Source organism: Micromonospora sp. RP3T, assembly GCF_003027925.1.
Classification (GTDB): Bacteria; Actinomycetota; Actinomycetes; order Mycobacteriales; family Micromonosporaceae; genus Micromonospora.
In genome coordinates, this window is the sequence record NZ_PYPS01000027.1 from 1 (window position 1) to 54,289 (window position 54,289).

Consider the following 54,289-nt stretch of genomic DNA (forward strand, 5'->3'; position numbering starts at 1 on the left):
AGCGGGCCAGGGCCAGGGTGACAAGGTGGAGCGCCCTACCGGACGTACGACCTTGTCACCCTGGCCCTGGTCTGCTCGGCTTGCCTGGGTCGGTGGCTGGCGGGATGGCATCCCACCTCAACCACCCACGACCGGAACCGTTCGGCAACTCCATCCTGGAGTCGTCTGGCCCCCGCCGGAGGCACAGCTCTAAGCCCGCCCCTCCCTCACCCACCACCGCCACACCCACCTCCACCCCTTCCCCACCCTGGGCCTGAGCGATCGTGCGGAACCGTTCGGCAACTTCGCCTCGCCGCGGTTGACCTGCCGGACCTCGTGCTGCTTCGGGATCGTCGCATCGAGTGGAAGCGTGTGCGCCTGGCCCTGGTCGTCCTTCGGGATTCGTCACCGGGTCACTTCACTGACCCAGGTGTGACGCGCGGGGCGGGGCGTGGGGTTCGGGCCGGTTGATTTTCCGCCCCGGCGCCGTAGGCGGCCGGGGCGGCGGCTCCGCAGGAGCCGTTTGCCGCGCCCCGGCCCGCGCCGCGCGGAGCGCGCTTGATCTAGTACAGGCCAATTCGGCAACAGATCACGGACAGCGCGCCGAGTCGACCTCAGCACGGCACGATAGCAACGCCACCCGGCAGCCGTAATCCTGTGCGGCCTCGTGAAACGTGGGGCTCATCCTCGCGTGACGCTAGCTGCCTCTACCCGCTCCGCTCGTGGTCGTCTTCCGTCCTCCTCCTCATCGGCTCCACGGTTCCCCTCTCGGCCCCTGCCTAGGATGCCTCCTGACCCCTTCACCCACGCCAACTCCCACGTCATGGAAGATGGCCAACATGCTTCGGTCGCCGGGTGCGCTCCTACTGGACTTCGGTGGTGTCCTGGTTGATGCCCCGTCCGCACACCTGGCGCCGCTGGACTTGGTCGACCGGCTCTCCTACCTTGTCGCGGGTACGGTGCCCGGCCAGCAGATCGCCACTGATCTCCGTGAAGGCGCTCGGGCGTATGCGCGGTGGCGTGATGACATCGGCAGAGCTGGCCATCCGGTCGAGCTGCCGCACTCTCGGGTGTGGGCCGACTTTGTCACCCGCACCTGGCCTCAGTCGGCCCGTGACGCCGTCGAGCGGGAAGCTACCTCTCTGGCGTACGCGTGGACCTGGCGCGCCGAATGGGAGGTGAGACCCGGAATTCGGGAAGCGCTACGGGCATCCTCCGACGCTGGCCTACCTCTCGCCGTCGTCAGCAACACTCTCTGCGGTGCGGCACACCGTGACTTCCTCGCCAGCGTCGGATTGTCGGCTCTCTTCGCCGCCGAGTTCTACAGCGATGAAGCCGGCCCCCGTAAGCCGAACCCGCAACTCGCGCTCCTCGCGGCCGACGCCATCGGCGTACCGATCGGCGCCTGTTGGTTCATCGGTGACACTCTCGGTCGCGACGTTGCCTGCGCTCGGCGTGCCGGCGCCCAGGCGGCGATCCTTATGCGCTCATCCCGCACGGACCGGGAGCCACCGCACGATGACCTGAGACCGGACGCCCGGGTTGAGGACGGCTACGAGTTGCTTGCACTGCTACGCCGGTCCTGGGGAGCTTCCGCAGCATCATCGGCCAGGACGTGACGGTGTATCCGCTCGGCGGCCTCGCGGGGAGACAACTCGGCCGTATTCAGATTCAGGTCGGCCTCGGGTAGCGGCTCGGTCGCATCCCACGCCCGCAGGCGCGCCTCGGTGTCTCCGGTCCGACGGGCAATGATCCGCTGCTCCGCTACCTCTCGTGGGCACCAGAGGTAGACCAGGCACCATCGAGCACCGGCGACAGCCGCGGTGACAGAGTCAACGGCCCGTCGCTGACCCAGATGCACGACGGGTATACCCGCCGACAGACTCGTCAACAACGACGGGCGGTCAACTACGTACCGGGCGCCGTACCGCTGGTTTTCCCACACCACATCGCCACTGCGGCGCAGCCCTTCAAGGGTCGACTCGTCGGACATCCGGTAGCCGCTCGTCCGTCCCGGTCCGACCTTCAACCGCGAGTAGAGCTGGTACCGCTCGTCGAGGTCGCGCAGAGCGGCAGTGATCGTGTCTTTGCCCGCCGCTGGCGGACCGTAGAGAATCATGCCCCGCATCACTGGTCCTCGTCCGCGACGATTCCTTTCACCAGTTCCTTGGCCTGCTCCTGCAATGGCGAACTCGACGCGCAGTTGTCGACTACGAGATGTGCGTCCACTGGACGGAAGTCGAGGTTGATGGCACCGAGATAGCCGTCCCAGTCAGCGAGCTTGTACGCATCCCGCGCAGCACCTCGTCGACGTACGTAGGTCAACATCGTGGCGGCGTCGCAGTAGACCCAGACCACGGTCACCACCGCCCTCGCCGCCTCGTAGAACGCCCGGGTTCGGGCCAGCCAAGCTGGGTCGCTGAACTCCCGGATGAAAGGGGCAGTGACGATCACGCTGTTACCGCACTGAACGTTCTCGCTGGCTGCATCCTGAAGCGCCTCGTACTCGCGCGGACGGACTTTACTCAGGTAGGCCTGCGACTCGCGATCGTGCGGCGACAGGCCCAGCGTCTCCAACGCAGCCTCGACTACCGGACGGGTAAGCGTGTCCTTGTCGAGCATCGGCCACCCGGTCTCGCGCGCAAGGATGCGACCCAACTCGGTCTTGCCGCTGCCTGGGTACCCACCCACCAGGATCACCCGGGGCCGCTGAGGACGGACCTCGCTCCGTCGCAGGTGTTCAGGGGCGTTCACGACTCGCTTGGAACGGGATTCGTTGATCACCAAGCCTTCCTCAGCCAGCACCTTCATTGCCTCGGTGATGGTGAAGACGCTGACGCCCCACTCCTCCGCCAGCTTCCTCGTGGAAGACAACGGAGTGCCATGCGCCAGGCGACCTGCCTCAATGTCGTTGCGGATGTTGCGCGCCACCTGCTGATGCCGGGCCTCCGGCCGCTCGGTACGGCCCTGGGGAGAGGTCATGTTGCTCCCTGCTGGTTGGGCTTGCGCTACTCCGGCTGTCCTAGCGGTTAGGACTGGTCGAAGGTTACCAGGGCCTAACAGATGAAAGGTGTTCTGCCTGCTCAGTGACTCAGTGCGAGAACTTCGTTCCTAACAGTTGACTGGAGTCCATATCAGTTGTTAGGTTACTTGCATCACAGAGACCGGGTCGCCGGTCAACTCGCAGCAGCGAAGGAGCAGGTCATGGCCCTCAGAGGTGGTACGCGGTTCTCGGTTCCGTTCGAGGCGGTCTTTCCGCATGGCGCGGTGTTCGTGCCGGACTCGATCGCGGAGGCGCAGGACTTCAACGAGGTGACTCGTCAGCGGACGCCGGCGAAGGACAAGGTGACCGGGCAACGGGTCTGGCAGTGCCGGGTGATGGACATGGACCCGGAGTTGGGGTCGCGGTCGCGTGAGGTGGCGATCAAGATCCTGGCCGATCACCAGCCGGTGCCGCCGGTGGGTCCGTTCGAGCGGGTGGAGTTCGAGGGCCTGAACGTGACGCCTTACGTCGGTTCGAATGGCCGGCTGGCGTTCTCCTACCGGGCCACCGCGCTGGTGGCGCCGAAGACCCTGGCTGAGACGCGCGGGAAGGCCGCCTGATGGCCGCCGGGAACTCTGGCCCGGTGCGGCGGGAGCAGGTGGCGAAGCTGATCCGTCTGGCCCGTGCGGAAGACCGGGCCGCCGACCGCGACATCTTGAGCGCGGAGTTCGAGCAGGCACGCGCCGCAACGTATGCGGCGTTGCGGGAGTCGTCGCCGGAGGAGAAGTACCAGGCTCGGCGGGCTCGCAGGTCCGCCAACAACTGACTGAACGTGGCGCGGGGCGGCCCATGCCCTAGGAAAGCCGGCCGCCCCGCTGCCCTCCACAACCCATCTCGGCCTGGAAGGGCAGGTTCATCAGGCCTGTTGTCCTGGACTGGACGCGTACTGCGGGTGCCGGCGAGCCGGCCCCGTGTGTCATCTGCGCTAAGCCCGCCATCTGTCGCAGCCCGGCGGGCAAGCCGGTGCACAAGGTCTGCGCAGAGGCGTGGATCGAGCAGCGCAACACCAACGGTCGCCGGACGGTGGCGTGATGGTGCGGGCGCCGCTGGTCAACTTCCGCCGGTTCCAGATCAGCGCTCCGTGGCCCCTGGTCTGGACCGTCACCGCTCTGTTCCTGCTGTTCCGGCTCACTGCCGCCGTGGTGCGACTCGGTGTGTTCGTAGTGCGTCACTGGCGGGCCTGGCCGCTCGTCGCCCTGGTCCTCGTCGCGGTTGACACCTACCGCGCTCACGGGTGGTGGCCTCACGCCCTGGTCGCCGTCGTCCTCGCCGCTGCCGCCGGCTGCTGGTGGTGGCGTGGCCGGGACTCGTTCCATCGCCACGTCGTCCTGCGGGCCGTCTCGGTGTGGCGGCGGCTGTGGGTGTATCGGCGGCAGTGGCACGAGGTGATGTCGCTGTGTGGGCTGGTGAAGAAGTACGACGGCGGTGAGGTGCTGCCGCGGCTGTTGTCGGTGCGCTGCTCCTACGCCACGGACGAGTTGGTCCTGCGGATGCCGAAGGGCCAGAACCCGGAGGTGTACCACAAGGCCGCCCGCGACCTGGCGTACTCGTTCGGCACCCGCCACTGCCGGGTCTTCTCCACCCGCCGCCACCCGACCCCGCACCGCACCGGCCGTCTCGCCGTCGTGCTGCGGCTGATCGACCGGGTGCGCCTGCGGGACCGGCCCCGGCAGGTGTGGCTGGTGTTCATCCGCCGCGACCCGCTCACCCGCATCGTCGCTCCACTGCCGGTGCCGGCCCGCCCGGACTTCACCGCACTGCCGCTCGGTCTGCGGGAGGACCTCGCCGCGTACTGCTTCCGGCTCCTCGCCACTCACGTGCTCATCGGCGGCGCTACCCGGATGGGCAAGGGCTCCGTCATCTGGTCCCTACTCCGGGCACTCGCCGCCGGCATCCGGTCAGGGCTGGTGCGGGTGTGGGCGATCGACCCGAAGGGCGGCATGGAACTGGCGATCGGCCGGCCGCTGTTCTCCCGCTACGTCGACGACGACTGGCACCGCATGGCGGACCTGCTCGAAGACGCCGTGGCCCGGATGCGCGCCCGTCAGCAGATCCTGCGCGGCAAAGCCCGCGTCCACACCCCGACCGTTGACGAGCCGCTGATCGTCGTCGTCATCGACGAAATCGCCGCGCTCCTGGCGTACCTGCCTGACTCCGACATCCGTACCCGCATCGCTCAGGCGCTCGGGTTGCTGCTATCGCAGGGTGCCGGCCTCGGCGTCCTCGTCGTCGCCGCCACCCAGGACCCGCGCAAGGAAGTCGTCTCGGTGCGCGACCTGTTCCCCACCCGCATCGCCCTCGGCCTCACCGAACGCGGCCACGTCGACCTGCTCCTCGGAGACGGCGCCCGCGACCGTGGAGCACTCGCGGATCAGATCCCGCTGTCCGGCAAGGGCGTCGCGTACGTCCTGCTCGACGGCCAGCCCGAACCCGCCCGCGTCCGGTTCTCCTACATCTCCGACGACGTGATCCGCGACATGACCGCCACCTTCCCCGCTCCGCCGGAGATCCAGCCGGAACCCGTCGTCCAGCCCGCGCCCAAACCGCGCACCAGCAACGGCAACGGCCGGCACACCTACCGGCCGACCCCGCCGAAGCAGGCCGCGCCGCTGCTGCCGCCGTCGCTGCTCAACGCCCTGGACCTCAACGCCACGAACGGGAGTGACCCCCGATGACCCACGACATGACCGAGGGCACTGCGGTGCGGATGCCCTACGCCGACGAACCCGACCAGCAGACCGCGGAGCCGCGCCGCTTCTACCGGCTGCGCGCCCCGCACATCGACAAAGCATCCGTGCCGGTGACGGTCCGGGTCACCCCGGACGCCGACCTCTACATCGCCGTGGGTGCCGGCCGGCGCCGCATGTACCTGACCTCGTCGGAGGCGTGGGCGCTGTGGCGCTGCCTGTCCGAAGCCGTCGCGTCGACCGGTGAGCCGCCGGAGTGGATTCGCGTGCACGTCAACCCCACCACCCGCTGACCCGCCTGCCTGCTTGGAGATCCTGATGGCTACCCGTCGTCTCGCACGCCGACCGATCCGCCGGACCTGCCTCGACCTGCTCCACGTCGACCCCGACCAGTCCTGCCCCTACTGCGCCCCCGACCCCGACGCCACCGACGTGATCGCCGCCGCGCTGCGCCAGCACGCCGAGATTGCCGCCGAAGACGCCGAAGCGTGGGGGTGGGCGGCATGAACCCGCAGATCTGGTCCTGGCTGCTCATGACCGTCGGTGTCACCGGCCTGTGGCTGGCTGGCAAGCGCTCCTGGACCGGCTGGGCCGTCGGCCTCGCTGGCCAAGGACTGTGGCTGGCCTACGCCATCGCGACCCGCCAGTGGGGATTCCTGGCCTCCTGCTTCGTCTACGGCGCGGTCTACCTGCGCAACCTGCACGCCTGGCTCCGCCCCACCCCGCAGATGCCGGCTGTCCCACCGGCCCCGGCTCACGTGGAGCACAATCTCCCGGCTGCGGCGCCGAGACCCCGCCGCCAGCACACCGGCCCGGCCCGCTGCCTCACCCCGTACTGCCTGCTGCGTGCCACGCACTGGCACGACGGTGCACCTCGCTGCCTGCCCTGCGCCAACGCCTGCATCCGGGAAGAAGGGCTCACCGGGGTCGAGCCGGTTCCCGGTAGTGATGCCGACTTCGCCGCCTACTACCTGCACCGCGACCTGAACCCGGCCCTGCGCACGGACGGTGCCCGCTGATGCGCCGCTACCTCACCACCGACGGCCTCGAAGCCGTCGCCCTGGTCCTCATCCTCCTCGTCGTCGCCGGCACCGCCGGGTGGGCGTCGTTCTCCCACGTCCACGACTGGACCATGCGCCACGTCCCCGACGGCACCCCCGACGCCTTCGGCTGGGCCAACGCCGTCCTGTCCGACCTCGTACCGGTCGCCTGCCTGCTCGACATCCGCCGCCGTCGACGCCGCCGGGACCCGATCGGCTACCCGGTGTTCCTCATGCTGGCCTTCGCCGCGTTCTCCCTCGCCGCCCAGCTCGCTGTCGCCGATGCCAGCCCGTCCGGGTGGCTGCTGTCCGCGCTGCCGGCGCTGGCGTTCATGGCCCTCACGAAGCTCGTCTTCACCGGCACCCCCACCCCGGCACCCACCCGACCGGCCCCGACCCCCGCCCCTCGTCCGGCTCCGGTGCGGGAGCCCGTCGACGCCGACCCCGTCAACGTCCCCACCACCCCGGCACCCACCTTCACCGCACCGCCCCCGTCGTCCGCGGCTGTCGGCCCGGTCCGGTCGGCGCTCGTGTCCTCGGTCGTCCAGACCCCGCGTAACGGCCACATCGTCTCGGAGGTGACCCGATGACCCGCTCTCTCACCCACCGCACCCCCACCCCGCCGCGCACCCTGACCCGCCGCGTCGTCGGCACCCCCGCCGAAGTCGCCGCTGCCCTCGCCGTCCTGCGCGAGTCGGGCCGGCTGATGTTCGCCGACCGCCCCCGACACCACCCCGACGGCCGGGTCACCGTCACCGTGCGGTTCCTCGACACCGCTCGCACCGCCCCGCCGTCTGTGGTGCGTCGGCTGCGCCGCGGCCGGGTCATCGCCGCCACCGCCATCACCGCCGCGGCTGTCGGTGCTCTGGCCGGAATCGGCTACCTCGCCGTCCGGGTCGCCCACACCGTCCAGCAGACGGCACCCGCCGCCGTCGGCGTGGTCCTGGTCCTCATCGTCCTCGCCGTATTGCTGCTGCGCCGTAAGGCCACCTGCGGCGGGCTGCACTGCTCGGGATGCCGGCACTGACCGCCATGCGTCGGCCCACCTACTGCGCGCGCTGCCGTAGGTGGGCCACCGCCCTCATCGAAGCCGGCCACCCCGGCACCGGCCACTACCGCGCCGAAACCGCCTGCCCCCGCCACGAACCCGCCGCCCGCCGCTGGGCCAGCCACGCCGGTTCACCCCGCACCACCCCGATCGGCGCTACGCCCGCTGTCTTATTCGAGCTTCCGGAGGTGACCCGATGACCGCCCCGACCCTGCCCGGCCTCGCCCCCGACCCGGTGCCGCCCGCCGACCCGGTGACCATCCCGGCCGACGTCGCACCGGCGCCCGGTACTCGTGCCGCTCGCCTCGCCCTGCCGATGTCGCGCAAGGTGCTCACGGAGATGGCCGCCGAGTACGGCGTCTGCCTCCACCCCGTCACCCTGCGCCGCACCGACCTACACAGCGGCCTGACCGAAGTCGTCGACCTGCCCTGCGGGTCCACCCGCGAAGACAAGTGCGAGCCCTGCGCCAAACGCGCCCGCCGGCTGCGCCAGACGCAGATCCGGGAGGGCTGGCACCGTGCCGACGAACCCGCCCCCGGCCCGCAGGCGGCCACCGACGCGCAACGCGAGTTGATCCTGCTGCGCGCGCATCTGGAATTCGCCCGCGACGAAGCCCAACGCGCCGCCCAGTTCGACCAGCTCCCCGACATCGACGATGCCATCGGCGAAGTAGAGGAAGCCATCGCCGCCGAAGGACTCCGCGGCGCCGTGGCCCCCTCCCACGACCAGGACGACGACGACAGCCACGGCCGGCGCAAGCGCTCCACCCGCCGCCGCCAAGACGCACCCGACCTACCCCGCAAGAAGGTCGAGCCGCGCACCGTCGGGAAGGTCTACACCGCCCCGGACGGCACCGAACACCGGCCGTCCATGTGGCTGTCCCTGACCCTCGACACCTACGGGCGGGTCCTGCCCGACGGCACCCCCGTCAACCCGAGCACGTACGACTACCGCCGGGCCGCGTGGGATGCGGTGCACTTCGCCCGGCTGTTGGACCGGTTCTGGCAGAACCTGCGCCGCTGCGCCGGCTGGAACGTCCAATACGCAGGCTGCGTCGAGCCCCAACGACGCCTCGCCCCCCACGCCCACTTCGCTATCCGAGGCACGATCCCGCGTGCGGTGCTGCGCCAGGTCGCCGCCGCCACCTACCACCAAGTGTGGTGGCCACCCGCCGACGAACCCGCCTACACCCTCGACCGGCCCCCGGTCTGGGACACCGACCGCGCGCAGTGGATCGACCCGGACAGCAGGGAACCGCTGCGCTCATGGGCTGACGCCCTGGACCTCATCGACACCAACCCCGACGCGCAACCCGCCCACGTCGTCCGCTTCGGCCCACAGGTCCACGCCGAAGGTGTCACCCCCGGCACCGTGCACGCGAACCGCACGATCGGCTACATCACGAAGTACATCACCAAGTCCGCGGCTGACTGCCACAAGCCCGAGACTGACCGGCAGCGGGACCACCTCGACCGGCTCTGGCATCAACTCCGGGTCACGCCCTGCAATGAGCGGTGCGCGAACTGGCTGCTCTACGGCATCCAACCGAAGAAGGCACACGGGCGCCTGCAAGCCGGCCGCTGCAAAGGCAAAGTCCACCAGCGGGCCACCCTCGGCATCGGCGGCCGACGCATCCTCGTCTCCCGCGACTGGTCCGGAAAGACCCTCGCCGACCACCGCGCCGACGCCCGCGCCTGGGTCCGCAACCTCCTCGGCGTCACCACCGGCGCCACCGACGCCGACACCGTCGGCCAAGACGACCCACCCGCCTACGCCTGGGAGATGGCCCGGCCGGAAGACCCCGACATTCCGCCCCTGCAACACCGACTCCTCAAAGCCCTGTCCCAACGCGCCCAATGGAAAGCCGCGCTCCTGGCCGCGAGAGACAGAGCAGCGACTACCGATCCGACCGCCGACCGTCCCGCCACCCACTGATCACCGGAGGAACGATGCAGCGCCCCGCCGTCTCCCTGCCCGCTCAGCCGCCCACCGTCGCACCCGACGCGCCCCGTCGGATCGTGCGCATGAACGACAACCGGGCCGTCTACTCGGTCCGCGAGGTTGCCCGCCTTCTCTCGCTGTCTCTGGGCAGTACCTATGCCCTGGTGCGTGAGGGCGAGATCCCCGCCCGCAAGCTCGGCGGACGTTGGGTCATCCCCAAGAAGCGTTTCCATGCCTGGCTGGATGAGTGCACCGAACCCGCGAATGATCCGGAGGGCTGGGCCTGATGGGACACATCGTCAAGACGCCGGCCGGCAGCTTCCGCGCCAACTGGCGAGACGCCACGGGCCGTCAGAAGGCCAAGACGTTTCCGACCCGTCGACAGGCAGCGTCCTTCCTGGCCGAGACGGAAACTTCGATCGCCCGCGGCGGCTACGTCGATCCGCACGCCGGTCGGCTGCTCTTCGGAAAGTACGCGCAGCGGTGGCGTGAATCGCGTAATGACGAACTGACCACCCGCGCCCGAGACGCCTCGATCCTGCGTACGCACGTGCTTCCGCGTTGGTCGGACGTGCCGCTGTCCCGCATCGATCACCTGGCGGTGCAGGCGTGGGTGACCGAGCTGGGCAGCCGACGCGCGCCGGCCACTGTGGCGGAGTGCTTCCGCCTGCTCTCCTCGATCCTCCGGGCTGCCGTCCGTGATCGGCTGATCGGCACCAATCCGTGTGAGGGCGTCAAGGTTCCTTCCCGGCGGAAGAAGGACACCGACGGGCACGTCCTGACCCGTGCTGACCTGACCGGCCGACTCCTGCCGGCGGTCCCGGATCGGTACCGCGCCCTGGTCGCGCTCGCCGGTGGCACCGGCCTCCGCTGGGGCGAGTGCACCGGGCTCCGATGGGAATCACTCGACCTGGACGCGAAGGCGGTCCACGTGGTCCGGGTCGCCGTCGAGGTCGCCGGCACCGTGACGGTCAAGCCGTACCCGAAGTCACGGGCGGGCCGGCGAACGGTTCCGGTGCCAGACTTCGCGGTCGACCTGTTGGCGGCCCACCGTGACGCCTTCCCGCCCGGTCCCCGCGGTGAGGTCTTCACCAACTCGTCCGCCGGTCCACTGCGCCGGACCCTGTTCCGTGCACGCGTCTGGCGGCCCTCACTGGTCCGGGCCGGGCTACTCGGTGACGTGAGTCGGGTCGGCCACTTCACATGGCGCGGGTCCTGGGTCGACACGGAAGGCGCCAAGCAGTCGCTGGATTTCCCCACCGAGCGGGAAGCGGTCGCGCACGTGGCAAAGATGGCGCCGGGCGGACTGCGGTTCCACGACCTACGGCATTCCTACGCCACCGAGCTGGTGTCACGCGGGGTTCCGGTCAACGACGTCCAGGCGGTGATGGGTCACGAGAAGCCGTCGACCACGCTGAACCTCTACACCCATCGGTCCGACGGGCGCGATCAACGCATCCGGGAAGCGTTCGCTGACGATCCGCTGACGCCCAACGACAACTGACGATGGAATCAGCAAGAGCCACCCTCTCGCGAGGGTGGCTCTTCTGCGTATATCTGTGGTGGGCGATACTGGGATCGAACCAGTGACCTCTTCGGTGTGAACGAAGCGCTCTCCCGCTGAGCTAATCGCCCTCAGCGCGCATGACTCTACCCGATCGACGGCCCGGACCAAAAACCGGGCCTCAGTGCGTCGCGAGGTAGTGCAGCGCCCGCGCGACCACGTCGATGCCGAGGCTGTACTTCAGCGACAGCCACACCACCACCGACACGAAGACCAGCCCGACCAGCCCGAGCACGAAGCGCACCGCCAGCGACCGGCTGGTCACCCAGCGCGTCCAGGCGTTGACGTGCCGGCGGGTGAACGCGAGCAGCCGGCGGGCCCAGTGGAACTCGACCGCCCAGACGCCGAGGCCGGCGATGACCAGCAGCCAGCCGGGGCCGGGCAGCGGGATCAGCGCGATGCCGACGGTGACCACGAGGGCGCCGAGGATGCCGATGAAGATCCGCAGCGCGATGCGGCCGGTGGGGTTGGCGCGGATCAGGTCGAGCGTGGTGTGCAGGCGGCCTCGCCAGCCCCGCCGACGCGGCGTGGTGGGAGCGGCCTGGGAACGCCCGTCGACCGGCACTTCGTACCCCCGATTTCTGGCCGTTCGGGCCGCATCCTCCGGCGGATCGCCCGGGGCCCGCGATGCCACCGGGGTTTCCCTCGTGACCATTTCCACCCCCAGTGTCGCGCGGGACCGTCACCCCTGCTGAGGACTGGACGTTACCGGAGTAAGTCGACGACTGAACCACCCGTTGCCGGGCGGGACGACGGAGTGGGCGGAACCGGAAATCCTACTCGGGGTCTCCCGGCCCCGAAGGCTTTCCGACCCCCTTCCCACCACTGGGTGAAGTCAGCGTATGGCGGAGCGTAGCCAGGAGCAGCACCTGAGTATGGGAAAAGCGGGACACGCGCGTTCCGCAGCGGTGCCGGGGGGAGAACGTCCATGAGTGTCATCCGACCGACGACCGTAGAGGTCGAGACGTCGCTAAGGCTCGTCGCGCCTGACGCCACCGCCTTGCCGGTGCGTGCCAGTCTGCGTTACGACCCTGCTGACCCGTATGCGGTCCATGTCCTGTTCCATGCCGAGTCCGCCGGCGGCGAGGCGGTGAGTTGGTCGTTCGCGCGCGAACTGCTGGTCACCGGGCTCGACGAGCCGGCCGGCATCGGTGATGTGCGGGTCTGGCCGTGGGCCACCCCGCGCGGCGACTTCGTCGCGCTGGCGCTGTCGTCCCCGGACGGCAACGCCCTGTTCGAGGTTCCGCGCAGCGTGCTGGTGCGCTTCCTGCGCCGGACCTACGTCGTCGTCCCGCGCGGCCGGGAGGCCGAGCACCTGGACGTCGACACCGCGGTGAACCGGCTGCTCGCCGGTCGCTGAGCACGACCACACCCGGGGCCGCGCGGATCTGCCGAGTCCGCGCGGCCCCGGGCCGTCTCACCCCGGGGTACGCGGTCAGCCGCGTGTGGTGATCCCGCCGTCGACCGGGATGACCGCCCCGGTCAGGTACGCGCCGGCACGTGACGCGAGGTAGATCGCGGTGCCGGCCATGTCGTCGGGGCGGCCGATGCGGCCGAGCGGCACCTGCTGTTCGATGGCGGCGCGCGACTCGGGGTCGTCGAGCGCGAACGCCATCATCTTGCTCTCGAACGGCCCGGGCGCGATCGCGTTGACGGTGATCGCCTCGCCGGCGAGCTGGTGGGCGAGGCCACGGGTGAGCATGTGCACGGCGGCCTTGGTGGCGGAGTAGGCGTACACCTCCATCCACGGCACCCGGAGTCCGTCGATCGAGCCGATGTTGATCACGCGGGCCGGGTCGTCGGGGCCGGCGGCGGCGCGCAGCGCCGGCAGCAGCGCGGTGGTGAGTCGGAACACGGCCTTGACGTTGACGGCCCAGAGCTTGTCGAACGCGCTCTCCGGATACTCCTCCAGCGGCGCGCCCCAGGTGGCGCCCGCGTTGTTGACCAGCACGTGCAGCCGGTCGTGGCGGTGCCGGACGGCTTCGGCGAGCGCCAGCGCGCCGGCGTCGCTGCCGAGGTCCGCCGGGATCGCCTCGCAGTGTCCCTCGGCGGAGAGTTCCTCGGCCACCGCCTGGCACACGTCGGCCTTGCGCGAGGAGATGATCACTCGGGCGCCGGCCCGGACGAAGCCGCGCGCGATCATCAGCCCGATTCCCCGGGAGCCGCCGGTGACCAGGACCGTCTTGCCGTCGACCGAGAACAGATCCGTCATGCCCATCCCATCGCCGTCGCCGCCGGGCCGCGGGCCGGTCTCCCGACCCGAGCCTTACCGACCGGTAACCTAACCGTCCGTGGCGCGCCCCGACAAGGCGTGCGAGCGGGGTGAAACTGTCGAGATGCAACGTGCGGCCGGGCCGGTTACCGTCGGGATGATGGTCACTACCGGTCAGCCCTCCCCGGCCACCCGCATCGGCCTCTCGGACACCCGCCTCGACACCGACGAGATCGTCACCGGAGCGCTCGACGACCTCACCGCCGCACCCGGCTGGGCCCGGCCGGTCCTGCTCGACCGTGACCTGCTGGTCCTGGTCACTCACGGTCATGGCACCGCCGAGCTGGACTTCCAGGCGGTGCCCTGCCGACCCGGCACGTTGCTGCGCGCCCGCCCCGGTCAGGCGCTGCGCTGCCTCGGTCAGCAGCTCGACGCCACGGTGGTGAGCTGGGGGCCGGGCGCGCTGCGCGGCCTCGACGTCGACCCGGACGCGGTGCCCGCCCACCGCCAGCTCACCGGCGAGGACGCCGACGCGGTGATCAGCGAGGTGAGTCAGCTCGCCGTGGACGCCGACCGGCACGCGCTGGTGCCCGCCGCCGCGGCGTTGCTGCGTCACCAGCTCGCCGTGCTGCTGCTGCGGCTGAGCCTGCTGCCGGGTGGCGAGGAGGGACCCCCGCCGGGCGCCGAGGCGGTGACGTTCCGGCGGCTGTGCCGCGAGGTGGAACGCGGCTACCGGCACACCCGCCGGGTGGAGGACTACGCCGCCCAGCTGGGCTGCTCCGTGCGTACCCTGACCCGGGCCTGCCTGGCGGTGACCGGTCGCAGCGCCAAGCAGGTCATCGACGAGCGGGTGGCGTTGCAGGCCTGTCGGCTGCTGGCCGCCACCGACGACCCGATCGCCCGGATCGGCCGGCTGCTCGGTTTTCCCGAGCCGACCAACTTCGGCCGCTTCTTCACCCGGGAGGTCGGGGTGAGCCCGGGGGCGTTCCGGGCCGCCCGGGAGCAGCCGCTGCCCGTCCGTCTGGTGCGTCCGCGCCCGCCCGCCGACTCCCCCGCCCCGGCCCGCCGGGCATGATGGCAGTGTGCAGATCTCCGCGCGCGGCGACTACGCGGTCCGGGCAGCCCTGAGCCTGGCCACCGCGTACCCCACCCTGCTGTCCACCCAGGCCATCGCGGCGGAGCAGGACATGCCCCGCAAGTTCCTCGAAGCGGTCCTGGCCGATCTGCGCCGGTCCGGGATCGTCCGGGCCCAGCGCGGCGCCGAGGGCGGTTACACGCTGTCCCGACCGCCGCGCGACGTCACCATCGGGCAGGTGTTGCGCGCCGTCGACGGCCCGCTCGCCGGGGTACGCGGGCTGCGTCCCGAGGAGACCCGCTACGAGGGCGCGGCGGAGAACCTCCCCCGGCTCTGGGTGGCGGTGCGCGCCTCGGTGCGGCGGGTGGTCGACGAGGTGAGCCTGGACGAGCTGGTCAGCGGCCGGCTGCCGGCGCACGTGCGCAAGCTCACCACCCAGCCGGACGCGTGGGAGCCGCGCTGATCACAGCGTGGTGACGACCTCCTCGTACGGCAGCCGGGGCAGCCGTTCCCGCCAGGCGTCCGGGGCCGGGCGGCCGATGTTCATCAGCAGCAGCGCCCGGTGCCGCCCGTCGGGGAAGAACTCGCGTTCCACGCCGGTCGCGTCGAACCCGGCCATCGGGCCGGCGGCCAGCCCGGCGGCGCGTACCCCGACCACCAGGTAGCCGATCTGGAGCGCGGCGTTGAAGCGGGCCTGCGCCTCCCGGCCGGCCGGGTCGCCGGTGAACCAGTCCCGCGCGCCGGGGCGGTGCGGGAACAGCTCGGGCAGCCGGTCGTGCCAGTCCACGTCGGCGGCGAGCACCGCGGTCAGCGGCGCGCCGGCCGTCTTGTCCCGGTTGCCGGCGCTGACGTACGGCAGCAGTCGCGCCCGGGCCGCCGGCGAGCGCAGCAGCAGTACCCGCAGCGGCTGCGCGTTCAGCGCGGTGGGGCCGTTGCGGACCAGGTCGTGCACGGCCCGGACCTGCGCCTCGTCGACCGGCTCGGTGGTGAACGCGTTGGCCGTGCGGGCCGCCCGGAACAGCAGGTCCTGGGCGGCCCGGTCGAGCGCGAGCAGCTCGTCGGCGGGCGCGGTCACCACGGCTCGGACCAGTCCTCGAGGGTGGTGGTGTAGCGGCCCCGGTGGTGCAGCAGCGGGTCGCCGTCCTCGCCGGCGCCGAGCGCGAGCGGCTCACCGAGCACGATGGTGTGGTCGCCGGCCTCGATCCGGCGGACCACCCGGCACAGCAGCACCGCCAGCGCGTCGCCGATCAGCGGCACCCCGAACGGGCCGGTGGTCCAGCCGGGGTGGGCGGTGAACCGGTCGATGCCGCTGGTGGCGAAGATCTGCGCGATCTCCTGCTGGCCGGAGGCGAGCAGGTGCACCGCCACGTGCTCGGCGTGCGCGACGGTCGGCCAGCTCGACGACGCGCGGCCGAGGCAGACCGAGACCAGCGGCGGGTCCAGTGACACCGAGGTGAACGAGGTGGCGGTGAACCCGGACGGCGGCAGCGTCGGCAGGAGCCGGTCGCCGCGCAGGCCGGGGGTGGTGACCACGGTGACCGTGGACGCCTGGCGGCGCAGCAGGCCGCGGAACGAGTCGACGTCGACCGGGCGCAGCTCGACGGTGCCGGTGCCGGGCCGGTCCACGGTGGTCACGACGCCACCAGCTCTCGGGCGGCGTGGACGCTGGCCGGCCGGGGCAGGCCGTAGTGTTCGCGCAGGGTGCGCCCGGTGTACTCGGACCGGAACAGCCCGCGCCGGCGCAGCAGGGGTACGACGTGGTCCACGAAGGCCTCCAGTCCGTGGGGTAGCAGTGGTGGCATGACGTTGAAGCCGTCGGCGGCGCCCCGGGTGAACCAGAGCTCGATCTGGTCGGCGATCTGCTCCGGGGTGCCGACCACGACGCGGTGCCCGCGCCCGCCGCCGAGCCGGCCGATGAGCTGCCGGAGGGTGAGCCGTTCCCGCCGGGCCAGGTCGACGACGAGTCGGTAGCGGCTCTGGTGGGACTGGACGGTGGTGGCGTCGGGCAGGTCCGGCAGCGGTCCGTCCAGCGGTCGACCGGTGAGGTCCAGCCCGGTCATGCCGGAGAGCTGGGCGAGCGCGTGCTCGGGCACGATCAGCGCCTCCAGTTCGTCGGCGAGGGCACGGGCCTCCCTCTCGGTACCCCCGATGACAGGTGCGATACCGGGCAGCACCTTGACCAGTTCCGGGTCGCGGCCGGCCTCGGCGGTGGCCCGCTTGAGCGCGGCGTAGAACGCCTGGCCGTCGGCGAGTGTCTGCTGGGCGGTGAAGACGGCCTCGGCGTAGCGGGCGGCGAACGCGATGCCGTCGGCGGACGAGCCGGCCTGCACCAGCAGCGGGCGGCCCTGCGGCGGGCGGGGCGTGTTGAGCGGCCCGGCCACCCGGAACCGTTCGCCGGTGTGCGCGATCTCGTGCACCCGGTCGGTGTCGGCGAAGACGCCGCCGGCGGTGTCGAGCACCAGCGCGTCGTCCTCCCAGCTGTCCCAGAGCTTGATCGCCACGTCGACGTGTTCGGCGGCGCGGCGGTACCGGTCGGCGTGCGCGGGGTGGTCGTCGAGGTTGAAGTTGCGGGCCTCGCGGGCCTGGGCGGAGGTGACGATGTTCCAGCCGGCCCGGCCGCCGCTGAGGTGGTCGAGCGAGGCGAACGCGCGGGCCAGGTTGAACGGTTCGGTGTAGGTGGTCGAGGCGGTGGCGATCAGGCCGATGCGCTCGGTGACGGTGGCCAGCGCGGCGAGCAGCGTGAGCGGCTCGAAGACGGCCTGGATGTTGTGCCGGACGGCCGGGCCGACGGCCAGCCCGTCGGCCAGGAAGACCGAGTCGAGGGTGCCCCGCTCGGCGATGCGGGCCAGTTCCTGGAAGTGGCGTACGTCGGCGAGGCGGCCGGGGTCGGTGCGTGGGTGCCGCCAGGCGGCCTCGTGGTGGCCGACGCCCATCAGGAAGGCGTTCAGGTGCAGGGTGCGGGTCATGGCGGTTCCTCTCAGGCGGTGGTGACGTCGACGCGCCAGGTGGAGAAGCGACGTTCCCCGGCGACGAGGAGCTGGTTGACCACCAGCCCGATGGCGGAGATGGTGATGATCCCGGCGTACATGTCGGGGATCGCGAAGTTGTACTGCGCGTAGTTGACGAGGTAGCCGAGCCCGGCCTTCGCGCCGACCATCTCGGCGGCGACCAGCACGAGGATCGAGTACGCCCCGGCCAGCCGGACGCCGGTGAAGACGGTCGGCACGGACGCCGGCAGGATCACCTTCTGGAACAGCCGTAGGTGGTTGAGGCCCATCGAGCGGGCCGAGCGCACCAGCAGCGGGTCGACGCCCTTCACGCCGGCGATGGTGTTCAGCAGGATCGGCCAGGAGCAGGCGTAGACCACCAGGGCGATCTTGGAGGTCTCGCCGAGGCCGAGGATGAGCACGAAGACCGGCAGCAGTGCCAGCGCGGCGGTGTTGCGGAAGACCTCCAGCAGCGGGCTGAGCAGGTCCGCGAGGGGGCGGTACCAGCCGATCAGCAGGCCGAGCGGGATGGCGGTGGCCACCGCGAGGGCCAGCCCGGTGAGCGAGCGGGTGAGACTGGCGCCGACGTGGTCGGCGAGCTGCCCGCTGCGCAGCAGCTCCCACCAGGCGACGAGCACCTCGGAGAGCGGGGGTAGGAAGACCCGGTCGACCAGGCCGGTGCGGGGCACCAGCTCCCAGATCGCGGCCAGCGCCAGCAGCGCGACGCTGCGGTGCAGGGCCCGGCCGCCGAGCGTGAGCAGCCGGCCGGTCCGGGCGGGGGCGACGGCCGCCGGGGGCACGGCGGGCCGGGCCGCCGTGGCGGCGGGTCGTTCGGCGATGTCAACCAACGCGGGCCTCCTCGCGGACGGCGGACTGCGCGGCGCGTACCTCGTCGCGCAGCAGCGTCCAGATCTGGTGCCGGTGGTGCCGGAACGCGTCGGTGGAGCGGACGTCCTCGGCCGCCTCCCGGTCCCCCAGTTCGATGTCGATGACCTGCTTGATCCGACCGGGGCGCGACGTCATCACGGCGACCCGCTGGCCCAGGTGCACGGCTTCGTCGATGCCGTGCGTGATGAACACGATGGTCTTGCCGGTGGCCTGCCAGATCCGGACCAGCTCGTCCTGGAGCAGGTCGCGGGTCTGGGCGTCCAGCGCGGCGAACGGCTCGTCCATGAGCAGCACGTCGGGGTCGTACGCGAGGCTGCGGGCGATCGCGACGCGTTGCTTCATGCCGCCGGACAGTTCGTGCGGGTAGCGGTCGGCGAAGCCGGTGAGGCCGACTAGGTCGAGGTGGTACGCGACCAGGTCGGCGCGCTCGGCACGGGGAAGGCCCTTGGCCTCCAGTCCGAACGCGACGTTGCCGGCGGCGGTGCGCCAGGGCAGCAGCGCGTACTGCTGGAAGACGATGCCCCGGTCCAGGCCGGGCCCGGTGACCGGGCGGCCGTCGACGAGCACCTGCCCGGAGGTGGGGGTGGCCAGCCCGCCGAGCAGGTCGAGCAGGGTGGACTTGCCGCAGCCGCTGGGGCCGACGACGACCAGGAACTCGCCGGGGCGTACGCCGAGGGTCACCTCGTCGAGCGCGGTGACCGCGCCGCCGCGACCACGCCGGCCCGGGAAGACCTTGCGCACCCGGTCGAAGCGGATCTTGTCGGTGCTCATGCGCCACCGCCGGGGTTGGCGAACGCGTTGAACCGGTTGGTGTAGAGGTCGGCGGGCTTGGGCTTGGCACCCTTCAGCTCGCCGGCGTCGGCCAGCCAGTCGATCCAGGTGGCGAACTCCCGGTCGGTGATGACACCGCCGGTTTCGGCGACACCGCTGGACTTCCAGTAGTCGACCAGGGTGGCGTCCTCGTTGCGGCCCCGCTTGCCGATGATCTCCTTGAGTCGGGCCACCACGGTCTCCCGGGGCTGGGTGCGCGCCCACTCGATGGCCTTGCCCACACCGGTGACGAACGCGCGGACGGTGTCCGGGTTGCGGGCGATGAAGTCGTCGCGGAAGACGTAGCTGCCGGCGCTGAACGCCCCGAGCAGTTCGTAGTCGGTGAACACGGTGCGGATGCCACCGTTCGCGACCGCCTTGTCGCGGATCACGCCGCCGAGCACCGCCACGTCGATCTGCTTGGCGCGCAGCGACTGTTCGGTGTTGACCGGCGGCAGCGCGACCAGTTCGACGCGACCGATCTCGTCGGCGCTCAGGCCGCCCCGGGCCAGCCAGGTGCGCAGCACGGCCTCGGCGTGCGCGCCGAGCGTGTTCATGCCGACCCGCTTGCCGATCAGGTCGCGCGGGCCGCGGATCGGGCTGTCGTCGCGCACGTAGTAGCCCTGGAAGGTCTGCGCGTCGGAGCCGTAGTAGCTGACCACGGCCGTGATCGGCGCGTTGGCGGTCTGGAGTTTGACGATGGCGCCGTTGAACGCGCCGCCGAAGTCGCTCTGGCCGGTGGCGGTGGCCTGGATGTCGGCCGGGCCGCCGGTGACGTTGCCGATCCAGTCGAGTGTCACGTCGCCGAGGTAGCCGAGGTCGGCGGCGAGTTCGGGGAGCGTCACCTGACCGACCGAGCCCTGGTAGCGCAGTTCCTTGGTCTGGGTGCCGGCGGCGCCGGCGTCGGTGCCGCAGCCGGTGGCGGCGGTGAGGGCGAGCAGGGCGACGGCGGCGGCGAGGGCGCGCCGGGGTGATCGGGTCGAGGGCATGGCGGTGTCTCCTGATCTGTCCACGATGCGGTGGAGGGGGCCCACGTGGGGGCGGAGCGCACGCCGTACCGCGCCGGGCCACGATGCGCCGGCGACGGGAACGGACGGGCGGAGGAGGGGGAACGACGAGCGTTCGGCTCAACAGAGCGCGCTCGCGTGCCGGACCAGGTCGACGTGCACGCGAGCGGTGAGGAGAAGCTCGTCCCGCTGCGACATGCCCTCATGCTGCCGACCGTTGTCCCCGCCGGTCAACGCTCTTCCAGTCAGTGAGACTTTCATCGCTGGCTTTGTTACGACCCGTCTCCACCAGCATTTACCACCCCTTAACACCTACCCGTTGGATAGAGATTGTGCCGGGCGCGACGCCCACCGTCCAGACCGGACCGCACCGGGTTTCGCGTTTCGTCGATCCGGGCATGTTCTTCCTCGCAGAGGCAGGGAGATCGAAGGAGGCACCCCCGATGGGCGTTCAGTTCCGCAAGCGCAAGAAGTACGGGCCGCTGATCCTCCACTTCACCCAGAACGGGTTCTCCTCGTGGAGCATCAAGATCGGCCGCTGGTCCTGGAACTCGAACACCCGCGCCCACCGCGTGGACCTTCCGGGGCCGCTCTCCTGGAAGCAGGACAAGGCCTGACCCCGGGCGAGGAAATCCGGGGAAATCCGGTGCCGACGGTTCGTCGGCACCGGATTTTGTCGTCCGGTGCGGTGTTCCGCCGCCGCGGCCCGACCCAGGGCGGACAATCGCGACATGATGGACCTGAGCCTGCGGCGGATGCGGCGGCGGGCCGCGGCGGCCTGCGTGCTGATGCTGGTCGGCTACTTCCTGGTGCCGGTCGAGGCGGACCCGAACGGGTTGCGGCTGGCGCTACGCTCCGTCGTCACGGTGCTGCTGGTGGCGGCGGTCGCGTTCCTGGTCACCGGCCAGGTCCGTCGCCAACTCACCCGCGACCAACCGACCGGTGAGGCGGAGGACCGCGCGCTCACCCGGCTCGCCGTCGCGCTGATCGCCGGGCTGCTGGTCTTCGCGCTCGCCGACTACGTGGTGGCGAACACACGCCCCGGTGAGTTCGTCGGGCTGCACACCCGCATCGACGCGCTCTACTTCGCGTTGGCCACGCTCACCACGATCGGCTACGGCGACGTGCACGCGCAGGGCCAGATCGCCCGGGTGGCGGTCTGCGCCCAGATGGTGTTCAGCATCGGCGTGGTGGCCACCGGCGCGTCGGTGGTGGTCAGGCAGATGACCGGGCGGTCTCCACGGCGCTGATCACCACGTCGCCACCGAGCCGGCCGGGCTCCGGGTCACGCGTCACCGCGCCGGCGGTGAGCAGCGAGGTGAGCGCGCGGTTGGCGTCGGCGGCCCGGTAGACCGTGGCGGTGGCCGCGAACCGGCGCAGCTCGGTCACCGTACGCGGGCCGGACCGGGCCAGCTCGGCCAGCAGCTCGCGGCGCAGCGGGCCGGGCTCCGGGTCGAGCGTGATGTCCAGCAGCCGCCCCGCCGGGTCGGCCGGGTCGCGGTAGCGCACGCCGGCGTACTCGTCGACGGCCCAGAGCGCGTCCTTCATCGTCTCCAGGCCTCGGTCGGAGCCGGTGGCGTAGCCGAGCAGTCGGCCCGGCCCGTCCTCGGGCACCAGCTCGACCTCGGTGACCAGCGGGAAACCGGCAGCGGTGAGCGCCGGCCGCAGCGACCGGCCCGGCGCGGTGACCAGCAGCAGCTCGGCCGGGCGGCCGGACGCCACGGCGGTCAGCAGCGCCGGGTCGGGCGCGCCGCCGTCGACCACGGCCAGCAGCGGCGCGCCGGCCGCACCGGCCGCCTTGAGCGCCACCGGCAGCCGGTCCGGCCGGCCGGGCACCAGGTGCACGGCGACGTCGGCCGGCAGGGTGGCCTCGACCGCGCCGAGCCGCGCCGGCAGCTCCGCGTCGCCGTCGGCGAGCACCAGCACGGTCAGCCGCCGCCCGCGCAGCCGGTCGGCGAACTCGGCCACCACGCGCAGCGCCGCCTCCGCGCCACCGGCCTCTCCCCCGGCGTACGCCAGGGCGAGCGTGGCCCGCCGCGCCCGGTGCAGCGCGGCGGGGAGCCAGTGGTCGAGCTGACGGACGAGCAGCTCGCGCAGGACGGCTTCGGTCGACATGGTGCCGTTTCTACCGCACCCGGCCACGCGCGCGGCCGGGAACCCCGGTCAGGCCGGGACGGAGACGCCCACGCCGCCCCGGGTCTGGCCGCCGTAGCGCTGCCGCTCGCGGTCGAGGTCGAGCCGACCGATCCGCTTGCGGGCGGCGAGCGCGGCGTCGTCCAGCAGGTTCGCCGGGACGATCCAGACGATCTCGAACTCCAGCCCGTCCGGGTCGCGGCCGTAGAGGCTCTTGGTGGTGCCGTGGTCGGAGGCGCCGCCCAGCGCGCCGGCGGCGGCCAGCCGCTCGGCGGTGGCGGCCAGCTCGTCGAGCGTGTCCAGCTCCCAGGCGAGGTGGTAGAGGCCGACGGTGCCCCGGCCGGCCGGGGACGGTCCGGCCGCCGCGCCGACCTCGAACAGCCCGAGGTCGTGGTCGTTGGTGGAGTCGGGCGCCTGGAGGAAGGCGGCGCCGCGGAAGCCGTCCGGCGTCATCGGGACCCGGCGGAAGCCCAGCACGTCGCGGTAGAAGGCGACGCTGCGCTCCAGGTCACTGACGTAGAGGACGGCGTGGTTGAGCCGGTGGATTCCCATGCCCTCGACGGTACCCCGTTTTGATTGAGCGTTCAACCATTGGCGCTATGATGGGCGTCATGACCCGGTGGCTGGACCCCGACGAGCAGCGGACCTGGCGCGCCTTCCTCGCCGCCTCCCGCGCGCTGATGGACACGCTCGACCGCGAACTGCAACGCGACGCCGGCATGCCGCACGCGTACTACGAGATCCTGGTCCGACTCTCCGAGGCACCCGACCGGCGGCTGCGGATGAGCGAGCTGGCCGACGCCACCGGCTCCTCGCGCAGCCGGCTCTCGCACGCCGCCGCCCGACTGGAGGCCGCCGGCTGGATCCGCCGGGAGGACTGCCCCACCGACCGGCGCGGCCAGCTCGCCGTGCTCACCGACAACGGCTTCGCCACGCTGACCGCCGCCGCGCCCGGCCACGTCGAAGGCGTACGCCGGCACCTGTTCGACGCGCTCAGCCCGGCCCAGGTCGACCAGCTCCGCCGGATCAGCGAGACGCTCGCCGACCACTTGACCCAATCGGCACCAAACTGATCCACTCCGGGGGTTGTACTTACCGTCGCCGGATGAGCACGATGGGGCGTGTCCTCCGGCTTCGCTGACCTGACCCTCCAGGCGCACCATCTGGTGTCCGAAGGCGACCTCACCGGCGCGCAACGGCTGCTCGCCGACGCGCTCAGCGACGCCGACCCGCGCCCCGGCAACGCCTCCCCCGAGCTGGCCGAGGCGGCCGGCCTCCAGGCGCGGCTGCTCGTCGCGCTCGGCGAACCGCACTCCGCGCGCGGCTGGGCCGCGTTCGCGTACGCCGCGGCCACCCGCCTGTTCGGCCGCTCCGACGAGCGCACCGTCACCGCCGCCGCGACGCTGGCCGCGGTGCTGCACCGGGTCGGCAGCGACGCCCGCGCCGCGCGGCTCTACTCCGACGTCATCATCGAGCTGACCGCCCGCGACGGGCCCGAGTCCCAGCGGGTGCTGGCCGCGCACGCCGACCTGGCCACCGTGGAGTACGCGCGCGGCCAGTGCGAGGTGGCCCGCGACCGCCTCGCCGACGCCTGGGAGCTGCACCGCGAGGTCTACGGCGACGACCACCCCAGCGGCATCAAGATGCTGGCCAAGCTCGGTGCGATGGAACGCGACTGCGGCCGGTACGCCGAGGCGCACGAGCACCTGGCGCTCGCCGAGGACCTGTGCCGCCAGCACCTCGCCGTGGACGACCCGCTCGCCGTCCAGGTGGCCGGTCTGGCCCGGGCCGCCGCCGACCCGGACCACGTCTGCGCCGCGCCCGAACCACAGGCACCCCCGACGCCGGTGGTGCCCGCCGCCCGGGTAGCCCCGCCCGTCGAGGGTCCGCCCGACCTGCCGCCCTACACTCCGCCCGCGCTCGACGAGCCGGTGCGCACACCGCTCTACCACCCGCCGGGCCGGACCACCGACGCCGGGCACGTGCCCACGCCCCGCACCGCGCCCGAGGCCGACGCCGAGACGTTCGACGACTACCCGTGGCCGCACGAGCACGAGCAGCCCTGGCGACCGGACGAGCCGGCCGACCCGCGCCGGCAGCCGGCCGACCAGTCCTGGCGGGCCGGCGAGCCGGCGGAGCAACCCTGGCGGGTCGGCGAGCCGGCCGAGCAACCCTGGCGAGCCGGCGAGCCGGCCGAGCAACCCTGGCCGCCGGCCGAGGACGCGGTGCCGCCGACCGTGGTCGGGCTCACCGCCGACGCGCCGCCCGGCGTACGCCGGGTGCCGTCGGCCCCCGCGCCGTCGTCGCGCTACCTGCCGGTGCACGTGCCCCGGCCACCCGCCACCCCCCGGCGCGAACGGCAGTGGCTGCCGCTGGCGGTGCTCGGCGTGGTGGTGGCGCTGCTGCTGGGCACCATCGCGGTGATCGCCGGCGTGTCCCGGGTGGACGGTGACCGCGACACCCCGGCCGCCCCGTCCGGCGGGCCACCGTCGAGCGGGCCGCCGCCGGCCTCCGCACGGCCCACCGCCAGCGCCCGGCCGGCCGCCTCCCCGGGCACCCCACCGGGCCGGTTCGCGCTCACCGACCGACGCGACAGCATCGTGCTGAGCTGGACGTACCCGGCCGGCGCGGAAGGGCCGGTGGTGGTCGCCGGGGGTCGCGCCGGCCAGCCGCAGCACACCTTCGCGACGCTGCCCGCCGGCTCCGGCGACTACATCGCCTACGGGCTCGACCGCACCACCGACTACTGCTTCACCGTGGCGCTGGTCTGGTCCACCGACACGGTCGCCCGCGCCGCCCCGGTCTGCACCAAGCGACGCCGCTGACCGGTCACTCCGGGTCCGGCTCGGCCAGTGCGGGCAGCCGTACCGTCGCCCGCAGCCCCGGCGCGGCGGCACCCGGCGTCGCGTCCGCCAGCTCCACCGTGCCGCCGGCCCGGCGCACCAGCTCCCGCACGATGGCCAGGCCGAGGCCCGCGCCGCCGGCGTCGCGGGCCCGCGCGTCGTCCAGCCGGGTGAACCGGGCGAACACCCGCTCCCGGTCCGCCGCCGGGACGCCCGGCCCGTCGTCGGTCACCGTGACCAGGTGGTACGCGCCCTCCGGCCCGGCGACGGCCAGCCGCACCTCGGCGGACGCGTGCCGGATCGCGTTCTCCACCAGGTTGACCAGCACCCGGCGCAGCTCCCCCGGGTCCCCCTCGGTCCACCACGCCCCGGCCGGCACCGCCAGCCGCACCGGCGGCGACGGGTAGCGGGCCGCCACGGCGCGCAGCAGCTCACCCAGCTCCACCGGGCCCACCGCCGCCGGCCGGGCCGGGCGCACGTCGTCCTCGTCGAGGCGGGCCAGCAGCAGCAGGTCGTCGACGAGACGGCTCAGCCGCTCGGTGTCGGCGAGCAGGTCGTCGGCGACCGCCGGCCAGTCGGTGCCGTCCCCGAGACGTCGGGCCACCTCCAGCTCGGTACGCATGTTCGTCAGCGGGCTGCGCAGCTCGTGCGCGGCGTCGGCCACGAACGCCCGCTGCCGGTCCCGGGACGCGGCCAGCCGGTCCAGCATGTCGTTGAGCGTGACCGCGAGCCGGTGGATCTCGTCCTGCCCGGCCGGCACCGGCAGCCGCTCCGCCCCGGCCCGCCCGGTGATCTCGGCGGCGCCGCTGCGCAGCTCCTCCACCGGGCGCAGCGTCGCGCCCACCACCCGCCAGGCCACCACCGCCAGGCCCGCCACCAGCAGCGGGAAGCCGACCAGCAGCAGGTTGCGTACCACGTGCAGGCTGTGCCGCACGTCGGACAGCGACTTGGCCACCAGCACCGTCCGCGGCTCGGCCGGGGTGCCGGCCGGCACCGTCACCACCCGGACCGGCCCGGACAGGCCGACCCGCTGCCCGTCCACCACCAGCCGCTGCCGCTGCCCGGCCCGCAGCTCGTCGGGGCCGAGCATCGGCACCAACCGGTCCGCGTCGATCGAGGCGGCCCGGATCCGGCTCTGCGCGTCCACCACCTGCACGCGCAACTGGCCGCCGGCCACCGGCAGCGGGTCCGGCAGCGCGTCCTCGGCGGTGAGCAACGCGACCGCGTCCGCGGTCCGCAACGCCTCCGCGTCGGCCGAGCGTTGCAGCGTCCAGCCGAGCGCGCCGAGCAGCAGCGCGCCGCCGAGCGCGAACCCGAGCGCCAGGCCGAGCACGCCCACCACGAGCAGCCGGGCCCGCAGGCCGAGACGGGGTCGCCGGCCGCTCACGTGGCCAACCGGTAGCCGGCGCCGCGGACCGTCTCCAACCGCTCCCGGCCGATCTTGCGGCGCAGATAGCCGACGTAGACCTCCACCGCGTTCGGGGCGGTGTCCACCGAGGCGTCCCAGACGTGGTCCAGCAGCTCGGTCTTGGACACCACCTCGCCGGGTCGGCGCATCAGGTAGTCGAGCAGCGCGTACTCGCGGCTGGTCAGCGCCACCTCGGCGTCGGCCCGGGTGACCCGCCGCCGGGCCGGGTCCAGCCGCAGGTCACCGACCGTGAGCACGGCCGGCCGCCGGGGCGCGCCCCGGCGCAGCAGCGCCCGCAGCCGGGCCAGCAGCACCACGTACGAGAAGGGCTTGGTCAGGTAGTCGTCGGCGCCGCAGTCCAGGCCGTCGGCCTGGTCGTACTCGCCGTCCTTGGCGGACAGCATCAGCACCGGCAGCCAGCGCTGCTCGGCACGCAACCGGCGCACCACCTCGTAGCCGGAGAGGCCGGGCAGCATCACGTCGAGGATCATCGCGTCGTAGTCGCCGTGCCGGGCCGCGTCCAGCCCGGCCGGGCCGGTGGCCGCCACGTCCACCACGAAGCCCTCCGCCGACAGGCCCCGACGCAACGCCGCGGCGAGCCGCGTCTCGTCCTCCACCACCAGCAACCGCACCGGTCCAGGGTGCCACCACCGGGTCACCCGTAGGGGATCGGCTCAGCGTCCTCACAGCGACGATCCCGCAGCATGGAGCGCAAGGAGGTGCACACTGATGTCTGTGATGAAGAACCGCGCCGTGCTGCGCTGGCTGGTCCCGGTGACCGCGGGGGTCGCCGTGATCGGGGGCGGCGCCGCGATCGGCACGTTCGCCGCCGCCGACCCGGCCCTGCCCCCGCGCAGCGCCGCCCAACTGCTCGACGACCTGCGGACGTCCCGCCTGGACGGGCTCTCCGGCACCGTCGTGCAGCGCGCCGACCTGGGCCTGCCGCCGATCGCCGCGCTCGCCGGCCAGGCCAGCGGCAACCAGCTCGCCGGGCTGGTCTCCGGCACGCACACGCTGCGCGTCTGGTACGGCGGCGAGGACCGGCAGCGGCTCGCCCTGGTCGACACGCTCGGCGAGCAGGACGTGCTGCGCGACGGCCGCGACGTCTGGACCTGGAGCAGTCGGGAGAACACCGCCGTCCACCGGAAGCTCCCGGCCGACGGCAAGGACCTGCCGTCCGCGCCGGCCACCCCGGCCGACGCCGCCCAGCAGGCGCTGGCCGCGATCGACCCGACCACCGCGGTGACCGTCGGCCGGTCCGCCACCGTGGCCGGGCGGGACGTGTACGAGCTGGTGCTCACGCCGCGCGACAAGGCGTCGCTGGTGCACCAGGTGCGCATCGCGCTGGACGCGAAGGAGCACGTGCCGCTGCGCTTCGAGGTGCTCGCCGACGGTCAGGACGAGCCGGCGTTCGAGGTGGCGTTCACCCAGGTCGACTTCCGGACCCCGGACGCCGACCAGTTCCGGTTCAACCCGCCGCCCGGGGTGAAGGTCACCGAGGAGACGACCGAGACGCGTCCCGGCCCGGCCGCCGACCGGAAGCCCGGCGCGGCGGACGCCGAGCGGCCGGACGTGCGTACCGTCGGCACCGGCTGGACCACGGTGGTGGTCGCCAAGCTCGGCGACCCGGCCGGGCTCGACGGCGCGGCCAAGGCCGGCGGCACGGGCGCGCCGGACGCCGACATGCTGGCGAAGGTGCTCGGCGACCTGCCGAAGGTCAGCGGCGACTGGGGCAGCGGGCGGCTGCTGAGCGGCAAGCTGTTCAGCGTGCTGCTCACCGACGACGGCCGGGTGGTGGCCGGTCTGGTCACGCCGGAGCGGCTCTACCAGGCCGCGAAGGGCTGATCGAACGTCGGGCCCGGGGCCCGGTCGGCGCGCGCCGGCCGGGCCCCGAGCCGTGTCCGGGCTTGGTGCAATGGCGGGCGACGCGCTATCTTTCTCAGTTCAGGCACAAAAAAGGAATGGCTTATGAATGCCATTCCTGCGGCAATTTTAGTCAATGAGGAGCCCGCTTGTCAACGCACTCCGACGTGTCGGGTGAGCTGCACCAGGACGACGACGAAATCGGTCGCGAGCAGGAGTACGTCTCGATGCTCTACGACCGGCTGGACGGGCTGCGCGAGCAGGCCGCCCGCCGGCTCGACGAGGAGTTGCGCCACACCGGCGGCACCCAGCAGGCCCGCTCGCAGCGCGACTCCACCGTGGCGATGTACGCCGACCAGGTCGAGCAGTACTCCGCCGTCGAGTCCGGCCTCTGCTTCGGCCGCCTCGACGGGGACGACGGCGCCGCCCGCTACATCGGCCGGATCGGCATCTTCGACACCTCGGGCGAGTACGACCCGTTGCTGATGGACTGGCGTGCCCCGGCCGCCCGCCCGTTCTACCTGGCCACCGCCGCCAACCCGCAGGGCGTACGCCGGCGTCGGCACCTGCGCACCCGCGACCGGAAGGTCACCGGCCTCAACGACGAGGTGCTGGACATCACCGCCGCCTCCCCCACCGCGCACGAGGAGGTCACCGGCGAGGCGTCGCTGCTCGCCGCGCTCAACGCCGGACGCACCGGCCGGATGCGCGACATCGTCGAGACGATCCAGGTCGAGCAGGACCGCATCATCCGCGCCGACCTGCCGGGCGTGATGGTGGTGCAGGGCGGGCCCGGCACCGGCAAGACCGCGGTGGCGCTGCACCGGGCCGCGTACCTGCTCTACACCCACCGCCAGCAGCTCTCCACCCGGGGCGTGCTGCTGGTCGGCCCGAATGCCACGTTCCTGCGCTACATCTCCCAGGTGCTGCCGGCGCTGGCCGAGACCGGCGTGCTGCTGCGCACCCAGGCCGACCTGTTCCCGGGTGTGCACGCCCGGCGCACCGAGCCGGCCACCACCGCGGCGCTGAAGGGCCGCGCGGTGCTGACCGAGGTGCTCGCCGGCGCGGTCCGGGACCGGCAGTGGGTGCCGGCCGAGCCGATCACCGTCGAGCTGCCCCAGCGCGAGGTGCTCACGCTCGACCCGGAGACGGTCCGCCAGGCCCGCGACCGGGTCCGGCGCACCGGCCGGCCGCACAACCTGGCCCGCGCGCTGTTCGACGTGGAGATCGTGCACGCGCTCGCCGACCAGGTGGCCGAGCGCATCGGCGCCGACCCGCTCGGCGGGGAGAACCTGCTCTCCGAGGCGGACCGGGCGGAGATCCGCCGCGAGCTGCGCGAGGAGCCGGAGATCGTGGCCGCGCTCGACGAGCTGTGGCCGGTCCTCACCCCGCAGCGGCTGCTCGCCGACCTGTTCGCGTCGCCGGAGCGGATCGCCACCGCCGCGCCGATGCTCACCGACGCCGAGCGGGCCGCGCTGCACCGGGAGCCCGGCGGCTGGACCCCGGCCGACGTGCCGCTGCTCGACGAGGCCGCCGAGCTGCTCGGCGAGGACGAACGCGCCGCCGCCGCCCGCCGGGACCGGATCCGCGCGATGGAACGCGAGTACGCCGAGGGCGTGCTGGAGATCTGGCGGGGCTCCCGCTCGATCGACGTGGAGGACGAGGCCGACGGCGGTGAGATCCTCGGCGTGACCGACCTGATCGACGCCGCCCGGCTCTCCGAACGGCAGGAGGAGTCCGACCGGCTCACCACCGCCCAGCGGGCCGCCGCGGACCGCACCTGGGCGTTCGGGCACGTCATCGTGGACGAGGCGCAGGAACTCTCGCCGATGGCCTGGCGGCTGCTGATGCGCCGCTGCCCGAGCCGGTCGATGACCATCGTCGGGGACGTGGCGCAGACCGGCGCGCTGGCCGGCACGCCGTCCTGGGGCGAGGCGCTGAGCCCGTACGTGGCGGACCGGTGGCGGCTGGAGGAGCTGACCGTCAGCTACCGCACCCCGGCCGAGATCATGGCGGTCGCCGCCGGCGTGCTCGCCGAGATCGACCCGGCGCTGCGCCCACCCCGCTCGGTACGCGCCGCCGGCGTACCGCCGCAGGACCGGACCGTTCCGGCGGACCGGCTCGCCGTCGAGCTGGTCGAGGCGAGCGCCCGCGAGGCCGCCGACCTGGGCGACGGCCGGCTCGGCGTGATCGTGCCGGCCGGGCGGGTGGCCGACCTGGGCGCCGCAGTGGTCGCGGCGCTGCCCGAGGCGGCCGTCGGCGAGCAGCCGGAGCTGGCGAACCGGGTGGTGGTACTGACCACCGAGCAGGCCAAGGGGCTGGAGTTCGACTCGGTGCTGGTGGTGGACCCGGACCGGATCGTCGCCGAGTCCCCCCGAGGCCACAGCGACCTGTACGTCGCCCTCACCCGCGCCACCCAGCGCCTCACCATCCTCCGGACGTAAGGAGGGGGCCCTGCTTAACGTTTTCGGTAGAGGCGGGGCCCCCTTTTAACACCGCTCAGCCGGGGTTGGCGCCCTCGTCGGTGACGTTGCCGACCTGGGCGCCGGGGGCCGAGGCGTCACTCGTCGACCCGCCGGCCGGGGTGCTCAGCCCGCCGGTGGTGGCGTCCCCGGTGGTGGTCGGCGCCACCTTGCCCGGATGCCGCTCCGGTTGCCGGGCCACTCGGCGCACGCTGGCCGGGCCGGCCGTGCCGCCGGTCGTGGTCACCGCGCCCTGGCCGCGGGTCGGCCCGCCGTCGCGCAGCACGTCCGGGTCGATCGCCACGTGCGCCGGGTCGTCCGGATCCGACTCCTGGACCACCCGCTGTTCGTCGGTCGGCGGCACGGTGACCTCGTCCAGCGCGCCCTCGCCGTACACGCCACCGGCGACCCGCTGTTCGGCCTGCCGGGCGGCGTCCTGCCGGATGTCGTCCTCACGCACGTCAACCACCTCGCAGCTCGTGGTGTGGGTATCCGTGCTGCGTGCCCGGGGTCGGAAGGCTGAAACCGGCCAGGAGGCGCGTCGGTTGACTCCCCGCAGCGCCGTTGACTCCCCGCAGCGCCGGATGTCCGGTTCGGGGCGCGGCCCGGCACACCGTCGTCACCCGCCGGTTAGCTTGTCTCGGGGGGCGGGTAGTCGGAGGGTGCCCCCGCCACAGAGTGCGAACCGTGCCGTGGCCGAACTGCGGCAGCGGGGCGAGGGGTGCCGTACGACTCATCAAATCCTGAGGAGGACCAGATGAGCACGCAGGCCGCATCCACCAGGCCGATGAACCGGCCCATGTCGGACGTCCAGAACCGGTCGAGCATGATGGAGTCGCCGACCCGTCCGATGCCGTCGATGCACGACGGCCACCGGGAGGAGATGCCCGCCCCCGGCACCGAGACGAAGCAGGCGTTCCTCACCACCGAGTTCTGGGTGTACGCCGCAGCCGCCGCGGTCGTCGTGATCGCCGCGTTCTGGAAGGGCACCACCGCCAACGGCCTGAACATCAACAACCCGAACCAGGCCTGGTGGTACCTGACCGCGCTGACCGGCGCGTACCTGATCAGCCGTGGTCTGTCGAAGGCGGGCAGCGCGCGCCGCTCCGGCAAGGAGCGTCGCGGTCGGCACTGACCCGCGCCGCGTGACCGGCGACGCCCCCGGGATCCGTCCCGGGGGCGTCGTCGCTTGCCGTCACTCCTCGCCGAAGTCCCCGCCGTCGTCGCCCTCGAAGGCGTCCTCCAGCATCTCGCCGGCCACCAGCCCGCCGGCGACGCCCAGCGCCGCGCCCGCCACCATGCCGCCCATGCCGCCGCCACGACGACCGTGGTGGCCCTGCGGACCGTAGTGACCGGGGGCGCCGTAGTGGCCCTGCGGGGCGCCGAAGCCCTGGGCGCGCAGGCCGCCGTACCGGGACGTGGTCTCCCGCAGCCAGCCGTCGACCACCTGCGGCCAGTCGGTCCGCGCGGCGTCGCTGTGCGGGACGGAGTATCGCCCGTAGACGTCGTGCCCGGCGCTGAGGAAGCCGCCGCGCTTGTCGCACTCCAGGATCACCTCGACGCCCTGCTGGCTGGTCACGAACGTCAGCTCGACCTCGGTGACGGTCTGCGCGTACTGCGGCGCGGCGTAGAACTCGATCTCCTGGTAGAACGGCAGCGTCTGCGGCACGCCGTAGATGTGGCCGCGCTCCAGGTCCGCGTGCTTGAACCGGAAACCCAGCGCCTGGAACGCGTCGAGGATCCGCTCGTGGACCGGCAGCGGGTGCACCGACACCTGGTCCAGGTCGGACTTGTCGACCGCCCGCGCCACCGCCAGCTCGGTGCGCAGGCCCATGGTCATGCCGTGCAGTCGCTGGCCGAAGACGTCGGTGACCGGGGTCTCCCACGGCACCGGCATCTGGAACGGGATGGCGAGCTGCTGCTTCGGGGCCAGCTCGAACGCGTCGCTGACCGGCATCCGGTGGAACTCCATGACGCCGGCGTACTCGGTGTCGCCGCCCTCGATCTCGACCCGGGTGACCAGGCCGACGGTGATCCGCTCGATGCGCGCCGGCGCGTCGCCGCCGACCAGGTTGACGTGCCCGTCCAGGGCCAGCCCGGGCCGGGTGTTCGGGTTGGTCAGCACGGTGTCGACGCTGGGGCCGCCCACGCCGAACGCGCTCAACATCTTCTTGAAGACCATCGCCACTCCGCCTCCGCCATCCGCGGGCTCCACCGTGGAGCCCGCGGGCCGTGCAGGGCACCCTAACCGCAATGGCTGGGAAATGCCTGAAAGGTCAGGCCACCGGCATGACGATCAGCTCGCCCACCTGCTCGCCGAGTTCCCGGCGGGCCGCCGCGGGCAGGCCCGCGTCGGTGATCAGCACGTCGGCCTCGTCCAGCGGCGCGATGGTGGCGATGCCGATCGTCTCCCACTTGGTGTGGTCGGCGAGCACGACCAGCCGGCGGGCGGCGCCGATCAGCCGCCGGTTCACCGCCGCCTCCAGCAGGTTGGGGGTGGTGAAGCCGGTACGCCGGCTCATCCCGTGCACGCCGAGGAAGAGCAGGTCCACGTTGAGCGCGGCGATGGCCGCCTCGGCGACCGGGCCGGTCAACGCGTCCGACGGGGTACGGATGCCGCCGGTGAGCACCACGCTCTGGTCGGCGCGGGGGTTCTGGTAGAGCGCGTCGGCGACCGGGATCGAGTTGGTGACCACGGTCAGTCCGCGTACCCCGGCGAGCCGGGCGGCCAACGCGGCGGTGGTGGTGCCGGCGGAGAGCGCCACCGCCATGCCCGGCTCGACCAGCCCGGCGGCCCGCTCGACGATCGCCTGCTTCTCGGCCCGCTGCCGCACCGACTTGGCCGCGAAGCCGGGTTCCTCGGTGGAGCCGGGGCCGGCCAGCGTCGCGCCGCCGTGCACCTTGTCGATCAGCCCGCGCTCGGCCAGCGCCTCCAGGTCACGCCGGATGGTCATGTCGGACACGCCGAACCGGTCGACCAGGTGGCTGACCCGGACGCCGCCGCGCTGGCGGATCAGCTCCAGGATGGCGCTCTGCCGTTGCTGGGCGAGCATCAGACCGGTTCCTCGCGCACCACCGCCACCTCCCCCGCCGGCACCACCAGGTCGCCGTCGCACCGTTCGCCGGTGAGCAGTTCGACACCGGTGACCGGCAGCCGGGCCGCGTCGTCGGTGTGGTTGACCACGAACAGCCAGCTCCGCTCCGCCGAGCGACGCCGGACCACCTCCACGCCGGCCGGCGCGGGCACCGGCGGGCGCACGCCGGCCTCGGTGAGCAGTCGGGCCACCAGCCGGTCGGTCGCCGCGTCGTCGAGCCGGGTGCCGACGTACCAGGCGGCGCCCGCGCCGACCGCGTTGCGGGTCAGCGCCGGCACGCCGGGCAGCGGCCCGTCGGCGTACGCGGCGCGCACCTCGGCGCCCTCGGCGTGCAGCCACTCGGTCCACACGTCGGCGTGGGCGCCGTCGTCGAGGCGGACCGTCTCGTCGGCGCGCAGCGGGAAGAACTCCTCCACGCGTACGCCGAGCAGGTCCCGGAACGCGCCCGGGTAGCCGCCGAGCCGGATGTGGTCGTGCTCGTCGACGATGCCGCTGAAGTAGGTGACCAGCGCGGTGCCGCCGGCGTCGACGAAGCGGCGTAGCGCGGCGGTGTCCGCGTCGCGGGTCAGGTAGAGCGTGGGCACCAGGACCAGCCGGTAGCGGGACAGGTCCGTCGACGGGTGCACCACGTCGGCGGTGACGCCGGCCCGCCAGAGCGCGGCGTGCAGCGCGGTCAACCGGTCGGGGTAGGTGACGTCGACGCTGGGGTGGGAGTCGAGTTCCGCGCCCCACCACGCCTCGTAGTCGAACAGCACGGCGACGTCGGCGTCGACCCGGCTGCCGCGTACCTCGGCCAGCGCGCGCAGGTCGGCGCCGAGCTGGCTGACCTCGCGGAACACCTTGGTCTCCGGGCCGGCGTGCGGCACCAGCGCGGAGTGGAACTTCTCCGCGCCGGCCCGGGACGCCCGCCACTGGAAGAAGAGCACCCCGTCGGCGCCGCGCGCCACGTGCGCCAGGCTGTTGCGGCGTAGTTGGCCGGGCGTCTTGGCCACGTTGCGGGGCTGCCAGTTGACCGCGCTGGTGGAGTGCTCCATGAGCAGCCAGGGCGCGCCGCCGGCCACGCCGCGCGTCTGGTCGGCGGCGAGCGCGAGGTTCACCTGCGGTCGCGGGTCGGCGGCGGTGAGGTAGTGGTCGTTGGCGACCACGTCCACGTCGGCGGCCCAGGAGTGGTAGTCCAGGTACTTGATGCCGGTGCCGATCATGAAGTTGGTGGTGACCGGCTGGGTGACGAGCCGGTTCAGCAGCTCCCGTTCGGCGCGGAGCTGGGCGCGCTGCTCGTCGGAGGAGAAGCGCAGGAAGTCGAGCTGCTGGGTGGGGTTGGCGAACGTCGGCGCGGCGCGCGGCGGATTCACCTCGGCCCAGTCGTGGTAGCGCTGGCTCCAGAACGCGGTGCCCCAGGCGGCGTTGAGCGCGTCCAGGTCGCCGTAGCGCTCGCGTAGCCAGCGGCGGTACGCCTCGGCGCTGACGTCGCAGTAGCAGTGCACGTTGTGGCAGCCCAGCTCGTTGGAGACGTGCCAGAGCACCACCGCCGGGTGGGCGGCGTACCGCGTCGCGACCGCCTCGACCAGGGCGAGCGAGCGGTCCCGGAAGATCGGCGAGCTGGGGCAGTACGCCTGCCGGCCGCCGGGCCACAGCACGGTGCCGTCGGCGCGGCGGGGCAGTGTCTCCGGGTGCCGGTGGGCCAGCCACGGCGGCGGGCTGGCGGTGGCGGTGGCCAGGTCGACGCGGATGCCGCCGTCGTGCAGCAGGTCGAGCGCGCGGTCGAGCCAGCCGAACTCGTACCGGCCGGGGGCCGGCTCCAGCAGGGCCCAGGAGAAGATGCCGACCGAGACCAGGTTGACCCCGGCGCGGCGCATCAGCGTGACGTCCTCGGGCCACACGTCCTCGGGCCACTGCTCCGGGTTGTAGTCGGCGCCGTACCAGATGCCCTCGCCGTGCCAGTTCCGCATGAGAGCTGAGGGTGCCCGCGAACGACAGCCAAGTCAACACTTTCCAACATCGACAGTGATTACAACGTTTACCATGGCTTTCCCCTGCCACAGCACGGTTATCGCCGCCCTTTCGCCCTCTTGACAGCGCTGAACCAACGGGTAGCTTCAACCGCCACCGGCTATTTCTGTTCGGACGTGTGGATTCTCGGTGGATCTCGTAGCCACCTCGTCCCCGCAGGAGGCACCATGTCCCGTCCCCGCTCACAGGCCGAGTACCTCGCCCGGCTCGTCCCCCCGTCCGTCGCCGGCCTGCGCCGACGCTCGCTGCTGGCCGGCGCGGCCGGCGCGGGCGCGTTGCTCGGCACCGGCGCGCTCGCCGGCTGCGGCGACTCCGACTCCGGATCCGGCGGCGACGCGAAGAGCGTCACGCTCGGCTCGAACCAGTCGGACCCGAAACCCAAGGACGTCGTCGCCAAGGTGGTGGACGGCTTCAAGACATCGTCCGGGGTGACCGTCAACGTCAACACGGTCGACCACAACACGTTCCAGGAGAACATCAACAACTACCTGCAGGGCAAGCCGGACGACGTGTTCACCTGGTTCGCCGGCTACCGGATGCGGTTCTTCGCGGCCAAGGGCCTGGCCGGTGACCTCAGCGACGTGTGGGGCAAGCTCGACGGCTACTCCGACGCGTTCAAGAAGGCGTCCACCGGCGACGACGGCAAGCAGTACTTCGTGCCGGCGTCGTACTACCCGTGGGCGGTCTTCTACCGCAAGTCGGTCTGGCAGCAGCGCGGCTACCAGGTGCCGACCACGCTGGACCAGCTCACCACGCTCGGCGCGCAGATGAAGAAGGACGGCCTCACCCCGATCGCCTTCGCCGACAAGGACGGCTGGCCGGCGATGGGCACGTTCGACATCCTCAACCTGCGGATCAACGGCTACCAGTTCCACGTCGACCTGATGGCCGGCAAGGAGGCGTGGACCTCCGACAAGGTGAAGAAGGTGTTCGACACCTGGGCCGGGCTGCTCCCCCTGCACCAGCCGGACGCGCTGGGCCGCACCTGGCAGGAGGCCGCCCAGTCGTTGCAGCAGAAGAAGAGCGGCATGTACCTGCTCGGCCTCTTCGTCGGCCAGCAGTTCAGCGGCGCCGACCTGGAGGACCTGGACTTCTTCACGTTCCCCGAGATCGACTCCACGATCGGCGCGAAGGCCCTGGACGCGCCGATCGACGGGTACATGATGGCCCGCAAGCCGAAGTCCAAGGACGCCGCCACCAAGCTGCTGACGTACCTGGGCTCGAAGGACGCCGCGAACGTCACGGTCAAGAACGACCCGAGCACGCTTGTCGCGAACAGCGGCGCGGACACCGCCGGCTACACCGCGCTCCAGAAGAAGGCCGCCGAACTGGTCGGCTCCGCCACCGAGATCGCGCAGTTCCTGGACCGGGACACCCGGCCGGACTTCGCCTCCACCGTGATGATCCCGGCCCTCCAGCAGTTCATCAAGAACCCGAAGGACATCAGCGGGATGCTCACCAGCGTCGAGAACCAGAAGAAGTCGATCTTCACAAGCTGACGGCGGAAGGGGGAAGGACACCATGTCCGACCTGCCCCTGATCCAAGCGGATCGCGCCGTGCCGCCGCCGGCCGCGACCACCGCCACCGGTGGTCGCGGTCGCCGGCTACGGCTCCTGTCCGGCACCGACCGCGTGGTGATCACGCTGATGGTGCTGGTACCCCTGCTGCTCGTCCTCGCGCTGGTCTGGCTGCCGGCGGCGGCGACCGTGCTGCTCTCCGGCACGGACTGGGACGGCATCGGCCCGCTCGGCGAGATCGACTGGGTCGGGCTGAAGAACTACGACGACGTGGTGAACAACTACCCGCCGTTCGTCCCCGCGGTGCAGAACAACCTGCTCTGGCTGGCCGCGCTCTTCGTGGTGGCCACCCCGATCGGGATGTTCCTCGCCGTGCTGCTGGACAAGGAGCTGCGCGGCAGCCGGTTCTACCAGACCGCGCTCTACCTGCCGGTGGTGCTCTCGCTGGCGCTCGTCGGCTTCATCTGGCAGCTCATCTACAGCCGGGACCAGGGCCTGCTCAACGGCGTGTTCGGCGGCGACACCGACTGGTACGGCGACCCGAACGTGAACATCTGGGCGGTGCTGGTCGCCGCCGGTTGGCGGCACGTCGGCTACATCATGCTGCTCTACCTGGCCGGCCTCAAGGGCGTCGACCCGTCGCTGCGGGAGGCCGCCGCCGTGGACGGCTCCTCGGAGACCAGCACGTTCTTCCGGGTCGTCTTCCCGGTGATGCGCCCGATCAACATCATCGTGCTGGTGGTCACCGTGATCGAGTCGCTGCGCGCGTTCGACCTGGTCTGGGTGATCAACAAGGGCCGCAACGGGTTGGAGCTGATCTCGGCGCTGGTCACCCAGAACGTGGTCGGCGAGGCGAGCCGGATCGGCTTCGGCTCGGCGCTGGCCACCATCATGCTGGCCGTCTCCCTGATCTTCATCACCGTCTACCTCTGGACCGTCATGCGGGAGGACAAGCGATGACCGCCGCCGTCTCCCCCGGCCGCCGCCGGCCGCTGCGGCCGGCCCGGGTGGTGCTGCACCTCTTCCTGGGTACGATCGCCGTCGGCTGGCTGTTCCCGCTGTTCTGGGCGGTGCTCACCTCGTTCCGCTCGTACCAGTACACCGCCGTGCACGGCTACGTCTCGTTCGGTGGCTGGACGATCGACAACTACGTCACCGCGTGGCGGACCGCCGAATTCGGCAAGCACTTCCTCAACTCGCTCTACATCACCGTGCCGGCGGTGCTGCTCACGCTCTTCCTCGCGTCCTGTGTGGCGTTCGTGATCGCCCGGTTCAGCTGGAAGCTCAACATCGCGTTGCTGGGTCTGTTCACCGCCGCGAACCTGCTGCCGCAGCAGGCCCTGCTGATCCCGCTGTTCCGGATGTTCACGCAGATCCCGCTGCCGGCCTGGATGAGCGACTCGGAGCTGCTCTACGACAGCTACTGGGGGCTGATCCTGGTCAACGTCGCGTTCCAGTGCGGCTTCTGCGTCTTCGTGCTGAGCAACTACATGAAGGCGCTGCCGCACGAGCTGTACGAGGCCGCGATGGTCGACGGGGCGAGCGTGTGGCGGCAGTACTGGCAGGTGACCCTGCCGCTGTGCCGACCGGCGCTGGCCGCGTTGGCCACGCTGGAGGTGACCTGGATCTACAACGAGTTCTTCTGGGCGACGGTGCTGATGCGTACCGGCGACAAGTTCCCGGTGACCAGCTCGCTGAACAACCTGCGCGGCCAGTTCTTCACCGACAACAACCTCGTCTCGGCCGGCTCGGTGCTGGTCGCGATCCCCACCCTGGTGATCTTCTTCCTGCTCCAGAAGCAGTTCGTCCGGGGCCTGACGCTGGGAGCCTCCAAGGGCTGACGGCGCCGGGCTCCGGACCAGGGCTCCGGGCGATTATCCCCAAAGAGCGATATGACCAGGAGGAATAATTATGCCTCCTAGTCATAGCGCTCATGACTCTTGCCCCCTCCGCTCGCGTCGCTCTGCGTGACGAGCGCGGGGGCACCAGCGAGAATCGAGCGGTCATGACGCCTTCGGTCATCGTTCATCTGCGCCGGGCGGGGACCAGCCTGGTGCTCGACGCGCGCGGCCCGGGGCTGCCCCGAGTCGTGCACTGGGGTGCCGACCTCGGGCAGCTGTCGACCGCGGACCTCTCCGGGCTGGTCGACGCCACCGTCGCGCCGGTGGTACCGAGCAGCTTCGACGAACCCACCATGCTGTCGCTGCTGCCCGAGGGGAGCGCGGGCTGGAGTGGCCGGCCCGGGCTTGCCGGCCACCGCGACGGCCGGGACTGGTCCACGGCCTTTCGCCTGGTCGGTCTCGACGTGATCGACCCGCCGAGCGACGACGGACCCGGGGCCAGGGCCGCGCGGGTCACCGTGCGGGCGGCGGACCCGGGCGCGGAGTTGAGCCTGACGATCGAGATCACGCTGGACCCGGCGGGGGTGCTGACGCTGCGGCACCGGCTGCGCAACGACGGCGACGGCCGCTACGAGCTGCGCGAGCTGACCCCCGTGCTGCCGGTGCCGGCGGTCGCCACCGAGCTGCTCGACCTGACCGGGCGCTGGTGCCGGGAACGCGAGCCGCAGCGGCACCCGTGGCCGATGGGCGCCTGGGTCCGCGAGGGGCGGCACGGCCGCACCGGACACGACGCCACGTTGCTGCTGGTGGCCGGCACGCCCGGCTTCGGCTTCGGGCACGGCGAGGTGTGGGCGGTGCACACCGCGTGGAGCGGCGACCACGTCACGGTGGCCGAGCGTCGCCCCACCGGCGAGGCCACGCTGGGTGGCGGGGAGCTGCTCGCGCCCGGCGAGATCGTGCTCGGGCCCGGCGAGGAGTACGCCACGCCGCTGCTGTACGCGGTCCGGTCGGCGGACGGGCTGGACGGGCTCAGCCACGCGCTGCACACCCACCTGCGGGCCCGGCCGGGTCATCCGCGCACGCCGCGCCCGGTGACGCTGAACGTGTGGGAGGCGGTCTACTTCGACCACGACCTGGACCGGCTGCGGGCGCTCGCCGACCGGGCCGCCGAGGTGGGCGTGGAACGCTTCGTGCTCGACGACGGCTGGTTCCGCGGCCGGCGGCACGACCTGGCCGGGCTCGGCGACTGGTGGGTCGACGAGCAGGTCTGGCCGGGCGGGCTGCAACCCCTCGTCGACCACGTACGCGGGCACGGCATGCAGTTCGGGCTCTGGGTCGAACCGGAGATGGTCAATCCCGACTCCGACCTGTTCCGCGCCCACCCCGACTGGGTGCTCCAGGCGCCGGGCCGGCTGCCGCCGTCGTGGCGGCACCAGCAGGTGCTCGACCTGGCCCACCCGGACGCGTACGCGTACCTGCGCGACCGGCTCGACGCGGTGTTGAGCGGGCACGACGGCATCGCGTACCTCAAGTGGGACCACAACCGTGACCTCACCGAGGCCGGGCACGGCGGCCGTCCCGGCGTGCACGGGCAGACCGTGGCGGTCTACCGCCTGCTGGACGAGCTGCGCGCCCGGCACCCCGGCCTGGAGATCGAGAGCTGCTCGTCCGGCGGCGCCCGGGTCGACCTGGAGATCCTGCGCCACACCGACCGGGTCTGGGCCAGCGACTGCAACGACGCGCTGGAACGGCTGACCGTGCAGCGCTGGACCGGGCTGCTGCTGCCGCCGGAGCTGATCGGCACGCACATCGGGCCGGAGCGCTCGCACACCACGCACCGCGTGCACGACCTGGGCTTCCGGGCGGTCACCGCGCTCTTCGGCCACCACGGCATCGAGTGGGACATCGCCGCGATCGACGCGTCCACGCGGGCCGAACTGGCCGCCTGGGTGGCACTGCACAAGCGGCTGCGCCCGCTGCTGCACGGCGGGCGGGTGGTCCGGGTCGACCACCCGGACCCGGCCGTGCAGGCCCACGGCGTGGTCGCCCACGACCGCTCCCGGGCGGTGTACGCGGTCAGCCGCGTCGCCACCTCCGTCGCCCAGGTGCCCGGCGCGGTGCGGCTGCCGGGGCTGGACCCGACGCGGCGCTATCTGGTGCGCCCGCCGGCCGGGGTGCCGGAGCCGGCGCTGTTGGAGCTGGCCCCGCCGGGTTGGCTGGCGTCCGGCGCCGGGGTGACGCTGCCCGGGTCGGTGCTCGGGACGGTCGGCCTGCACCTGCCGGCCCTGCACCCGGAGCAGGCGCTGCTGTGGGAGGTCACCGCCGCCTGACCGTCACTCCCCCGCGGCGTCGAACGCCCGCCGGGCCTGCTCGATCCGGGGCATCTGCGCGTCGGCCCATTCGAGGAGCACGTCGATCGGCGCGCGCAACGTCTTGCCCAACGGGGTGATCCGGTACTCCACCGCGACCGGGCGGGTCGCCACGACGAGGCGTTCGACGATGCCGTTGCGTTCCAGCCGTCGCAGCGTCGCGGTCAGCGACTTCTGCGTCACCGCCGGGATCGCCCGGCGCAGCTCGTTGAAGCGGCACGGCCGCTCGCACAGCTCGTTGAGGACGCTGAGCGACCACTTGTCCAGCACCTGGTCGAGCAGCTCGCGGTGCGGCGCGTCGATCCGCAGCTCACCGGTCCGCGGGGTGGTGGTATCGCGCATGAAACCAGGTCTCCTTGAAGTGTCCTCCGTCAACTAGGTATCAATAGTAAACCGGAGTTCGCACACCGAGGAGCAACCATGTCTGTCACCCGCTTCAGCCCCGACGGCCTTCAGCCGCACACGCCCTACCACCACGTGGCGGTGGCCACCGGGGCTCGACACATCCACGTCAGCGGGCAGATCGCCCGACTGGGCGACGGCACGCCCGTCGCACCGGGCGACCTCAGCGGGCAGGTCGCGCAGGTGCTGCGGAACACCGGCCGCGCCCTCACCGGCGCCGACGCCTCCTTCGACGACGTGGTCCGGTTGACCTTCTACGTCACCGGATGGCAGCCCGAGCTGATCGGCCCGTTCATGGCCGGGATCGAGTCGGTCGCCGAGGAGCTCGGCCTGCCCCGCCCCCTGCCGCCCGCGTCGCTGATCGGGGTGGACCGCCTCTTCGAGCCCGACGTGCTCGTCGAACTGGAGACGACCGCGGTCGCGCGGTGAAACTCTTCACCGGAGACCGGCGACGGATGTCGAGAACCGGGGTGGTGGCTTCTACCCGAGCGTGGAAGCACCGACAATCGGTGCTCGGCGTGAGGAGCGAATCGTGAAGTACATGCTGCTGATGCAGTTCAGCGCCGCCGGGACCGACTTCCCGCCGGTCGACACCTGGACCCCGGAGGAGTTCCGGGCGCACCTCGACTTCATGGGGGAGGTCAACGCCAAGCTCGTGGCCGACGGCGAGTTCGTGCAGGGCGAAGGGCTGGGCGGCCCGCAGCAGGCCCGGATCGTGCGGGCCGGCGGGAACGGCGCGCCGGTGATCACCGAAGGGCCGTTCGCGGAGACGAAGGAGTTCCTGGCCGGCTTCTGGATCGTCGACTGCGAGACGCCGCAGCGGGCGATCGAGATCGCCGCGTTCATCTCCACCGCACCCGGCCCGGGCGGGCGACCGCTGCGCATGCCGATCGAGGTGCACCCGGTGATGTCCGGCCCGCCGCAGGAGATGTGACACTGGCCGACCACACCGTCGAGGACCTGCTGCGCGAGCTGGCGCCGCAGGTCCTCGGCGTGCTCGCCCGCCGGTTCGGTGACTTCGCCACCGCCGAGGACGCGGTCCAGGAGGCGCTGCTCGCGGCGAGCCGGCAGTGGCCGGTCGAGGGGCTGCCGGAGCATCCGCGCGGCTGGCTCACGCGGGTCGCGTACCGGCGGATGATCGAGTTGGTGCGGGCCGAGACGGCGCGACGGGACCGGGAGGACCGCGCGGCCCGGCGCTCCGGCGACGACCGGCGGACCGCACCGGCGGCCGACGAGCCGTTGACCGGCGACCGGGACGACACGCTGGTGCTGCTCTTCCTCTGCTGCCACCCTTCACTGACCACGCCGTCGGCGATCGCGCTGACGCTCCGCGCGGTGGGTGGCCTGAGCACCGCCGAGATCGCCCGCGCGTTCCTGGTGCCCGAGGCCACCATGGCGCAGCGGATCAGCCGGGCCAAGCAGCGCATCCGCGATTCCGGCCTGCCGTTCCGGCTGCCTGAGCCGGCCGATCGGCAGGCCCGGCTCGCCGCCGTGCTGCACATGCTCTACCTGATCTTCACCGAGGGGCACACCGCGAGCCTCGGCGACGACCTGCGGCGGGTCGACCTCTGCGAGGAGGCGATCCGGTTGGCCCGGGAGATGCATCGGCTGCTGCCCGGCGACAGCGAGGTGACCGGGCTGCTCGCCCTGATGCTGCTCACCGACGCCCGCGCCGCCGCCCGGACCGGCCCGGCCGGGGAGCTGATCCCGCTGGCCGAGCAGGACCGGTCCCGCTGGGACGCCGCCGCCATCGCCGAGGGCACCGCGCTGGTCACCGACGCGATGACCCGGGGGCCGGTCGGGCCGTACCAGCTCCAGGCCGCCGTCGCCGCGCTGCACGACGAGGCGCCGACCGCGACGGCCACCGACTGGCCGCAGGTCCTCGCGCTCTATCGCGTGCTGGAACGGCTCACCGGCAGCCCGGTGGTGGCGTTGAACCGCGCGGTGGCGACCGCCATGGTGCACGGCCCGACCGCCGGACTGGCGGCGCTCGCCGACCTGGCCGGCGATCCCCGGCTGGCCGGCTCACACCGGCTCGACGCGGCCCGCGCCCACCTGCACGAGATGGCCGGCGACCACGACGCCGCGGCAACCCACTACCGCGCCGCCGCCGCGAGAACCACCAGCCGCCCCGAACAGGAGTACCTGCTGACCCGCGCCGCCCGCCTGCTCCACCCTCGTTGACCCCCACCGCCGGCCCGCCTTCGTTGATCAAGGAGTTTGCGTCGGCATCCGCCCGGTTCGTGACGCGAACTCCTTGGTCAACTCGTGTGCGCGGTGGTGTCGCGGAGGGCGAGGGCGACGGTGGCGAACAGGGCGGCGCCGCAGCCGACGCCGGAGATCAGGCCGACCGTGGCGGCGGTGGCGCCGAGGGCGTGGGCGAGGAAGCCGGCCACGCCCAGTGCGGTCATCACCGCGCCGAGCCAGTGGTAGCGCGGCATCCGCCACACCGCCGCCAGGCCGAAGAAGTGCACGCCCACCACCACCGCGACCCAGGCCACCGACACGGCGGGCCGGTCGAACACGTTGTTGATCACGGCGAGGCCGCCGAAGAGCGCGACCGCCTCCACCGCCACCACGATCCAGTAGCGGCGGTCCATGAACCCCGCCGCCTCCGGTCCCTGCGCGCCGGACGGGGCCTGCCGGGCCACCCGGAACAGGCCGACCAGGAGCAGCGCGGCCACCAGCAGGCCGGCGATCCGCAGCACCAGCGGCCAGGGCGCGGGCAGGCCGCCGCTGTTCACCATGACGAAGACGGTCCCGAACGAGATCGCCACGAGTGAGCCGATCACCAGCCCCGACGGTCGTCCCCTGGTCCCCGGCGTGCTCATCGCGTCCCCTCCCGACGGTCGCGCGCCGCCCGGTCGGCCCGACGCGCGCCAGATCGTACGGCAGGCCGGCCGGCTCGGTCAGATCGAGCGGCGAGCGACGCGTGGGCTGGTGGACGGCCGAAGGTGCTTCTCCTTGTGCTGCCGCACCATCTCGTCCCACACCTCCTGTGGGAAGTCCGGATCCGGCGGTATCCATCGGTGCGAGTTGTCCGAGTAGTGGAACTTCTCGTCTCCGCGCTCGATCCGGCTCATCGCAGCCAGCCGAGAAAGCGACGATGGAGGGCGGTCGGCGAGGCGCTGGCCATGTCCTGTGTGGCGGACACCAGGCGCGAGGCCAGGTAGAGGGCGAGGGACAACGGCGCCTGGTCGTACTCGGCCCGCAGCTCCTGACGACGGATGGGGCAGGGCCACGGGCGCTGGCATCCGGAGCAGTGCCAGCGGGGCATGACCGGGTCGTGTGCGGTCACCTCTCCTCCCCTGGCCAGTGCGCGCGCTTGATCGGGAGGTGATGTCTTGCCCGGCACGGCAGGTCGGATCCACAGCGGCAGACCCTGCACCACCTGGTCCACGACCACACCGGCCGATGTCGTCGGGCGAAGGTCAGCGCCGCCGCGATCACGTATTGGTCGTAGGTGACGTGCCCACGCATGTCGCGCTCCTCCGTCAGCAAACCGCAAGTGACTTCACTCTAAGTGCTGTATTGATGTAAACACAACAGCCTGACAGCATGAAGTCACCTAGCGTGCGGGCGTGAGCGATGAGAGCGGCTTCGATCCCGATGTCGCCACCTGGAAGCAACTCGCGGACCGGCTTCGGCAGGCCATCCGTTCAGGCCGGCTTGCTCCTGGTCAGCGAGTTCCAACCGAACTGAGCCTCACCCAGGAATACCAACTCAGCCGACTCACGGTCCGCCGCGCGCTCCAGCAACTGCGAAGCGAGGGCCTGATCGTGGTCGTACAGAGTCGAGGAACATTCGTCCGGGGCGAGCGGGAGCGCACCACCGTCACCGTGGGCAAGGGCGACCAGGTGCAGGCGCGGATGCCCGATCCGGAAGAACGACGCCGGTACGCCCTCCACGAGGGCGAGCCCGTCATCGTGGTGACGAGAACGAACGGCAACGTCGAGGCGTACGGGGCGCACAGCGTGACCGTCGTGGGAGCCTGACGACCTCACCCGGTCCGCCTGTTGCCGGTTGATGACAGTGGGTACGGTGCGGTGGTGTCCGTGCATCGGGGACGGTGGCTGCGGCGAGGGCTGCTGGTCGTGGTGGTCGGAGCGACGGCGGCGCTGATCGGCTGGTCGCTGGTCGCCGACGGGAAGACGCCGGTGGCGGTCGTCTCCGGCGCGCTGGCCGCACTGGCGACGATGTTCGTGCCACCCCTCCTGGCTGCGCTCAGGCCCGCCCGGACAGCACATAAGGGCGGCCCCGACTCGTCGCGGGTGTTCGGCGCGGTGCCCCGCGTGGCGTGGCACTTCCAGAACCGACCGGCGGAAGTCCGGGCGTTGCGGCGGGCGCTGAAGGGCCAGGGCCGCGCCGCCCTGGTGGCGCTCGCCGGGCAGCGCGGCGTAGGCAAGTCGCAGTTGGCCGCCGCGTACGCGCGGCAGTGCGCCGAGGACGGCTACGACCTGGTGGCGTGGCTCAACGCCGAGGGTGGACCGACCGCCGAGCTGGCCCTGTTGGCCGAACATGTCGGACTCCGGAGCGGGGCCGACCAGATGCCACACGAGCTGGCGACGGCGGTGACCCGGTGGCTCAGCGAAGGCCGACGGGGCCGGCAGTTGGTGGTGTTCGACAACGTGGACGACCCGGACGACGTGGCGCCGTACCTACCCGGCCCCGGCGGCGCGACGGTGCTGATCACCAGCAACCGGCAGGAGTTCGCGGCCATGCCCGGCGTCGCCGTCGTACCGGTGGGCCTGTTCAGCTCGGAGCAGGGGCGGCGGTTCCTACGGGAGGCGACCGGGCTGGCTGACAGCCCGGATGCCGGCGAGGTCGGCGAACAGTTGGGCTGGTTGCCGTTGGGGCTGGCACAGGCCGCCGCGTACATCGTGCGCAACAAGCTGGCATATCGTCGCTACCTGGAGGCGTTGGACGGGCAGAGTCTGGACGCGACCCTGCGCCGGCAGGCAGGCACCGATCATCCCGGGGTGCTCAAGGCCACCCAACTGAGCGTGGCGGGTCTCGTCGCGGACGATCCGAGCGGGGACTCGGTACGCCTGTTGACGGTGTTGGCCCTGCTGTCGGCGGACGGTATCAGTCGGGAGCTGCTCGTCGCCGGGGCGGACGCGCTGGGCCTTGCCGGCGGGGTGGGGCGGGCGCTGGACCTGCTCGCCGGAGCGTCACTCGTCACGCTCGGCGGCGCGGTGGAGGATGAGCGCGGCCGGGACCGCGTCGTCGTGGCGGTGCACCGGTTGACCGCCCGGGTGATCCGCCACCTCGCCACCGGAGCGGACACCACACCACCGCTGGCCGACGCGGTCGCCGCCGCGACCGAGATGCTGGACCGACTCACCGACCACCTGCCGTACGCGCAGGTCGCCCAACGCCGAGCCGAGGTCGACGAGCTCGTGGCCCACATCCTCACGTTGCACGGACACGTCGCCGAACCATCACCGCTGCTGCTGATCCAGCTCCTCTGGGCGGCGCGCGCCCTGCGTAGTGCCGGCGACGTCGCCCGTGCCCTCGCCTTGTCGGAGCGGCTCCTCACCGATCGGGAACGGGTGCTGGGAGCCGACCACCCGGACACCCTGATCGCCCGCAGCGATCTCGCCCTCACCTACGAGACGACGGGTCGCGTCGAGCTGGCCGTAGTCCTGCTTGAGCAGGTCCTCGCCGACAGCGAACGAGCACTGGGACCCGATCACCCGGACACGCTCACCTCCCGAAACGACCTCGCCACTGCCTACGTGTCAGTGGGTCGCACCGCGGAGGCCATCCCCCTGCACGAGCAGACCCTCGCTGACCGCGAACGCGTCCTCGGCCCCGATCACAGGGGCACGCTCACCTCCCGCAACAACCTCGCCCATGCCTACGCGTCGGCAGGACGCATGACGGAAGCCCTCACCCTGCACGAACAAGTTCTCGCCGACAGCGAACGGATCCTGGGACCCGATCACCCGGACACGCTGATCTCCCGCAGCAATGTCGCCTACGTCTACGTGGCGACGGGACGCGCCGCGCAGGTCATCCCCCTGCACGAGCAGACTCTCGCCGAGCGCGAACGCATCCTCGGGAACGACCACCCGGACACGCTCACCTCCCGCAACAACCTCGCCCACGCCTACATGTCGGCAGGACGCATCACGGATGCCATCGCCCTGCACGAGCACACTCTCGCCGAGCGCGAACGCATCCTCGGGAACGACCACCCGGACACGCTCACCTCCCGCAACAACCTCGCCCACGCCTACACGTCAGCAGGACGTACCGCACAGGGCATCACCCTTTACGAGCAGACCCTGGCTGAGTGTGAACGAACCCTGGGGCCCGAACATTCGGCGACCAGGACCGTGCGCGCCAATCTCGCTGCCGCGCGGGCGACAACCCGGGGCTGACCGCGTACGCGAAGAAAGGTGGCCGGGTCCGTGCGGACCCGGCCACCCGGTGCGCGGTCGGTCAGCTCGCGGAGCAGGTCACCGCCGGCGTGCCGGCGCTGCCGTTGCCGATGAAGCCGAACGTGGTGCTGGCGCCGGCGCCGAGCCGGCCGTTGTAGTCGACGTTGCGGGCGGTCCAGGTCGATCCGCTGCCGCTGACCGTGGCGTTCCACGCCTGGCTGACGGTCTGGCCGTTGGCGAACGTCCACGTCGCCGTCCAGCCGCTGATCGCGGCGGAACCGGCGGTCACCTTGACGTCGCCCTGGAAACCGCCCTGCCACGAGTTGACGACGGTGAGGGCAGCGGTGCAGCCACCGGCCGGCGGGGGCGTGGTGGTCGGCGGCGTGCTCGGGGTCGGGCTGGTGGTCGGGCTGGGGCTCGTCGTCGGGCTGGTGGTCGGGCTCGGCGAGCTGCCGGCGTAGACCGAGGCCTCACGCGAGGTGGCGGTGATGCCGTTGGCGCCGTTGAAGATGCGCTGGCCCCAGCTGGTGAGCTGGGCCGGGTTGAAGCCGGTGGTCATGTCCAGGTATTCCACGCCGCCGCCGTTGCCGCTCCAGGACCAGCCGAGGTAGCCGATCCGGTTGGTCTGGGCGTAGGACATGATGGCGTCCTCGTCGGGGTTGCCGTCGGAGTGGTTGAAGCCGAACTCACCGACCACGATCGGCAGCCCGGCGGTGCGGAACCGGCCCAGGTAGTCGCTGATCTCGGCGGCGGTGTCGAACACGCCGTACATGTGGATGGAGAAGACGGTGTTGCGCTGCGGGTCGGCGTTGAAGACGGTGCCGGCGTTGTCGCGCATGGTGAACGACCAGTCCTGGCCCCAGTTCGGCGCGTCCACCATGATGGTGTGGGTGAGGCCGCCGGCGCGCAGCCGCTTGATCGCGTTCGAGGTGTCGGTGGTCCAGGCGCTGTAGCCCTGGTTGCCGAACGGCTCGTTGCCGATGTTGACGATGACGTACTTCTCCTGGCCCTTGAGCACGTCGGCGATGCTCAGCCAGTAGTCGGTCGCCTTGGCCAGCGTGGTGGCGGCGCCGTCCTCGCCGTAACCGGTGGTGTCGTGCACCTCCAGCACGCAGATCAGCCGGTTGGCCTTGCACAGTGAGATCACGTTGGCCACGTCGGCGGCGCTGTTCTTGGTCCAGCGGTCACCGCTGGCCAGCACCACCCGGACGGTGTTGGCGCCGAGCGCCTTGATGTTGGCGAACGAGCTGGTCTGCTGCGGGTACCAGGTGTGCGCGTGGTTGACGCCGCGCATCACGAACTCGGTGCCGTTGGCGTCGTAGAGCCGACCGTTCGAGACGGAGAACCCGGTCGCGGCCTGCGCCGGCTGCCCGAAGGCGAAGACGGCGGTGAGCGCCGTCAGCAGGGCGACGCCCGCGGCGGAGAGCATTTTCTTCATGGCTGTCCTCTGAAGGGAGATCTCCCCCGTGCCCGTGTGGGGGTGCGGTGATGGTGATGACGGTCCCGGACGCCGGCATCAGCGTAGGCCGATGGACCCTCTGAAGGCAACCGGTTAAGTCCTGTGGCGGCCCGCGTCGTCACGGGCCGCCACAGGGGCGGTCATCCCCACCACAGGATGGTGCGCCTCCCCGGTCTGAACCGGTTAAGCGGACTGTAGGCAGCATCAAACCACGCGTCAAGGTTGACGCGCGCCCGTTGGGGTATCCGGGGACGATCCACCCCGGGAGGAGAGGCGCCATGGTCAACGTCGGCTACACCCTGATGTGCGAGCAGGCCGGTCCGAAGGAGTTGGTCGACCACGCGGTGCGCGCCGAAGCCGCCGGGTTCGACCACCTGGTCATGTCCGACCACTACTACCCGTGGCTGGAGTCGCAGGGCCACTCGCCGTACGCCTGGTCGGTGCTCGGCGCGGTCGCCCACGCCACCACCCGGCCGGAGCTGCTGTCGTTCGTCACCTGCCCGATCCGCCGCTACCACCCGGCGGTGGTGGCGCAGAAGGCCAGCACCATCGGGGTGCTGTCCGACGGGCGGTTCACGCTCGGCCTCGGCGCCGGGGAGAACCTCAACGAACACGTGGTCGGCGGCTGGCCGCACGTGCAGCAGCGGCACGAGATGTTCGAAGAGGCGTTGCAGATCATCCGGCCGCTGCTCAACGGCGAGACGCTGACGTTCTCCGGCAACCACTTCGACGTGCCCGACGCGTACGTGTGGGACCGGCCCGAACGGCCGGTGCCGATGGCGGTGGCGGCGTCCGGCCGGCAGTCCGCCACGCTCGCCGCCGAGTACGCGGACGCCATGATCGCCACCGACCCGCTGTCCCACCTCGTCGACATGTACGAGGAGGCCGGCGGCGCGGGTCGTCCCCGCTACGGCCAGGTGGCCATCTGCTACGGCCCCGACGAGGACGAGTGCCGCAAGATCGTGCACGACCAGTTCCGCTGGTTCGGCATGGGCTGGAAGGTCAACGCGGACCTGCCCAACCCGGACGCGTTCGACGCGGCCACCCAGTTCGTCCGCGAGGAGGACGTGGCCGAGGGCGTCTCCTGCGGCCCGGACGTCGAACGGCACGTCGAGGCGTTCAAGAAGTTCGTCGACGCCGGCTTCACCCACGTGGCGCTGCTCCAGGTCGGTGGCGACCGGCAGCCGATGTTCCTCGACTGGGCCCAGGAGGAGCTGCTGCCCCGGCTGCGCGAGCTGTGACCGGGGGCTGACGTCATGCGCATCGGAAACACCGAGATCCGGCCCGCCGGCGGCGGGTTCGGCTGCCTCCTGATGATCCTCTTCTCGATCGTGGCCTCGGTGGTGCTGACCGTGCTGCTCAACCTGATCCTCTAGAACCGGCCGCGACCCCGATCGGGCGGCAACAGAATGAGGGCATGAACCTGCTGACCGTGCTGCCGCTGGCGTTCGTGATGGTCGCCGGGCCACAGCTGGTCAGCGCGATCTTCCTGGCCGCCAGCCGCGACCCGCGACGCAGCTCGGTGGCGTACCTGGCGGGCGCGGCGCTGGGCACGCTGGTGCCGCTGGCGATCTGGTACGCCGTGTTCCGGCTGGTCCGACACTCCGCCGGCAACGGCACGAAGGACAGCGGCAGCCGGCACCTGATCGACTGGATCGTGCTGGCGCTGCTGCTCGTGCTCATGCTGGTCACGTTCCTGCGCCGGAAGCGGAACCAGCCTCCGGGTTGGATGCGCAGGCTGGAGGACCCGAAGCCCGCGTTCGCGTTCGGCCTGGGCCTGCTGCTGTTCCTCGCCATGCCCAGCGACGAGGTCACCATGGCGTCGGTCGCCGGCAGCCTGGCCGGGCACGACAGGCCGTGGTGGCACCTGCTGCCGTTCCTGGTCCTCACCGTGCTGCTGCTGGCGCTGCCGCTGCTCGGGCTCGTGCTGCTGGGTGCGCGCGCCGGGCGGCTGCTGCCGAAGATCCGCGACTGGTCCAACGCCCACTCCTGGATCATCAGCGAGCTGGTGATCCTGATCTTCGTAGCCATCGTCCTGTCCGACCTCGCCTGACCCGGACGCCCGGGGGCGAATTCCGGGAAAGCCGCTCTACGCGGGCGTGAGGTCCAGCTCGGCCAGGACGGGGTAGTGGTCGGAGGCGGTGTCGGCCTCCGCGTCGCGGATCACCCGGACCGCGACCAACCGGTCGGCCAGGGCCGGCGTGGCGAGCAGGTAGTCCAGCCGCATCCCGGCGAACTCCGCGCCGCCGTGGCCGGTCGGCACCGTCAGCCCGCCCGGCCCGTCCCCACCGGCCCGCGGCCACAGGTCGACCAGGCCGGCATCGAGCAGCCGGGCCACCGCGCGGGTGTCCACGGTTCGGCCGTCGCGGCGCAGGTGCCGACGCCGGTACGCGGCGGCGAGCCCGGCCAGCCGGGCGGTGTGGTCGACGGCCGGCTCCAGCGTGTTCAGGTCCCCGGCGAGCACTGCCAGCTCTCCCCCGGCCCGCCGCACGGCCGCCGCCAGCCAGCCCGCCTCCATCCGCCGCCGCCCGCCCGACCAAGGGTTCAGGTGGGTGCTGAACACGGTCAGCGGCCCCGCGCCGGTGGCCACCCGCACCAGGGCGGCGGCGTGGTGGAACGGCCGGCGGACCCGCCCGGCGCGCATTACCCGCAGCGGCGGACGGACCAGCACCGCCACCGGCTGGCCGAAGCAGGACCGGGCCAGGTGCGGCACCAGACCCGTCCGCTCCGCCAACCCGCCCAGCGTGCGGTCCAGCCCGCGCAGTTCCTGGAGGGCCAGCACGTCCGGGCGCTGCGCGGTGACGACCGAGACGATCCGGTCCCGGCGGTCGGTGCCGTCACGGTCCCGACCGCCGGTGCGGATGTTCCAGGTCATCACCCGCAGCATCGTCGTCAGGCCGGCCGACCGGCCTTGGCCAGCTCGTCGTCCAGCTCGTCCACCTGCTCGGACTCGATCGCCGGCTGGTTGCCCTGGGCGACGTCGGCGTTGGGCCGGATCACCCACCAGAGCAGCGACAGCCAGAGCGTGCCGAGCAGGATCGCGCCCATGAAGTCGGTCGGGTGGTGCATGCCCCGGTACATCCGGGAGGTCGCCACGCCGACCGGCATGATCACGGCCATCGCCACGAACAGCCACCGCCACCAGCGGTCGGTACGCGGGAACACGATGATCGCCATGGCGACCCAGAGGCAGATGGTCGCCGCGATGTGCCCGGACGGGAACGACGAGGTGGGCATCTGGCCGTCCAGGTTCTCCACCGGCGGGCGGGGCCGCTCCACCACCCGGGCGCTGGCCAGGAACAGGCTCAGCTCGCCGAACATGGCCAGCACCACGAACAGCACCGGTCGCCAGCGGCGCCACAGGGCCAGCACGATCGGGCAGAACACCAGCGAGACCAGCGTGATGGCGTGCGTGTCGCCGAACTTGCTCCACCACCAGCTCAGGTCCGTGAGCGCGTCGGTGTGCCGGGCGGCGAACCAGCGCGGGACCTCGGTGTCGAGCGTGTCGAAGAACGTGCCCTTGGCGTGGTAGCTGACGTACATGCCGAAGGCGTACAGCACGCCGAAGGCGATCACCCAGCCGACCAGCAGCTCGGCCACCGCGGAGCGGGGGTGCTCCAGCACCTTCTCCTCGGCTGGGGCGGGCGCGATCTCCTCGCCCGCCTCCGGCTCCAGGCCCTCGCTCAGCGGCGGCACCGGCCGGCCGCGCTCGCGCCGCCACAGCCGGAACGCGTACGCGGTGACGCCCAGCCAGGCCGCGCCGAGCAGCCAGCCGCCGAAGACGTCCGACACGAAGTGCACGCCCAGCGCGATCCGGGTCAGCCCGACCAGGACGACCAGCACGGCGGCGATGGCGATGGCCGGCTTGCGCCAGCGGGGCGCCATGGCCGGCAGGAACACCAGCAGCAGCGCGCCGTACGCGACGAACGAACCGAGCGCGTGACCGCTGGGGAAGCTGTTGCCGGGGGCGCTGGCGATCGGCACGTCCACCACCGGGCGCAGCCGCCCCACCAGCGCCTTGAGCGACGGGTCGAGGATCAGCCCGCCCACGCCGGTGACGATCAGGTAGACCGCCAGCCGGGACTGGCGGCGGATCAGCAGGCCCACCACGGCGATGGTGATCAGCCAGATCAGCACCGGTCGACCGCCCAGGTCGGTGATCGCCTGGAGCACGGTGACCAGCGGGTGGTGCGGGGCCACGAGGTTGTTGAACCACTC

The 54,289-nt window shown here is 72.1% G+C and carries 59 protein-coding genes and 1 tRNA gene (1 of these 60 cut by a window edge); 33 read left to right on the plus strand and 27 right to left on the minus strand.

Annotated features, from left to right (window positions below; all coding sequences use genetic code 11):
* Window positions 1-818 precede the first annotated feature (818 nt).
* Window positions 819-1,598, plus strand: a complete 780-nt coding sequence (locus tag C8054_RS21050) for an HAD family hydrolase (protein ID WP_199199864.1) — start codon at window positions 819-821, stop codon at window positions 1,596-1,598.
* On the opposite strand, the gene C8054_RS21055 is transcribed toward C8054_RS21050, so the two are convergent.
* Entirely contained in the window at window positions 1,532-2,098 is a 567-nt protein-coding gene (locus C8054_RS21055; RefSeq protein WP_233219798.1) for a kinase, read from the minus strand. The genes C8054_RS21050 and C8054_RS21055 overlap by 67 nt on opposite strands.
* Window positions 2,099-2,106: 8 nt before the next feature.
* Window positions 2,107-2,961 (minus strand): AAA family ATPase, encoded by an 855-nt coding sequence (locus tag C8054_RS21060; RefSeq protein ID WP_107159290.1) that lies wholly within the window; start codon window positions 2,959-2,961, stop codon window positions 2,107-2,109.
* Window positions 2,962-3,183: 222 nt separating this feature from the next.
* Between C8054_RS21060 and C8054_RS21065 the strand changes: the two genes are divergently transcribed.
* The 11 genes from C8054_RS21065 to C8054_RS21115 all read left to right on the plus strand — a co-directional run bounded on the left by C8054_RS21065 (window position 3,184) and on the right by C8054_RS21115 (window position 11,243).
* Window positions 3,184-3,582 (plus strand): transcriptional regulator, encoded by a 399-nt coding sequence (locus tag C8054_RS21065; protein ID WP_107159292.1) that lies wholly within the window; start codon window positions 3,184-3,186, stop codon window positions 3,580-3,582.
* A gap of 38 nt (window positions 3,583-3,620) precedes the next feature.
* Window positions 3,621-3,788, plus strand: a complete 168-nt coding sequence (locus tag C8054_RS32080; protein WP_158273878.1) for a hypothetical protein — start codon at window positions 3,621-3,623, stop codon at window positions 3,786-3,788.
* A 265-nt stretch (window positions 3,789-4,053) separates the two neighbouring features.
* Entirely contained in the window at window positions 4,054-5,697 is a 1,644-nt protein-coding gene (locus tag C8054_RS21075) for an FtsK/SpoIIIE domain-containing protein (protein WP_107159457.1), read from the plus strand.
* Complete coding sequence (locus C8054_RS21080) at window positions 5,694-6,002, plus strand: spread protein (RefSeq protein WP_107159296.1); 309 nt, start codon at window positions 5,694-5,696, stop codon at window positions 6,000-6,002. The genes C8054_RS21075 and C8054_RS21080 overlap by 4 nt, the downstream gene beginning before the upstream one ends.
* Before the next feature lie 25 nt (window positions 6,003-6,027).
* Window positions 6,028-6,216, plus strand: a complete 189-nt coding sequence (locus tag C8054_RS21085; protein ID WP_107159460.1) for a hypothetical protein — start codon at window positions 6,028-6,030, stop codon at window positions 6,214-6,216.
* Window positions 6,213-6,728, plus strand: a complete 516-nt coding sequence (locus C8054_RS32845; RefSeq protein ID WP_233219807.1) for a hypothetical protein — start codon at window positions 6,213-6,215, stop codon at window positions 6,726-6,728. The genes C8054_RS21085 and C8054_RS32845 overlap by 4 nt, the downstream gene beginning before the upstream one ends.
* A complete protein-coding gene (locus C8054_RS21095) occupies window positions 6,728-7,339 on the plus strand; it encodes a hypothetical protein (RefSeq protein ID WP_107159298.1) in 612 nt (203 codons plus the stop codon). The genes C8054_RS32845 and C8054_RS21095 overlap by 1 nt, the downstream gene beginning before the upstream one ends.
* The gene (locus C8054_RS21100) at window positions 7,336-7,776 is read left to right on the plus strand and encodes a hypothetical protein (RefSeq protein WP_107159300.1); all 441 of its coding nucleotides are present in this window, start codon (window positions 7,336-7,338) and stop codon (window positions 7,774-7,776) included. The genes C8054_RS21095 and C8054_RS21100 overlap by 4 nt, the downstream gene beginning before the upstream one ends.
* 217 nt (window positions 7,777-7,993) lie before the next feature.
* The gene (locus C8054_RS21105; RefSeq protein WP_107159302.1) at window positions 7,994-9,733 is read left to right on the plus strand and encodes a replication initiator; all 1,740 of its coding nucleotides are present in this window, start codon (window positions 7,994-7,996) and stop codon (window positions 9,731-9,733) included.
* A gap of 14 nt (window positions 9,734-9,747) precedes the next feature.
* Window positions 9,748-10,026 (plus strand): helix-turn-helix domain-containing protein, encoded by a 279-nt coding sequence (locus C8054_RS21110; protein ID WP_199199861.1) that lies wholly within the window; start codon window positions 9,748-9,750, stop codon window positions 10,024-10,026.
* The gene (locus tag C8054_RS21115) at window positions 10,026-11,243 is read left to right on the plus strand and encodes a site-specific integrase (protein WP_107159304.1); all 1,218 of its coding nucleotides are present in this window, start codon (window positions 10,026-10,028) and stop codon (window positions 11,241-11,243) included. Before C8054_RS21110 ends, C8054_RS21115 begins: the two co-directional genes overlap by 1 nt.
* Window positions 11,244-11,299: 56 nt before the next feature.
* Here the strand turns inward: C8054_RS21115 and C8054_RS21120 are convergent.
* A tRNA-Val gene (locus C8054_RS21120) sits at window positions 11,300-11,374 on the minus strand.
* 50 nt (window positions 11,375-11,424) lie between these two features.
* The gene (locus C8054_RS21125; protein ID WP_233219808.1) at window positions 11,425-11,958 is read right to left on the minus strand and encodes a TIGR02611 family protein; all 534 of its coding nucleotides are present in this window, start codon (window positions 11,956-11,958) and stop codon (window positions 11,425-11,427) included.
* 273 nt (window positions 11,959-12,231) lie between these two features.
* On the opposite strand from C8054_RS21125, the gene C8054_RS21130 reads away from it, so the two are divergent.
* Window positions 12,232-12,663 (plus strand): SsgA family sporulation/cell division regulator, encoded by a 432-nt coding sequence (locus tag C8054_RS21130; RefSeq protein WP_007457244.1) that lies wholly within the window; start codon window positions 12,232-12,234, stop codon window positions 12,661-12,663.
* Window positions 12,664-12,738: 75 nt separating this feature from the next.
* Here the strand turns inward: C8054_RS21130 and C8054_RS21135 are convergent, their stop codons facing one another.
* Complete coding sequence (locus C8054_RS21135; protein ID WP_107159465.1) at window positions 12,739-13,515, minus strand: glucose 1-dehydrogenase; 777 nt, start codon at window positions 13,513-13,515, stop codon at window positions 12,739-12,741.
* Window positions 13,516-13,672: 157 nt separating this feature from the next.
* On the opposite strand from C8054_RS21135, the gene C8054_RS21140 reads away from it, so the two are divergent.
* Both C8054_RS21140 and C8054_RS21145 read left to right on the plus strand, forming a co-directional pair.
* Entirely contained in the window at window positions 13,673-14,590 is a 918-nt protein-coding gene (locus C8054_RS21140) for a helix-turn-helix transcriptional regulator (RefSeq protein ID WP_107159308.1), read from the plus strand.
* A 7-nt stretch (window positions 14,591-14,597) separates the two neighbouring features.
* A complete protein-coding gene (locus tag C8054_RS21145) occupies window positions 14,598-15,053 on the plus strand; it encodes an Rrf2 family transcriptional regulator (RefSeq protein WP_107159310.1) in 456 nt (151 codons plus the stop codon).
* On the opposite strand, the gene C8054_RS21150 is transcribed toward C8054_RS21145, so the two are convergent.
* The 7 genes from C8054_RS21150 to C8054_RS33360 all read right to left on the minus strand — a co-directional run bounded on the left by C8054_RS21150 (window position 15,054) and on the right by C8054_RS33360 (window position 20,543).
* Entirely contained in the window at window positions 15,054-15,668 is a 615-nt protein-coding gene (locus tag C8054_RS21150; protein ID WP_233219810.1) for a malonic semialdehyde reductase, read from the minus strand.
* Complete coding sequence (locus C8054_RS21155) at window positions 15,662-16,225, minus strand: flavin reductase family protein (RefSeq protein ID WP_107159312.1); 564 nt, start codon at window positions 16,223-16,225, stop codon at window positions 15,662-15,664. Before C8054_RS21155 ends, C8054_RS21150 begins: the two co-directional genes overlap by 7 nt.
* Entirely contained in the window at window positions 16,222-17,556 is a 1,335-nt protein-coding gene (locus C8054_RS21160; RefSeq protein WP_107159314.1) for an LLM class flavin-dependent oxidoreductase, read from the minus strand. The genes C8054_RS21155 and C8054_RS21160 overlap by 4 nt, the downstream gene beginning before the upstream one ends.
* A gap of 11 nt (window positions 17,557-17,567) precedes the next feature.
* Window positions 17,568-18,425, minus strand: a complete 858-nt coding sequence (locus C8054_RS21165; RefSeq protein WP_107159316.1) for an ABC transporter permease — start codon at window positions 18,423-18,425, stop codon at window positions 17,568-17,570.
* A complete protein-coding gene (locus tag C8054_RS21170; RefSeq protein ID WP_107159319.1) occupies window positions 18,418-19,236 on the minus strand; it encodes an ABC transporter ATP-binding protein in 819 nt (272 codons plus the stop codon). The genes C8054_RS21165 and C8054_RS21170 overlap by 8 nt, the downstream gene beginning before the upstream one ends.
* Window positions 19,233-20,264 carry an ABC transporter substrate-binding protein gene (locus tag C8054_RS21175; RefSeq protein WP_107159321.1) on the minus strand — a complete coding sequence of 344 codons (1,032 nt, stop codon included), beginning with the start codon at window positions 20,262-20,264 and terminating at the stop codon, window positions 19,233-19,235. The genes C8054_RS21170 and C8054_RS21175 overlap by 4 nt, the downstream gene beginning before the upstream one ends.
* A 138-nt stretch (window positions 20,265-20,402) precedes the next feature.
* Complete coding sequence (locus tag C8054_RS33360) at window positions 20,403-20,543, minus strand: putative leader peptide (protein ID WP_281935085.1); 141 nt, start codon at window positions 20,541-20,543, stop codon at window positions 20,403-20,405.
* A 182-nt stretch (window positions 20,544-20,725) separates the two neighbouring features.
* Between C8054_RS33360 and C8054_RS21180 the strand changes: the two genes are divergently transcribed.
* Together C8054_RS21180 and C8054_RS21185 are read left to right on the plus strand one after the other, a co-directional pair.
* Complete coding sequence (locus C8054_RS21180; protein ID WP_064498970.1) at window positions 20,726-20,899, plus strand: DUF4236 domain-containing protein; 174 nt, start codon at window positions 20,726-20,728, stop codon at window positions 20,897-20,899.
* Window positions 20,900-21,013: 114 nt separating this feature from the next.
* Window positions 21,014-21,532 (plus strand): potassium channel family protein, encoded by a 519-nt coding sequence (locus C8054_RS21185; protein ID WP_107159324.1) that lies wholly within the window; start codon window positions 21,014-21,016, stop codon window positions 21,530-21,532.
* Here C8054_RS21185 and C8054_RS21190 read toward each other — a convergent pair.
* Together C8054_RS21190 and C8054_RS21195 are read right to left on the minus strand one after the other, a co-directional pair.
* Complete coding sequence (locus C8054_RS21190; protein WP_107159326.1) at window positions 21,498-22,397, minus strand: hypothetical protein; 900 nt, start codon at window positions 22,395-22,397, stop codon at window positions 21,498-21,500. The two genes, C8054_RS21185 and C8054_RS21190, sit on opposite strands and share 35 nt — an antisense overlap.
* A gap of 48 nt (window positions 22,398-22,445) precedes the next feature.
* On the minus strand, window positions 22,446-22,967 hold the full coding sequence (locus C8054_RS21195; protein WP_107159328.1) for a VOC family protein: 522 nt from the start codon (window positions 22,965-22,967) through the stop codon (window positions 22,446-22,448).
* A 50-nt stretch (window positions 22,968-23,017) separates the two neighbouring features.
* Here C8054_RS21195 and C8054_RS21200 point away from each other — a divergent pair, with 50 nt between their 5' ends.
* Both C8054_RS21200 and C8054_RS21205 read left to right on the plus strand, forming a co-directional pair.
* A complete protein-coding gene (locus C8054_RS21200) occupies window positions 23,018-23,488 on the plus strand; it encodes a MarR family winged helix-turn-helix transcriptional regulator (RefSeq protein ID WP_107159469.1) in 471 nt (156 codons plus the stop codon).
* A gap of 48 nt (window positions 23,489-23,536) precedes the next feature.
* Window positions 23,537-25,240, plus strand: a complete 1,704-nt coding sequence (locus tag C8054_RS21205; protein ID WP_107159330.1) for a tetratricopeptide repeat protein — start codon at window positions 23,537-23,539, stop codon at window positions 25,238-25,240.
* Window positions 25,241-25,244: 4 nt separating this feature from the next.
* On the opposite strand, the gene C8054_RS21210 is transcribed toward C8054_RS21205, so the two are convergent.
* Together C8054_RS21210 and C8054_RS21215 are read right to left on the minus strand one after the other, a co-directional pair.
* Window positions 25,245-26,645, minus strand: a complete 1,401-nt coding sequence (locus C8054_RS21210) for a cell wall metabolism sensor histidine kinase WalK (protein WP_107159332.1) — start codon at window positions 26,643-26,645, stop codon at window positions 25,245-25,247.
* A complete protein-coding gene (locus tag C8054_RS21215) occupies window positions 26,642-27,298 on the minus strand; it encodes a response regulator transcription factor (RefSeq protein WP_107159334.1) in 657 nt (218 codons plus the stop codon). Before C8054_RS21215 ends, C8054_RS21210 begins: the two co-directional genes overlap by 4 nt.
* A 97-nt stretch (window positions 27,299-27,395) precedes the next feature.
* On the opposite strand from C8054_RS21215, the gene C8054_RS21220 reads away from it, so the two are divergent.
* Window positions 27,396-28,511, plus strand: coding sequence for a sigma-E factor regulatory protein RseB domain-containing protein (locus C8054_RS21220; RefSeq protein WP_107159336.1), 1,116 nt, complete (start codon window positions 27,396-27,398; stop codon window positions 28,509-28,511).
* A gap of 245 nt (window positions 28,512-28,756) precedes the next feature.
* Window positions 28,757-30,973 (plus strand): AAA family ATPase, encoded by a 2,217-nt coding sequence (locus C8054_RS21225; RefSeq protein ID WP_233219832.1) that lies wholly within the window; start codon window positions 28,757-28,759, stop codon window positions 30,971-30,973.
* Between the two features lie 55 nt (window positions 30,974-31,028).
* Here the strand turns inward: C8054_RS21225 and C8054_RS21230 are convergent, their stop codons facing one another.
* On the minus strand, window positions 31,029-31,451 hold the full coding sequence (locus C8054_RS21230; RefSeq protein ID WP_107159340.1) for a hypothetical protein: 423 nt from the start codon (window positions 31,449-31,451) through the stop codon (window positions 31,029-31,031).
* Window positions 31,452-31,790: 339 nt separating this feature from the next.
* Between C8054_RS21230 and C8054_RS21235 the strand changes: the two genes are divergently transcribed.
* Window positions 31,791-32,126 carry a hypothetical protein gene (locus C8054_RS21235; RefSeq protein WP_199199865.1) on the plus strand — a complete coding sequence of 112 codons (336 nt, stop codon included), beginning with the start codon at window positions 31,791-31,793 and terminating at the stop codon, window positions 32,124-32,126.
* 60 nt (window positions 32,127-32,186) lie between these two features.
* Here the strand turns inward: C8054_RS21235 and C8054_RS21240 are convergent, their stop codons facing one another.
* From C8054_RS21240 to C8054_RS21250, 3 genes are all read right to left on the minus strand, one after another.
* Window positions 32,187-33,173, minus strand: coding sequence for a sporulation protein (locus C8054_RS21240; protein ID WP_107159471.1), 987 nt, complete (start codon window positions 33,171-33,173; stop codon window positions 32,187-32,189).
* A 94-nt stretch (window positions 33,174-33,267) separates the two neighbouring features.
* Entirely contained in the window at window positions 33,268-34,044 is a 777-nt protein-coding gene (locus C8054_RS21245; RefSeq protein ID WP_107159345.1) for a DeoR/GlpR family DNA-binding transcription regulator, read from the minus strand.
* Entirely contained in the window at window positions 34,044-36,035 is a 1,992-nt protein-coding gene (locus tag C8054_RS21250) for a beta-galactosidase (protein ID WP_107159347.1), read from the minus strand. Before C8054_RS21250 ends, C8054_RS21245 begins: the two co-directional genes overlap by 1 nt.
* A gap of 228 nt (window positions 36,036-36,263) precedes the next feature.
* Here C8054_RS21250 and C8054_RS21255 point away from each other — a divergent pair, with 228 nt between their 5' ends.
* The 4 genes from C8054_RS21255 (at window position 36,264) to C8054_RS21270 (ending at window position 41,785) form a co-directional block, all read left to right on the plus strand.
* On the plus strand, window positions 36,264-37,595 hold the full coding sequence (locus C8054_RS21255; protein ID WP_107159349.1) for an ABC transporter substrate-binding protein: 1,332 nt from the start codon (window positions 36,264-36,266) through the stop codon (window positions 37,593-37,595).
* Window positions 37,596-37,617: 22 nt separating this feature from the next.
* Window positions 37,618-38,574: a carbohydrate ABC transporter permease gene (locus tag C8054_RS21260; RefSeq protein ID WP_107159351.1), complete on the plus strand. Its 957-nt coding sequence runs from the start codon at window positions 37,618-37,620 to the stop codon at window positions 38,572-38,574.
* The gene (locus C8054_RS21265; RefSeq protein ID WP_107159353.1) at window positions 38,571-39,455 is read left to right on the plus strand and encodes a carbohydrate ABC transporter permease; all 885 of its coding nucleotides are present in this window, start codon (window positions 38,571-38,573) and stop codon (window positions 39,453-39,455) included. The genes C8054_RS21260 and C8054_RS21265 overlap by 4 nt, the downstream gene beginning before the upstream one ends.
* 164 nt (window positions 39,456-39,619) lie before the next feature.
* Complete coding sequence (locus C8054_RS21270) at window positions 39,620-41,785, plus strand: alpha-galactosidase (RefSeq protein ID WP_107159355.1); 2,166 nt, start codon at window positions 39,620-39,622, stop codon at window positions 41,783-41,785.
* Between the two features lie 3 nt (window positions 41,786-41,788).
* Here C8054_RS21270 and C8054_RS21275 read toward each other — a convergent pair whose 3' ends face one another.
* Entirely contained in the window at window positions 41,789-42,166 is a 378-nt protein-coding gene (locus C8054_RS21275; protein ID WP_107159357.1) for a helix-turn-helix domain-containing protein, read from the minus strand.
* 78 nt (window positions 42,167-42,244) lie between these two features.
* On the opposite strand from C8054_RS21275, the gene C8054_RS21280 reads away from it, so the two are divergent.
* The 3 genes from C8054_RS21280 to C8054_RS21290 all read left to right on the plus strand — a co-directional run bounded on the left by C8054_RS21280 (window position 42,245) and on the right by C8054_RS21290 (window position 44,410).
* Window positions 42,245-42,655: a RidA family protein gene (locus C8054_RS21280; protein ID WP_107159359.1), complete on the plus strand. Its 411-nt coding sequence runs from the start codon at window positions 42,245-42,247 to the stop codon at window positions 42,653-42,655.
* 112 nt (window positions 42,656-42,767) lie between these two features.
* Complete coding sequence (locus C8054_RS21285) at window positions 42,768-43,160, plus strand: YciI family protein (protein ID WP_233219854.1); 393 nt, start codon at window positions 42,768-42,770, stop codon at window positions 43,158-43,160.
* Window positions 43,157-44,410, plus strand: a complete 1,254-nt coding sequence (locus tag C8054_RS21290; protein WP_306766821.1) for an RNA polymerase sigma factor — start codon at window positions 43,157-43,159, stop codon at window positions 44,408-44,410. The genes C8054_RS21285 and C8054_RS21290 overlap by 4 nt, the downstream gene beginning before the upstream one ends.
* Window positions 44,411-44,487: 77 nt before the next feature.
* Here the strand turns inward: C8054_RS21290 and C8054_RS21295 are convergent, their stop codons facing one another.
* The 3 genes from C8054_RS21295 to C8054_RS21300 form a co-directional block, all read right to left on the minus strand.
* Window positions 44,488-45,057 (minus strand): hypothetical protein, encoded by a 570-nt coding sequence (locus C8054_RS21295; protein WP_107159364.1) that lies wholly within the window; start codon window positions 45,055-45,057, stop codon window positions 44,488-44,490.
* A gap of 78 nt (window positions 45,058-45,135) precedes the next feature.
* The gene (locus C8054_RS32340; RefSeq protein ID WP_199199862.1) at window positions 45,136-45,309 is read right to left on the minus strand and encodes a hypothetical protein; all 174 of its coding nucleotides are present in this window, start codon (window positions 45,307-45,309) and stop codon (window positions 45,136-45,138) included.
* Entirely contained in the window at window positions 45,306-45,626 is a 321-nt protein-coding gene (locus tag C8054_RS21300) for a hypothetical protein (RefSeq protein ID WP_233219813.1), read from the minus strand. The genes C8054_RS32340 and C8054_RS21300 overlap by 4 nt, the downstream gene beginning before the upstream one ends.
* Window positions 45,627-45,807: 181 nt before the next feature.
* Between C8054_RS21300 and C8054_RS21310 the strand changes: the two genes are divergently transcribed.
* The gene (locus tag C8054_RS21310; protein ID WP_107159370.1) at window positions 45,808-46,221 is read left to right on the plus strand and encodes a GntR family transcriptional regulator; all 414 of its coding nucleotides are present in this window, start codon (window positions 45,808-45,810) and stop codon (window positions 46,219-46,221) included.
* 54 nt (window positions 46,222-46,275) lie between these two features.
* Window positions 46,276-48,612: a tetratricopeptide repeat protein gene (locus tag C8054_RS21315; RefSeq protein WP_146179949.1), complete on the plus strand. Its 2,337-nt coding sequence runs from the start codon at window positions 46,276-46,278 to the stop codon at window positions 48,610-48,612.
* A gap of 61 nt (window positions 48,613-48,673) precedes the next feature.
* Here the strand turns inward: C8054_RS21315 and C8054_RS21320 are convergent, their stop codons facing one another.
* Entirely contained in the window at window positions 48,674-50,050 is a 1,377-nt protein-coding gene (locus C8054_RS21320) for a cellulase family glycosylhydrolase (protein WP_107159374.1), read from the minus strand.
* Window positions 50,051-50,349: 299 nt separating this feature from the next.
* Between C8054_RS21320 and C8054_RS21325 the strand changes: the two genes are divergently transcribed.
* The gene (locus C8054_RS21325) at window positions 50,350-51,312 is read left to right on the plus strand and encodes a TIGR03557 family F420-dependent LLM class oxidoreductase (RefSeq protein WP_107159376.1); all 963 of its coding nucleotides are present in this window, start codon (window positions 50,350-50,352) and stop codon (window positions 51,310-51,312) included.
* 176 nt (window positions 51,313-51,488) lie between these two features.
* Window positions 51,489-52,124 carry a GAP family protein gene (locus C8054_RS21330; protein ID WP_107159379.1) on the plus strand — a complete coding sequence of 212 codons (636 nt, stop codon included), beginning with the start codon at window positions 51,489-51,491 and terminating at the stop codon, window positions 52,122-52,124.
* Between the two features lie 36 nt (window positions 52,125-52,160).
* On the opposite strand, the gene C8054_RS21335 is transcribed toward C8054_RS21330, so the two are convergent.
* A complete protein-coding gene (locus tag C8054_RS21335; RefSeq protein WP_107159381.1) occupies window positions 52,161-52,958 on the minus strand; it encodes an endonuclease/exonuclease/phosphatase family protein in 798 nt (265 codons plus the stop codon).
* 5 nt (window positions 52,959-52,963) lie between these two features.
* Window positions 52,964-54,289 carry the 3' portion of a phosphatase PAP2 family protein gene (locus C8054_RS21340; protein WP_107159383.1) on the minus strand. It continues 165 nt past the right edge of the window, so only the last 1,326 of its 1,491 coding nucleotides appear in the window; the start codon falls outside the window, past its right edge — the gene reads right to left on this strand; the stop codon is at window positions 52,964-52,966.

Excerpts from the sequence above, each read along its gene's own strand:
- C8054_RS21050 (WP_199199864.1), top strand. The coding sequence starts at position 819 with ATGCTTCGGTCGCCGGGTGCGCTCCTACTGGACTTCGGTGGTGTCCTG.
- C8054_RS21055 (WP_233219798.1), bottom strand. The coding sequence starts at position 2,098 with ATGATTCTCTACGGTCCGCCAGCGGCGGGCAAAGACACGATCACTGCC.
- C8054_RS21060 (WP_107159290.1), bottom strand. The coding sequence starts at position 2,961 with ATGACCTCTCCCCAGGGCCGTACCGAGCGGCCGGAGGCCCGGCATCAG.
- C8054_RS21065 (WP_107159292.1), top strand. The coding sequence starts at position 3,184 with ATGGCCCTCAGAGGTGGTACGCGGTTCTCGGTTCCGTTCGAGGCGGTC.
- C8054_RS21075 (WP_107159457.1), top strand. The coding sequence starts at position 4,054 with ATGGTGCGGGCGCCGCTGGTCAACTTCCGCCGGTTCCAGATCAGCGCT.
- C8054_RS21080 (WP_107159296.1), top strand. The coding sequence starts at position 5,694 with ATGACCCACGACATGACCGAGGGCACTGCGGTGCGGATGCCCTACGCC.
- C8054_RS21085 (WP_107159460.1), top strand. The coding sequence starts at position 6,028 with ATGGCTACCCGTCGTCTCGCACGCCGACCGATCCGCCGGACCTGCCTC.
- C8054_RS32845 (WP_233219807.1), top strand. The coding sequence starts at position 6,213 with ATGAACCCGCAGATCTGGTCCTGGCTGCTCATGACCGTCGGTGTCACC.
- C8054_RS21095 (WP_107159298.1), top strand. The coding sequence starts at position 6,728 with ATGCGCCGCTACCTCACCACCGACGGCCTCGAAGCCGTCGCCCTGGTC.
- C8054_RS21100 (WP_107159300.1), top strand. The coding sequence starts at position 7,336 with ATGACCCGCTCTCTCACCCACCGCACCCCCACCCCGCCGCGCACCCTG.
- C8054_RS21105 (WP_107159302.1), top strand. The coding sequence starts at position 7,994 with ATGACCGCCCCGACCCTGCCCGGCCTCGCCCCCGACCCGGTGCCGCCC.
- C8054_RS21110 (WP_199199861.1), top strand. The coding sequence starts at position 9,748 with ATGCAGCGCCCCGCCGTCTCCCTGCCCGCTCAGCCGCCCACCGTCGCA.
- C8054_RS21115 (WP_107159304.1), top strand. The coding sequence starts at position 10,026 with ATGGGACACATCGTCAAGACGCCGGCCGGCAGCTTCCGCGCCAACTGG.
- C8054_RS21125 (WP_233219808.1), bottom strand. The coding sequence starts at position 11,958 with ATGGTCACGAGGGAAACCCCGGTGGCATCGCGGGCCCCGGGCGATCCG.
- C8054_RS21130 (WP_007457244.1), top strand. The coding sequence starts at position 12,232 with ATGAGTGTCATCCGACCGACGACCGTAGAGGTCGAGACGTCGCTAAGG.
- C8054_RS21135 (WP_107159465.1), bottom strand. The coding sequence starts at position 13,515 with ATGACGGATCTGTTCTCGGTCGACGGCAAGACGGTCCTGGTCACCGGC.
- C8054_RS21140 (WP_107159308.1), top strand. The coding sequence starts at position 13,673 with ATGATGGTCACTACCGGTCAGCCCTCCCCGGCCACCCGCATCGGCCTC.
- C8054_RS21160 (WP_107159314.1), bottom strand. The coding sequence starts at position 17,556 with ATGACCCGCACCCTGCACCTGAACGCCTTCCTGATGGGCGTCGGCCAC.
- C8054_RS21170 (WP_107159319.1), bottom strand. The coding sequence starts at position 19,236 with ATGAGCACCGACAAGATCCGCTTCGACCGGGTGCGCAAGGTCTTCCCG.
- C8054_RS21175 (WP_107159321.1), bottom strand. The coding sequence starts at position 20,264 with ATGCCCTCGACCCGATCACCCCGGCGCGCCCTCGCCGCCGCCGTCGCC.
- C8054_RS33360 (WP_281935085.1), bottom strand. The coding sequence starts at position 20,543 with ATGAAAGTCTCACTGACTGGAAGAGCGTTGACCGGCGGGGACAACGGT.
- C8054_RS21180 (WP_064498970.1), top strand. The coding sequence starts at position 20,726 with ATGGGCGTTCAGTTCCGCAAGCGCAAGAAGTACGGGCCGCTGATCCTC.
- C8054_RS21185 (WP_107159324.1), top strand. The coding sequence starts at position 21,014 with ATGATGGACCTGAGCCTGCGGCGGATGCGGCGGCGGGCCGCGGCGGCC.
- C8054_RS21190 (WP_107159326.1), bottom strand. The coding sequence starts at position 22,397 with ATGTCGACCGAAGCCGTCCTGCGCGAGCTGCTCGTCCGTCAGCTCGAC.
- C8054_RS21195 (WP_107159328.1), bottom strand. The coding sequence starts at position 22,967 with ATGGGAATCCACCGGCTCAACCACGCCGTCCTCTACGTCAGTGACCTG.
- C8054_RS21200 (WP_107159469.1), top strand. The coding sequence starts at position 23,018 with ATGGGCGTCATGACCCGGTGGCTGGACCCCGACGAGCAGCGGACCTGG.
- C8054_RS21220 (WP_107159336.1), top strand. The coding sequence starts at position 27,396 with ATGTCTGTGATGAAGAACCGCGCCGTGCTGCGCTGGCTGGTCCCGGTG.
- C8054_RS21225 (WP_233219832.1), top strand. The coding sequence starts at position 28,757 with ATGCTCTACGACCGGCTGGACGGGCTGCGCGAGCAGGCCGCCCGCCGG.
- C8054_RS21235 (WP_199199865.1), top strand. The coding sequence starts at position 31,791 with ATGTCGGACGTCCAGAACCGGTCGAGCATGATGGAGTCGCCGACCCGT.
- C8054_RS21240 (WP_107159471.1), bottom strand. The coding sequence starts at position 33,173 with ATGGTCTTCAAGAAGATGTTGAGCGCGTTCGGCGTGGGCGGCCCCAGC.
- C8054_RS21245 (WP_107159345.1), bottom strand. The coding sequence starts at position 34,044 with ATGCTCGCCCAGCAACGGCAGAGCGCCATCCTGGAGCTGATCCGCCAG.
- C8054_RS21250 (WP_107159347.1), bottom strand. The coding sequence starts at position 36,035 with ATGCGGAACTGGCACGGCGAGGGCATCTGGTACGGCGCCGACTACAAC.
- C8054_RS21255 (WP_107159349.1), top strand. The coding sequence starts at position 36,264 with ATGTCCCGTCCCCGCTCACAGGCCGAGTACCTCGCCCGGCTCGTCCCC.
- C8054_RS21260 (WP_107159351.1), top strand. The coding sequence starts at position 37,618 with ATGTCCGACCTGCCCCTGATCCAAGCGGATCGCGCCGTGCCGCCGCCG.
- C8054_RS21265 (WP_107159353.1), top strand. The coding sequence starts at position 38,571 with ATGACCGCCGCCGTCTCCCCCGGCCGCCGCCGGCCGCTGCGGCCGGCC.
- C8054_RS21270 (WP_107159355.1), top strand. The coding sequence starts at position 39,620 with ATGACGCCTTCGGTCATCGTTCATCTGCGCCGGGCGGGGACCAGCCTG.
- C8054_RS21275 (WP_107159357.1), bottom strand. The coding sequence starts at position 42,166 with ATGCGCGATACCACCACCCCGCGGACCGGTGAGCTGCGGATCGACGCG.
- C8054_RS21280 (WP_107159359.1), top strand. The coding sequence starts at position 42,245 with ATGTCTGTCACCCGCTTCAGCCCCGACGGCCTTCAGCCGCACACGCCC.
- C8054_RS21285 (WP_233219854.1), top strand. The coding sequence starts at position 42,768 with ATGCTGCTGATGCAGTTCAGCGCCGCCGGGACCGACTTCCCGCCGGTC.
- C8054_RS21295 (WP_107159364.1), bottom strand. The coding sequence starts at position 45,057 with ATGAGCACGCCGGGGACCAGGGGACGACCGTCGGGGCTGGTGATCGGC.
- C8054_RS32340 (WP_199199862.1), bottom strand. The coding sequence starts at position 45,309 with ATGAGCCGGATCGAGCGCGGAGACGAGAAGTTCCACTACTCGGACAAC.
- C8054_RS21320 (WP_107159374.1), bottom strand. The coding sequence starts at position 50,050 with ATGAAGAAAATGCTCTCCGCCGCGGGCGTCGCCCTGCTGACGGCGCTC.
- C8054_RS21325 (WP_107159376.1), top strand. The coding sequence starts at position 50,350 with ATGGTCAACGTCGGCTACACCCTGATGTGCGAGCAGGCCGGTCCGAAG.
- C8054_RS21330 (WP_107159379.1), top strand. The coding sequence starts at position 51,489 with ATGAACCTGCTGACCGTGCTGCCGCTGGCGTTCGTGATGGTCGCCGGG.
- C8054_RS21335 (WP_107159381.1), bottom strand. The coding sequence starts at position 52,958 with ATGCTGCGGGTGATGACCTGGAACATCCGCACCGGCGGTCGGGACCGT.